General features: G+C 66.5%; 48 protein-coding genes (1 of these 48 running past the window's edge). 37 read left to right on the forward strand and 11 right to left on the reverse strand.

Annotated features, from left to right (window positions below; genetic code table 11):
- Window positions 1-365: 365 nt before the first annotated feature.
- From FYM52_RS09455 to FYM52_RS09480, 6 genes are all read left to right on the forward strand, one after another.
- Window positions 366-2,003, forward strand: coding sequence for a 3-(methylthio)propionyl-CoA ligase (locus FYM52_RS09455; protein ID WP_154163894.1), 1,638 nt, complete (start codon window positions 366-368; stop codon window positions 2,001-2,003).
- A gap of 255 nt (window positions 2,004-2,258) precedes the next feature.
- Complete coding sequence (locus FYM52_RS09460) at window positions 2,259-3,494, forward strand: branched-chain amino acid ABC transporter substrate-binding protein (RefSeq protein WP_045267005.1); 1,236 nt, start codon at window positions 2,259-2,261, stop codon at window positions 3,492-3,494.
- Window positions 3,495-3,593: 99 nt separating this feature from the next.
- A complete protein-coding gene (locus FYM52_RS09465) occupies window positions 3,594-4,547 on the forward strand; it encodes a branched-chain amino acid ABC transporter permease (protein WP_154163895.1) in 954 nt (317 codons plus the stop codon).
- 28 nt (window positions 4,548-4,575) lie between these two features.
- Window positions 4,576-5,916: a branched-chain amino acid ABC transporter permease gene (locus FYM52_RS09470; protein ID WP_154163946.1), complete on the forward strand. Its 1,341-nt coding sequence runs from the start codon at window positions 4,576-4,578 to the stop codon at window positions 5,914-5,916.
- Window positions 5,916-6,698 (forward strand): ABC transporter ATP-binding protein, encoded by a 783-nt coding sequence (locus tag FYM52_RS09475; protein ID WP_154163896.1) that lies wholly within the window; start codon window positions 5,916-5,918, stop codon window positions 6,696-6,698. Before FYM52_RS09470 ends, FYM52_RS09475 begins: the two co-directional genes overlap by 1 nt.
- A gap of 15 nt (window positions 6,699-6,713) precedes the next feature.
- Window positions 6,714-7,409, forward strand: coding sequence for an ABC transporter ATP-binding protein (locus tag FYM52_RS09480; protein ID WP_045267004.1), 696 nt, complete (start codon window positions 6,714-6,716; stop codon window positions 7,407-7,409).
- Between the two features lie 115 nt (window positions 7,410-7,524).
- Here the strand turns inward: FYM52_RS09480 and FYM52_RS09485 are convergent, their stop codons facing one another.
- The gene (locus FYM52_RS09485; protein WP_154163897.1) at window positions 7,525-8,652 is read right to left on the reverse strand and encodes a high-affinity branched-chain amino acid ABC transporter substrate-binding protein; all 1,128 of its coding nucleotides are present in this window, start codon (window positions 8,650-8,652) and stop codon (window positions 7,525-7,527) included.
- Window positions 8,653-9,039: 387 nt separating this feature from the next.
- On the opposite strand from FYM52_RS09485, the gene FYM52_RS09490 reads away from it, so the two are divergent.
- From FYM52_RS09490 to FYM52_RS09510, 5 genes are all read left to right on the forward strand, one after another.
- The gene (locus FYM52_RS09490; protein ID WP_042412912.1) at window positions 9,040-11,154 is read left to right on the forward strand and encodes a 3-hydroxyacyl-CoA dehydrogenase NAD-binding domain-containing protein; all 2,115 of its coding nucleotides are present in this window, start codon (window positions 9,040-9,042) and stop codon (window positions 11,152-11,154) included.
- 45 nt (window positions 11,155-11,199) lie between these two features.
- A complete protein-coding gene (locus FYM52_RS09495; RefSeq protein WP_154163898.1) occupies window positions 11,200-12,375 on the forward strand; it encodes an acetyl-CoA C-acyltransferase in 1,176 nt (391 codons plus the stop codon).
- A 2-nt stretch (window positions 12,376-12,377) separates the two neighbouring features.
- Window positions 12,378-12,836: a PaaI family thioesterase gene (locus FYM52_RS09500; RefSeq protein WP_279899503.1), complete on the forward strand. Its 459-nt coding sequence runs from the start codon at window positions 12,378-12,380 to the stop codon at window positions 12,834-12,836.
- Between the two features lie 114 nt (window positions 12,837-12,950).
- The gene (locus tag FYM52_RS09505; protein WP_154163899.1) at window positions 12,951-14,786 is read left to right on the forward strand and encodes an acyl-CoA dehydrogenase; all 1,836 of its coding nucleotides are present in this window, start codon (window positions 12,951-12,953) and stop codon (window positions 14,784-14,786) included.
- Between the two features lie 854 nt (window positions 14,787-15,640).
- Window positions 15,641-16,846 carry an MFS transporter gene (locus FYM52_RS09510; protein WP_238826165.1) on the forward strand — a complete coding sequence of 402 codons (1,206 nt, stop codon included), beginning with the start codon at window positions 15,641-15,643 and terminating at the stop codon, window positions 16,844-16,846.
- Window positions 16,847-16,859: 13 nt separating this feature from the next.
- Here the strand turns inward: FYM52_RS09510 and FYM52_RS09515 are convergent, their stop codons facing one another.
- The 4 genes from FYM52_RS09515 to FYM52_RS09530 all read right to left on the reverse strand — a co-directional run bounded on the left by FYM52_RS09515 (window position 16,860) and on the right by FYM52_RS09530 (window position 21,237).
- The gene (locus FYM52_RS09515) at window positions 16,860-18,131 is read right to left on the reverse strand and encodes an MFS transporter (RefSeq protein ID WP_154163900.1); all 1,272 of its coding nucleotides are present in this window, start codon (window positions 18,129-18,131) and stop codon (window positions 16,860-16,862) included.
- Window positions 18,132-18,317: 186 nt separating this feature from the next.
- Window positions 18,318-18,902 (reverse strand): biotin transporter BioY, encoded by a 585-nt coding sequence (locus tag FYM52_RS09520; protein WP_154163901.1) that lies wholly within the window; start codon window positions 18,900-18,902, stop codon window positions 18,318-18,320.
- Between the two features lie 350 nt (window positions 18,903-19,252).
- A complete protein-coding gene (locus FYM52_RS09525; protein ID WP_238826166.1) occupies window positions 19,253-20,224 on the reverse strand; it encodes an alpha/beta hydrolase in 972 nt (323 codons plus the stop codon).
- Window positions 20,225-20,283: 59 nt separating this feature from the next.
- Window positions 20,284-21,237, reverse strand: a complete 954-nt coding sequence (locus FYM52_RS09530; protein WP_154163903.1) for a class I SAM-dependent methyltransferase — start codon at window positions 21,235-21,237, stop codon at window positions 20,284-20,286.
- A 188-nt stretch (window positions 21,238-21,425) separates the two neighbouring features.
- Here FYM52_RS09530 and FYM52_RS09535 point away from each other — a divergent pair, with 188 nt between their 5' ends.
- The 4 genes from FYM52_RS09535 to FYM52_RS09550 all read left to right on the forward strand — a co-directional run bounded on the left by FYM52_RS09535 (window position 21,426) and on the right by FYM52_RS09550 (window position 26,320).
- On the forward strand, window positions 21,426-23,180 hold the full coding sequence (locus tag FYM52_RS09535) for a lysophospholipid acyltransferase family protein (protein ID WP_154163904.1): 1,755 nt from the start codon (window positions 21,426-21,428) through the stop codon (window positions 23,178-23,180).
- A gap of 254 nt (window positions 23,181-23,434) precedes the next feature.
- Window positions 23,435-24,709, forward strand: a complete 1,275-nt coding sequence (locus tag FYM52_RS09540) for a hydantoinase/carbamoylase family amidase (RefSeq protein WP_154163905.1) — start codon at window positions 23,435-23,437, stop codon at window positions 24,707-24,709.
- Between the two features lie 33 nt (window positions 24,710-24,742).
- The gene (locus tag FYM52_RS09545) at window positions 24,743-25,648 is read left to right on the forward strand and encodes a helix-turn-helix domain-containing protein (RefSeq protein WP_042412898.1); all 906 of its coding nucleotides are present in this window, start codon (window positions 24,743-24,745) and stop codon (window positions 25,646-25,648) included.
- A gap of 18 nt (window positions 25,649-25,666) precedes the next feature.
- Window positions 25,667-26,320: an orotate phosphoribosyltransferase gene (locus tag FYM52_RS09550; RefSeq protein ID WP_051519554.1), complete on the forward strand. Its 654-nt coding sequence runs from the start codon at window positions 25,667-25,669 to the stop codon at window positions 26,318-26,320.
- 152 nt (window positions 26,321-26,472) lie between these two features.
- On the opposite strand, the gene FYM52_RS09555 is transcribed toward FYM52_RS09550, so the two are convergent.
- On the reverse strand, window positions 26,473-27,087 hold the full coding sequence (locus tag FYM52_RS09555) for an FMN-dependent NADH-azoreductase (RefSeq protein ID WP_042412894.1): 615 nt from the start codon (window positions 27,085-27,087) through the stop codon (window positions 26,473-26,475).
- Between the two features lie 118 nt (window positions 27,088-27,205).
- Between FYM52_RS09555 and FYM52_RS09560 the strand changes: the two genes are divergently transcribed.
- The 18 genes from FYM52_RS09560 to FYM52_RS09645 all read left to right on the forward strand — a co-directional run bounded on the left by FYM52_RS09560 (window position 27,206) and on the right by FYM52_RS09645 (window position 48,133).
- Window positions 27,206-28,135: a LysR substrate-binding domain-containing protein gene (locus tag FYM52_RS09560; protein WP_154163906.1), complete on the forward strand. Its 930-nt coding sequence runs from the start codon at window positions 27,206-27,208 to the stop codon at window positions 28,133-28,135.
- A 196-nt stretch (window positions 28,136-28,331) separates the two neighbouring features.
- Entirely contained in the window at window positions 28,332-29,348 is a 1,017-nt protein-coding gene (locus tag FYM52_RS09565; RefSeq protein ID WP_043384683.1) for an extracellular solute-binding protein, read from the forward strand.
- Between the two features lie 27 nt (window positions 29,349-29,375).
- Window positions 29,376-31,016, forward strand: coding sequence for an iron ABC transporter permease (locus FYM52_RS09570; protein ID WP_043384685.1), 1,641 nt, complete (start codon window positions 29,376-29,378; stop codon window positions 31,014-31,016).
- A 19-nt stretch (window positions 31,017-31,035) separates the two neighbouring features.
- Window positions 31,036-32,046: an ABC transporter ATP-binding protein gene (locus FYM52_RS09575; protein WP_154163907.1), complete on the forward strand. Its 1,011-nt coding sequence runs from the start codon at window positions 31,036-31,038 to the stop codon at window positions 32,044-32,046.
- A 392-nt stretch (window positions 32,047-32,438) separates the two neighbouring features.
- Entirely contained in the window at window positions 32,439-33,281 is an 843-nt protein-coding gene (locus FYM52_RS09580) for a type 1 glutamine amidotransferase (protein ID WP_154163908.1), read from the forward strand.
- A 165-nt stretch (window positions 33,282-33,446) separates the two neighbouring features.
- On the forward strand, window positions 33,447-33,545 hold the full coding sequence (gene kdpF / locus FYM52_RS09585; RefSeq protein WP_154163909.1) for a K(+)-transporting ATPase subunit F: 99 nt from the start codon (window positions 33,447-33,449) through the stop codon (window positions 33,543-33,545).
- A 114-nt stretch (window positions 33,546-33,659) separates the two neighbouring features.
- Window positions 33,660-35,366, forward strand: coding sequence for a potassium-transporting ATPase subunit KdpA (gene kdpA / locus FYM52_RS09590; protein ID WP_154163910.1), 1,707 nt, complete (start codon window positions 33,660-33,662; stop codon window positions 35,364-35,366).
- A gap of 49 nt (window positions 35,367-35,415) precedes the next feature.
- Window positions 35,416-36,126, forward strand: a complete 711-nt coding sequence (gene kdpC / locus FYM52_RS09595; RefSeq protein ID WP_154163911.1) for a potassium-transporting ATPase subunit KdpC — start codon at window positions 35,416-35,418, stop codon at window positions 36,124-36,126.
- A 3-nt stretch (window positions 36,127-36,129) separates the two neighbouring features.
- The gene (gene kdpB, locus FYM52_RS09600; RefSeq protein ID WP_179954943.1) at window positions 36,130-38,220 is read left to right on the forward strand and encodes a potassium-transporting ATPase subunit KdpB; all 2,091 of its coding nucleotides are present in this window, start codon (window positions 36,130-36,132) and stop codon (window positions 38,218-38,220) included.
- Window positions 38,221-38,248: 28 nt separating this feature from the next.
- Complete coding sequence (locus tag FYM52_RS09605; RefSeq protein WP_154163912.1) at window positions 38,249-40,969, forward strand: sensor histidine kinase KdpD; 2,721 nt, start codon at window positions 38,249-38,251, stop codon at window positions 40,967-40,969.
- On the forward strand, window positions 40,966-41,679 hold the full coding sequence (locus FYM52_RS09610; protein ID WP_154163913.1) for a response regulator: 714 nt from the start codon (window positions 40,966-40,968) through the stop codon (window positions 41,677-41,679). The genes FYM52_RS09605 and FYM52_RS09610 overlap by 4 nt, the downstream gene beginning before the upstream one ends.
- A gap of 258 nt (window positions 41,680-41,937) precedes the next feature.
- The gene (locus FYM52_RS09615) at window positions 41,938-42,507 is read left to right on the forward strand and encodes an alpha/beta hydrolase (RefSeq protein WP_154163914.1); all 570 of its coding nucleotides are present in this window, start codon (window positions 41,938-41,940) and stop codon (window positions 42,505-42,507) included.
- A gap of 174 nt (window positions 42,508-42,681) precedes the next feature.
- A complete protein-coding gene (locus FYM52_RS09620) occupies window positions 42,682-43,683 on the forward strand; it encodes a sulfate ABC transporter substrate-binding protein (RefSeq protein ID WP_154163915.1) in 1,002 nt (333 codons plus the stop codon).
- 82 nt (window positions 43,684-43,765) lie between these two features.
- The gene (gene cysT, locus FYM52_RS09625) at window positions 43,766-44,668 is read left to right on the forward strand and encodes a sulfate ABC transporter permease subunit CysT (protein WP_154163916.1); all 903 of its coding nucleotides are present in this window, start codon (window positions 43,766-43,768) and stop codon (window positions 44,666-44,668) included.
- Entirely contained in the window at window positions 44,665-45,639 is a 975-nt protein-coding gene (gene cysW, locus FYM52_RS09630) for a sulfate ABC transporter permease subunit CysW (RefSeq protein WP_154163917.1), read from the forward strand. Before cysT ends, cysW begins: the two co-directional genes overlap by 4 nt.
- Window positions 45,640-45,667: 28 nt before the next feature.
- Window positions 45,668-46,795, forward strand: a complete 1,128-nt coding sequence (locus FYM52_RS09635; protein ID WP_154163918.1) for a sulfate/molybdate ABC transporter ATP-binding protein — start codon at window positions 45,668-45,670, stop codon at window positions 46,793-46,795.
- Between the two features lie 60 nt (window positions 46,796-46,855).
- A complete protein-coding gene (locus FYM52_RS09640) occupies window positions 46,856-47,362 on the forward strand; it encodes a disulfide bond formation protein B (RefSeq protein WP_154163951.1) in 507 nt (168 codons plus the stop codon).
- Window positions 47,363-47,461: 99 nt separating this feature from the next.
- Window positions 47,462-48,133, forward strand: a complete 672-nt coding sequence (locus tag FYM52_RS09645; RefSeq protein ID WP_154163919.1) for a pseudouridine synthase — start codon at window positions 47,462-47,464, stop codon at window positions 48,131-48,133.
- A 259-nt stretch (window positions 48,134-48,392) separates the two neighbouring features.
- On the opposite strand, the gene FYM52_RS09650 is transcribed toward FYM52_RS09645, so the two are convergent.
- The gene (locus FYM52_RS09650) at window positions 48,393-49,070 is read right to left on the reverse strand and encodes a glutathione S-transferase (RefSeq protein ID WP_154163920.1); all 678 of its coding nucleotides are present in this window, start codon (window positions 49,068-49,070) and stop codon (window positions 48,393-48,395) included.
- Window positions 49,071-49,216: 146 nt separating this feature from the next.
- Between FYM52_RS09650 and FYM52_RS09655 the strand changes: the two genes are divergently transcribed.
- Window positions 49,217-50,740 (forward strand): sulfatase-like hydrolase/transferase, encoded by a 1,524-nt coding sequence (locus FYM52_RS09655; protein ID WP_154163921.1) that lies wholly within the window; start codon window positions 49,217-49,219, stop codon window positions 50,738-50,740.
- Between the two features lie 66 nt (window positions 50,741-50,806).
- On the opposite strand, the gene FYM52_RS09660 is transcribed toward FYM52_RS09655, so the two are convergent.
- From FYM52_RS09660 to FYM52_RS09670, 4 genes are all read right to left on the reverse strand, one after another.
- On the reverse strand, window positions 50,807-53,185 hold the full coding sequence (locus FYM52_RS09660) for an adenosylcobalamin-dependent ribonucleoside-diphosphate reductase (RefSeq protein WP_154163922.1): 2,379 nt from the start codon (window positions 53,183-53,185) through the stop codon (window positions 50,807-50,809).
- A gap of 380 nt (window positions 53,186-53,565) precedes the next feature.
- Window positions 53,566-54,912, reverse strand: a complete 1,347-nt coding sequence (gene argA / locus FYM52_RS09665) for an amino-acid N-acetyltransferase (protein WP_154163923.1) — start codon at window positions 54,910-54,912, stop codon at window positions 53,566-53,568.
- A 163-nt stretch (window positions 54,913-55,075) separates the two neighbouring features.
- Complete coding sequence (locus FYM52_RS19055) at window positions 55,076-55,204, reverse strand: hypothetical protein (RefSeq protein ID WP_255446787.1); 129 nt, start codon at window positions 55,202-55,204, stop codon at window positions 55,076-55,078.
- Window positions 55,205-55,359: 155 nt separating this feature from the next.
- On the reverse strand, window positions 55,360-55,527 hold the full coding sequence (locus FYM52_RS09670; RefSeq protein WP_154163924.1) for a hypothetical protein: 168 nt from the start codon (window positions 55,525-55,527) through the stop codon (window positions 55,360-55,362).
- Between the two features lie 136 nt (window positions 55,528-55,663).
- Here FYM52_RS09670 and FYM52_RS09675 point away from each other — a divergent pair, with 136 nt between their 5' ends.
- The 3 genes from FYM52_RS09675 to phnE form a co-directional block, all read left to right on the forward strand.
- Entirely contained in the window at window positions 55,664-56,545 is an 882-nt protein-coding gene (locus FYM52_RS09675) for a putative selenate ABC transporter substrate-binding protein (protein WP_154163925.1), read from the forward strand.
- Window positions 56,546-56,677: 132 nt separating this feature from the next.
- Window positions 56,678-57,493, forward strand: coding sequence for a phosphonate ABC transporter ATP-binding protein (locus FYM52_RS09680; protein ID WP_154163926.1), 816 nt, complete (start codon window positions 56,678-56,680; stop codon window positions 57,491-57,493).
- Window positions 57,493-57,671, forward strand: partial view of a phosphonate ABC transporter, permease protein PhnE gene (gene phnE / locus FYM52_RS09685; RefSeq protein WP_154163927.1) — the 5' portion only. The gene runs 1,381 nt beyond the window's last position; only the first 179 of its 1,560 coding nucleotides appear in the window; it begins with the start codon at window positions 57,493-57,495; its stop codon lies off the right edge, out of view. The genes FYM52_RS09680 and phnE overlap by 1 nt, the downstream gene beginning before the upstream one ends.

Below are 57,671 nucleotides of genomic sequence, written 5' to 3' on the forward strand. Positions count from 1 at the left end.
GCGCCACCCACTGGCGCACCGTGGGGCACTTGGCGTGCACGGCCTGGATGATGGGCAGGTGGGTCAGAAACGCCGGGCCCAGGGCGGCAAAGCCGGTGTGCCAGTCCGGGGTGGGGGAACCGTCAGGGGAATGCATGCCCACCATTGTGGCCAAGCGGCTTGACCTTGCACGCCCTGGGCGATTGGGGCCTCGGCCGCGCACGGCACGCTGCGAATTGCCGCCTAAGTGACACCTGGGCGACACATGCATGCAGGAAAGCCCGCACCCGCAGTGCGGGACATGCGCTTAGGATGGGGGTGAATGCGCGCGTGGCGGCGATGGGCCGTGGCCGTGCAGCACCATAAAAACCAGGAGCACCATTTCCATGCAAGGCTTGATGCAGAACCAGCAGCTGCTGATCTCGAATCTGATTGAATTTGCCGCGCGCCACCACAGTGATGCGCAGATCGTGTCGCGCCGGGTCGAGGGCGACATCCACCGCTACACCTACCAGGACCTGTGCGGGCGCGCCAAGCAGCTGGCCAACACGCTGGATGCGATGAAGCTGGCGCATGGCGACCGCGTCGCCAGCCTGGCCTGGAACGGTTACCGCCACATGGAGATGTACTACGGCGTCAGCGGCTCGGGCCGCGTGCTGCACACCATCAACCCGCGCCTGCACCCGGACCAGGTGGCCTGGATCGTCAACCACGCCGAAGACCAGGTGCTGTGCTTCGACATGACCTTCCTGCCCATCATCCAGGCCGTGCACGCCAAGTGCCCCACGGTGCGCCAGTGGGTGGCGCTGTGCGATGCCGACAAGCTGCCGGCGGACAGCGGCATCCCCGGGCTGATCAGCTACGAGACCTGGATTGGCGACCAGTCCAAACACTACCGCTGGCCCCAGCTGGACGAGAACACGGCGTCCAGCATGTGCTACACCAGCGGCACCACGGGCAACCCCAAGGCGGCGCTGTACAGCCACCGTTCTTCGGTGCTGCACGCCTATGGCGCGGCGCTGCCCGATGTGATGGGGCTGTCCTCGCGCGATGCCGTGCTGCCCGTGGTGCCCATGTTCCACGTCAACGCCTGGGGCATTCCTTACTCGGCCCCCTTGACCGGGGCCAAGGTGGTGTTCCCCGGCCCGGCACTCGACGGCAAGTCGCTCTACGAGCTGATCGAGGCCGAGGGCGTGACCTTTGCTGCCGGCGTGCCCACGGTCTGGCAGATGCTGCTGGGCCATGTGCAGCAGAACGGCCTGAAGTTCCACACCCTGAACCGCACGGTGATCGGTGGCTCGGCCTGCCCGCCAGCCATGATCGACATGTTCGAGGACACCTACAACGTGCGCGTGCTGCACGCCTGGGGCATGACCGAGATGAGCCCGCTGGGCACCCTGGGCACGCTCAAGAACAAGCACCTGGACCTGCCCAAGGCCGAGCAGCGCCGCCTGCTGCAAAAGCAGGGCCGCTGCATCTTCGGCGTGGACATGCGCATCGTCGGCCACGACGGCAAGGACCAGCCCTGGGATGGCAAGACCTGTGGCGACCTGCTGGTGCGCGGCCCCTGGATCATCGACCGCTACTACAAGGGCGACAGCCCGCTGATCTTGGATGAGCAGGGCCTGGGCTGGTTCCCCACCGGGGACGTGGCGACCATCGATGCCGATGGCTTCATGCAGATCACGGACCGCACCAAGGACGTGATCAAGTCCGGCGGCGAATGGATCAGCTCCATCGACGTGGAGAACATCGCCATGGGCCACCCGGCCGTGGCCATGGCGGCCTGCATCGGCATGCCCCACCCCAAGTGGGACGAGCGCCCCATCGTGGCCGTGGCCAAGAAGCCGGGCGCCGAGGTCTCGCGCGAGGAGTTGCTGGCCTTCTTCGAGGGCAAGACCGCCAAGTGGCAGATCCCGGACGACGTGGTCTTCGTCGACGCCATCCCCCTGGGCGCGACCGGCAAGATGCTCAAGACCAAGCTGCGCGAGCTGCTCAAGGACTACAAGCTGCCCACGGCCTGAGGGCCGGCGCCCGCCGTGCGGCGGGCTGAGAAATCATGAGCGCCTGGCGCTTGTCCACGCTTGGTTTGGATATGAAAAGTATCTGAAACCCAGTGTGGATGAGCGCCAGGCGCTCTTTTTTTATGGGTATTCCTACGGAGGGGGATAGTCCCAAGAGTGAAACCACCATGCGTTTTTGACGCAAGGCTGACTACGCTTGTCGGGTGTTTCGGTGAGTTCCAACCAACCCATCCCATTCCAATGCAGGAGACAAGCATGCAGTTTGTGTTGAAGACCGTGGCCGCTTCCGTGTTGCTCAGCTGTGCCGGCGCTGCCGTGGCGCAGCAGGGCGAGACCGTCAAGATTGCGTGGCTGGATCCCCTGTCGGGCCTGATGGCCGCGCTGGGGACCAACCAGATGAAGAGTTGGCAGTACCTGGCCGAGGAGTTCAGCAAGAACAATCCTGCCGGGGTGAAGTTCGAGATCATCCCCATCGACAACAAGCTCAGCCCCCAGGAGACCACCAGCGCCCTGCGCTCGGCCATGGACCAGGGCGTGCGCTACGTGGTGCAGGGCAATGGCTCGGGCCCGGCGCTGGCCATCATGGACGCGCTGGAAAAGCACAACGCCCGCAACAAGGGCAAGGAAGTGCTGTACCTGAACTACGCCGCCGTGGACCCCGACCTGACCAACAGCAAGTGCAGCTACTGGCACTTCCGCCTGGATGCCGACACCTCGATGAAGATGGAGGCGCTGACCACCTACATGAAGGACCAGCCCGAGGTGAAGAAGGTCTACCTCATGAACCAGAACTACGCGCACGGCCACCAGGTCAGCAAGTACGCCAAGGAGATGCTGCAGCGCAAGCGCCCCGACATCGAGATCGTGGGTGACGACATGGCCCCGCTGGCGCAGGTGCGCGACTTCTCGCCCTACATCGCCAAGATCAAGCAGTCCGGCGCCGACAGCGTGATCACCGGCAACTGGGGCTCGGACCTGTCGCTGCTGATCAAGGCCGCCAACGATGCGGGCCTGAACAACGTCAAGTTCTACACCTACTACGGCGCCACCACCGGCGTGCCCACGGCCATGGGCGCGGGCGCGGCGGGCAAGGTCTACATGGTGGCCTACTCGTACACCAACCAGCCCGGGCCGATCAATGACGTGGTCAAGGGCTTCAAGGCCAAGTTCAACGACGACATGTACACCGGCGCCGTCTACCACGGCTTTGCCATGCTCAGCGAGGCCTTCAAGCGCGCCAAGAGCACCGACCCCGTGAAGGTCGCGGCGGTGATGGAGGGCATGAAGTTCAAGAGCTTCAACGGCGAGGTGGAGATGCGCAAGCAGGACCACCAGCTGCAGCAGGGCCTGTACATCAGCCGCTGGGACAAGACCGATGCGCAGAACCCGATGGACATGGAAAACACCGGCCACACCTTCAAGCAGGTGAAGTTCTTCGAACCCTACGTGGCCAGCACCCCCACGTCCTGCCAGATGAAGCGCCCCAGCTGACCGGCTGGGGTGCATGGCCCCGCAGCGCGCCCTGCGCTGCGGGTGGGTACGGCCCGCGCACGCGGCGGGCCGCGGTGGCTTCAGCGCGGGTAGGGTCTGATGAATCTTGAATTTTTTACCATCTCCATGCTCAACGGCATCAGCTACGGGCTGCTGCTGTTCATGCTGAGTTCGGGCCTGACGCTCATCTTCAGCATGATGGGCGTGCTCAATTTCGCGCACACCAGCTTTTACATGCTGGGTGCCTACTTCGGTTACATGCTCTCGGGCGTCATCGGCTTCTGGCCGGCGCTGCTGCTGGCGCCGCTGCTGGTGGGGGCGCTGGGCGCGGTGTTCGAGCGCTACAGCCTGCGCAAGGTGCACAAGTACGGCCATGTGCCGGAGCTGCTGGTCACCTTCGGCCTGTCCTACCTGGTGCTGGAGGTGGTGCAACTGGTCTGGGGGCGCAGCGCCGTGCCCTACGGCCTGCCACCGTCGCTGCAGGGGCCGCTGTTCACGCTGTACGGCACGCAGTTTCCCAAGTCGCGCTCCTTCATCATGCTGATGGCGCTGCTGATGCTGCTGGCCGTGTGGCTGCTGCTGACGCGCACGCGCATCGGTCTGGTGATCCAGGCGGCGCTGAAAAAGCCCGAGATGGTGGAGGCCCTGGGCCACAACGTGCCGCGCGTGTTCATGCTGGTGTTCGGCGGCGGCTGCGCGCTGGCCGGGCTGGCCGGCGTGATCGGCGGCAACACCTATGTGACCGAGCCGGCCATGGCCATGTCGGTCGGCTCCATCATCTTCGTGGTGGTGGTGGTCGGTGGCCTGGGTTCGCTGGCCGGGGCTTTCCTGGCCTCGCTGCTGATCGGTGTGGTGCAGACCTTTGCCGTGGCGCTGGACTACTCCGGCGCCAGCGCGCTGCAGGCCCTGGGCCTGCACCTGACGCCCGAGAGCTTCGGTTGGTCGCTGCTCAGCCTGACGATCTCGCAGATGGCGCCCATCCTGCCGTACCTGTTCCTGGTCCTCATGCTCATCTTCCGCCCCAAGGGGCTGATGGGCACCCGGGAGGATTGATCCCATGTCCGCCATCCTGATTCCGCACATGCCCAACGAAGTCGTGCCCGTACCGGGCGAGGGCGCCGCGCGCACCGCACCGGCCTATTACCGATTCAAGCCCTGGAACATCGGGCGCATGGTGGTCTGGGGCGTGTTCGCGCTGCTGCTGATCGCCGCGCCCCATGTGTTCACCAGCTCGCTGGCGCTGACCATGCTCAGCCAGATGGGTTACGCCATCATCATCTGCCTGTCCTACAACATTCTGCTGGGGCAGGGCGGCATGCTCAGCTTCGGCCACGCGGTGTACACCGGCCTGGGCTCGTTCGTCGCCATCCACGCCATGAACCGCGCCGCCGACGGCAGCCTGCCGATTCCGCTGGTGCTGATCCCCGTGGTGGGCGGCCTGGCCGGCATGTTCTTCGCCGCCGTGCTGGGCTGGGTGACGACCAAGAAGTCCGGCACCACCTTCGCCATGATCACGCTGGGCGTGGGCGAGCTGGTGGCGGCCATGTCGCTGATGCTGCCGGGCTTCTTCGGCGGCGAGGGCGGCATCACCACCAACCGCGTCTATGGCCAGCCTTTGCTGGGACTGGACTTTGGCCCGGGCATCCAGGTGTATTACCTCATCGCCTTTTACTGCTTCGTCTGCACGGCGCTGATGTTCGCCTTCACCGCCACGCCGCTGGGCCGCATGCTCAACGCCGTGCGCGACAACCCCGAGCGCGTGGCCTTCGTCGGCTACAACACCCAGCGCGTGCGCTACATGGGCTTCATCATCGCGGGCTTTTTCGCCGGCATCGGTGGTGGGCTGGCGGCGATCAACTTCGAGATCGTCACCGCCATGGACAGCGTCAGCATCATCCGCTCCGGCACCTTCCTGCTGTTCACCTTCCTGGGGGGGGCCACCTTCTTCTTCGGCCCCATCATCGGTGGCGTGCTGATGGTGATCGCCACGGTCTTTCTGTCCGAGCTGACCAAGGCCTGGATGCTGTACCTGGGCCTGATCTTCCTGTTCATGGTGATGTATGCGCCCGGCGGCATCGCCAGCCTGATCATGATGAACCTGCGCCTGGCCAAGTACGGCAAGCTGGGCCGCATCTTCGGCGCCTACCTGGCGCTGGCCGGCACGGCGCTGGCCATGCTGGTGGGGCTGGCAGCGGTGGTGGAGATGCTCTACCACCTGCAGCTCAACAGCGCGCTGGGCGACACGCTGCGTTTCATGGGCATGCAGCTGAACGTGCGCAGCGTGGACAGCTGGCTGGGGGCGGTGCTGGTCTTTGCGACCGGGCTGGGCCTGTTCGAGCTGACGCGCCGTGAGTTCCTGCGCCACTGGGGCCAGATCCAGGAAGAGATTGAGCACGAGATCCAGCGCGCGGAGGGCCACTGATGACGCACACACCCACCTATGCGCTGGAGCTGCGCGACCTGCGCAAGAGCTTTGGCAAGACCGAGATCATCCGCGGCGCCGACCTGGCCGTGCAGGCCGGCGAGCGCGTGGCCATCATCGGCCCCAACGGTGCGGGCAAGAGCACGCTGTTCAACTTGATCAGCGGGCGCTTCGCCCCCACCAGTGGCGAAGTGCTGCTGCACGGCCAGCGCATCGACGGCCGCCAGCCGTACGAGATCAACCGCCTGGGCCTGTCGCGCAGCTTCCAGATCACCAACATCTTCCCCAAGCTCAGCGTGTTCGAGAACCTGCGCTGCGGCGTGCTGTGGAGCATGGGCTACCGCTACACCTTCTTGCGCTTCCTGTCGCGCATGGATGCGGTCAACGAGCGTGCCAAGCAGCTGATGGAGCAGATCGGCCTGCACAAGAAGCGCGACGAGCTGGCCGTGAATCTGACCTATGCCGAGCAGCGCGCGCTGGAGATCGGCATCACCATCGCCGGCGGGGCCGACGTGATCCTGCTGGACGAACCCACGGCCGGCATGAGCAACAGCGAGACCGCGCGCTTCATCAACCTGATCCGCGAGGTGACCGTGGGCAAGACCTTGCTGACCGTGGAGCACGACATGGGCGTGGTCTTCGGCCTGGCCGACAAGATCGCCGTGGTCGTCTACGGCGAGGTGATCGCCTTCGACACGCCGGAGGCGGTGCGCGCCAATCCACGGGTGCAGGAGGCCTACCTCGGCTCGGTCATCGCCGAAGAGCAGGCGGCCCTGCATTGAGGAGGGGGAGACACCATGTTGAAGATCAATAACCTGCACGCCTATTACGGCAAGAGCCATGTGCTGCACGGCGTGGATTTTGCCGTGCAGCCCGGCGAGATCGTGGCCCTGCTGGGGCGCAACGGCTCGGGCCGCTCCACCACCGCCAAGGCCATCATGGGGCTGGTGGACTGGGAGGGCGAGATCACCTGGAAGGACCGCGCCCTGCACGGCCAGAAGACCTACGAGATCGCGCACCTGGGCCTGGGCTATGTGCCCGAAAGCCGCGACGTGTTCCCCAACCTGACCGTGCACCAGAACCTGCTGCTGGGCCAGAAGGGCCGCGGCAAGGGCAGCCGCTGGGGCTTTGACGACATGTACGCCATGTTCCCGCGCCTCAAGGAGCGCCAGCACACTGAGGCCGGCGTCATGTCCGGCGGCGAGCAGCAGATGCTGACCCTGTGCCGCACGCTGATGGGCGACCCGGACCTGATCATCATCGACGAGCCCACGGAAGGGCTGGCGCCCAAGATCGTCGAGCTGGTGGGCGAGTACCTGCAGAAGATCAAGCAGCGCGGGGTGTCGGTGCTGCTGATCGAGCAGAAGCTGACGATCGCCATGCGCATCTCCGACCGCGCCCTAGTCATGGGCCACGGCGCCATCGTGTTCGACGGCACGCCCGAAGGGCTGAAGGCCAACCAGCACATCCGCAAGGAATGGCTGGAGGTGTGAAAACCATAGCTGCTGGCGCTGGATGGGTAAGCGCTGGCGGCCGTTTTTATTGATATTCCTACCACCATCAAAAAAGGGCACCGCGAGGTGCCCTTGTGCATGATGGGGCCGTGGTTTACTGCACGGCCTTGCGGCTGCCGTCCTTGGCCAGCTCGAACACCACGAACTCGAAGTCCTTGAGGTCGCCCTTGGCGTCGAACGCCACCTTGCCGATCACGGTGTCGAAGGTGTTGGCGTGCATGTAGGCGGCCACCTTCTTGGCGTCGGGGCCCACGGCCTTCATCGACTTGTCCAGCACCTGCAGGGCCGCGTAGGCGGGCATCTGGTAGGCGCCGTTGGCCGAGCGCTTGGCCTTCTTGAAGGCCTCGACCACGGACTTGTTCTCGGGGCGCTGGCTGAAGTCTGCGGGGAAGGTGAACATCATGCCCTCGACGGCGGGACCGGCGATCTCGATCAGGCCCTGGTTGAACACGCCTTCGGGGCCGATCCAGCGGGTCTGCAGGCCTTGCTCCTTGGCCTGGCGCAGCAGCAGGCCCATTTCAGGGTGGTAGCCGCCGAAGAACACGGCATCGACCTTGGCGGTCTTGAGCTTGGTGATCACGGCGGAATAGTCGCTGTCGCCGGCATTCAGGCCGTCGTACATCACCACGGGCACCTTCAGGCTGTCCAGCGTGTTCTTCACGTGCTGGGCCACGCCGGCGCCATAGGTCTGCTTGTCGTGCAGCACGGCCACGGCCTTGGGCTTGATCTTGTTGGCGATGAACTTGGCGGCGAACGGGCCTTGCTGGTCATCGCGGCCGATGGTGCGGAAGAAGTAGTGGCCCTTGAGGCCGTCGGTCACCTGGGGCGCGGTGGCGCCGGGGGTGATGGCGACGATGCCTTCTTCTTCATAGATCTTGGAGGCGGGAATGGTCACGCCCGAGCAGACGTGGGTGATGGCGAACTTGGCGCCCGAATTGAGCACGCGGTTGGCGGCTGGCACGGCCTGCTTGGGTTCGCAGGCATCGTCGATCAGCACAGGCTTGTACATGCGGCCATTCATGCCGCCGGCGGCGTTCAGCGCCTCCACGGCGGTCAACAAACCCGCCTGCACCTCGTCGCCATACTGGGTGTTGGGCCCGGTCATGGGGATGGGCACACCGATCAGGATGGGGTCCGCCGCATGGGCGCCCAGGGATGCCGTACCCAGCAGGGCGGCGGCGGCCCAGGAGGTACTCAGGCGAATGAATGTTTTGCGTTGCATAGAGTGAGCCTTCCGATAGGGGTTGAATGCACGCGCTAGGGCACGCGCTGTGCACATTGTTGGGGCAGCCCTGACCGGCATGGCTATGGCTTTCCCCAGCGTTTTATTGCAGCCACAGCCCCTCCGGCGCTGCGCTTGCGCAGACCGCATCGCAAGAACTGCGCCACGCCACAGGCACGGTCCTGACCGTTGGTCGGATCGTGACCGTGCCACCCTGGCGCACCGGTGGGGCGCTGGACGGTGTTCCGACCTGCAGAACCTGCCTTGGCCCAGATGTCCCAGTTGAGACAAACACAGGGCAAAACGCGATGGCGTTGTGCCAGCACCCTTCCTAGAATGAATTGCAGAACGCCCGTTCTTTTTTCATAGAACTGAAGGAGACAAGCCATGACGGCTGAATACAAGGTCCACGGCGCCGTGGCCGTGATCACGCTCAACAATCCTCCGGTCAATGGCCTGGGGCTGTCCACCCGCCGTGCGGTCATCGAAGGCCTGAACCAGGCCAACACCGACAGCAGCGTGCAAGCCATCGTGATCACCGGTGCCGGCAAGGCCTTCTCGGGCGGCGCGGACATCAAGGAATTCGGCAAGGAGGCGGCCCTGCAGGAGCCGAACCTGCACACCGTGATCGCGCAGGTGGAGCAGTCCGGCAAGCCCGTGGTGGCGGCCATCCACAGCGTGTGCATGGGCGGTGGGCTGGAGCTGGCCCTGGGCTGCCACTACCGGATTGCGGCGCCCGGCACCACCGTGGCCCTGCCGGAAGTCAAGCTGGGCCTGCTGCCCGGTGCCGGGGGCACGCAGCGCCTGCCGCGCGCCATCGGCGTGGAGCCGGCACTGAACATGATCGTCAGCGGCGAGGCCGTGAAAAGCGAGCTGCTGGCGCAGATCCCCGGGCAAAAGCTGTTCGACAAGCTGGCCTCCAGCCCCGAAGCGCTGGCCGCCGAGGCCCTGGCCCTGGCACAGACCGTGGGCGAGCGCCATGCCGACGGCAACGAGGCCCTGCCCCTGGTGCGTGACCTGAAGTGCAAGCACCCCCAGGGCGATGCCTACTTCGGCTTTGTGCGCAACATGGTCAAGGGCATGTCCAAGAACTACCCCGCGCCCCTGAAGTGCGTGGACGCCGTGGAAGCGGCCACCAAACGCAAGTTCCAGGAAGGCCTGGACTTCGAGCGCGAGCTGTTCGTCAACCTGATGTGGACGCCCGAGTCGCGCGCGCTGCGCCACCTGTTCATGGCCGAGCGTGCGGCCTCCAAGATCGCCGACGTGCCCGCCGACACCCCGGTGCGTGCCATCCAGAAGGTGGGCGTGATCGGCGCCGGCACCATGGGCGGCGGCATCAGCATGAACTTCCTGAATGCCGGCATCCCCGTGACCATCCTGGAGACCAAGCAGGAGGCGCTGGACCGTGGCGTGGCCACCATCCGCAAGAACTACGAGGCCCAGGTCAAGAAGGGCAAGCTCAAGGAAGACAAGTACGCCCAGCGCATGGCCTTGCTGTCCACCACGCTGGCCTATGACGACCTGAAGGATTGCGACCTGATCATCGAGGCCGTGTTCGAGGAGCTGGGCGTCAAGGAAGCCGTGTTCAAGCAGCTGGACGCCGTGGCCAAGCCCGGCGCCATTCTGGCTTCCAACACCTCCACGCTGGACGTGGACAAGATCGCCGCCTTCACGCGCCGCCCGCAGGACGTGGTGGGCATGCACTTCTTCAGCCCCGCCAACGTGATGAAGCTGCTGGAGGTGGTGCGCGGCAAGGCCACGGCCCACGATGTGCTGGCCACCGTGATGCAGATCGCCAAGAAGATCAAGAAGACGGCCGTGGTCTCGGGCGTGTGCGACGGCTTCATCGGCAACCGCATGATCGAGCAGTACAGCCGCCAGGCCGGCTTCCTGATCGAGGAGGGCGCCACCCCGCAGCAGGTGGACAAGGCCGTCGAGAAGTTCGGCTTCGCCATGGGGCCCTTCCGCATGGGCGATCTGGCCGGCAACGACATCGGCTGGGCCATCCGCAAGCGCCGCTATGTGGAAAAACCGCACATGAAGTACAGCAAGACCGCCGACCTGCTGTGCGAGATGGGGCGCTATGGCCAAAAGACCGGCAAGGGCTGGTACGACTACCAGGTCGGCAAGCGCGACGCCATCCCCAGCCAGGAAGTGCTGGACATGATCAGCACCTACCGCCAGAGCCAGGGCATCACGCCCCGCAAGATCTCCGACGAGGAAATCGTGCAGCGCCTGGTGTTCGCCCTGGTCAATGAGGGGGCGCAGATCCTGGAGGACGGCATCGCCAGCAAGGCCGGCGACATCGACATGGTCTACCTGACCGGCTATGGCTTCCCCATCTACCGCGGCGGTCCCATGCACTACGCCAGCGAGCTGGGCCTGATCAACGTGGTGCAGGCCATGCAGCGCTTTGCCCAGAACCCCCATGACGATGCCAGCTTCTGGCAGCCCGCGCCGCTGCTGGCGCGCCTGGCGGCCGAAGGCCAGCGTTTTTCCTGAGCGGTGTGCGCCGCTTGAACACCCAGAGATTGAAGGATTGACCCTATGACATCCGCAGTGATTGTTTCCACCGCGCGCACCCCGCTGGCCAAGAGCTGGAAGGGATCGTTCAACATGACCTATGGCCCCACGCTGGGCGCCCACGCGGTCGCGCACGCGGTGCAGCGTGCCGGCATCGACGGCGCCGAGGTGGAGGACGTGATCATGGGCCTGTCGCTGCCCGAAGGCACGACCGGCGGCAACGTGGCGCGCCTGATCGCCACGCGCGCCGGCCTGCCCGTGACCACGGCAGGCATGACCATCAACCGCTTCTGCTCCTCGGGCCTGCAGGCCATCGCCCTGGCGTCGCAGCGCATCATCGCCGGCGAGAACGAGGTGCTGGTGGCCGGCGGCCTGGAGTCCATCTCCTGCGTGCAGCTGGAGGTGAACCAGCACATGGCCCACGACCCGGAGCTGACCAAGATGAAGCCCGAGATCTACTGGTCCATGCTGCAGACCGCCGAGCAGGTGGCCAAGCGCTACCAGATCAGCCGCGAAGCCATGGACGAGTACGGCGCTGCCAGCCAGCAAAAGGCCTGCGCAGCGCAGGCCGCGGGCCTGTTCGACGCTGAAATCGCCCCCATCACCGTGACCATGGGCGTGGCCGACAAGGTCATGGGCCTGACCACCAAGCAGGTCACCGTCAGCCAGGACGAGGGCACGCGCGAGGGCACGACCGTGGAAGGCATTGCCGGCCTGCGCAGCGCACTGCCCGGCGGGCTGGTGACGGCGGGCAACGCCAGCCAGTTCTCTGATGGCGCCGGCGCCTGCGTGGTGGTGCACGAAGACTACGCCAGCAAGCACGGCCTGCAGCCGCTGGGGCGCTTCCTGGGGTTTGCCGTGGCCGGTTGCGAGCCGGACGAGATGGGCATCGGCCCGGTGTTCGCCATCCCCAAGGTGCTCAAGAAGCTGGGCCTGAAGGTCGAGGACATCGACCTGTGGGAGCTGAACGAGGCCTTTGCCGTGCAGGTGATCTACTGCCGCGACAAGCTGGGCATCCCGAACGAGCGCCTGAACGTCAACGGCGGTGCGATTGCCCTGGGCCACCCGTATGGTGTCTCGGGCCAGCGCCTGACGGGCCATGCGCTGATCGAAGGCAAGCGCCGCGGCGCCAAACGCGTCTGCGTGACCATGTGCATCGGCGGTGGCATGGGCGCGGCCGGCATCTTCGAGGTGCTGTGAGCGTGGGCGCGCGCGACGCTGCGCCCGCGGCGGCCACGCCCGAGGCCGTGCTGGCCTTTGGCCGGCAGATTCTGGCCAGCCAGCCGTTCAGCCAGTTGCTGGGCGCCGAGCTGACGCAGCTGACCGCCGAGGGCGCGTGCGAACTGCGCCTGCCCCTGCGCCCGGCACTGACCCAGCAGTACGGCTTCGCCCACGGCGGTGTGGTCAGCTACATGGCCGACAACGCCCTGACCTATGCCGGGGCCGTGGCCCTGCGGGTGCCGGTGATCACCAGCGAGTTCAAGATCAATTACCTGCGCCCCGCCGTGGGCGAGTGCTTGATCGCGCGCTCCAGCTGCATCCATGCCGGCCGCTCGCAAGCCGTCACGCGCTGTGACGTGTTTGCCGTGCAGGACGGCGTGGAAAAACTGTGCGCCACGGCGCAGGGCACGATCAACGTCCTGCCCGCCCCCAAGGCCTGAAGCCGTGCCGGTGCGGGGCTTTGCCTCGCACCGCGCCCCGGTGTGCCAGTTTCAACAACCATAGCTGTCGGCGCTTGCCCAGCAAGCGCTGGAGGCTGATTTCGCTTCAAAACCATGTCCCAGCTGCGCTCCACCCTGGAATTTCTGGTCTATGACTGGCTGCACGCCGAAAGCCTGACCGCCCGCACCCGCTATGCCGACCACAGCCGCGAAACTTTTGACGCGGTGTGGGACACCTGCGAGCGCATCGCCCGCGAGAAGTACGCGCCCTTCAACCGCACGGTGGACACGCAGGAGCCCAGCTTCGACGGCGAAAAGGTCACCCAGCCCGCCTGCACCGGCGAGGCGCGCAAGGCCTATGCCGACAGCGGCATGCTCAGCGCGGCCCAGCCCTACGAGCAAGGCGGCATGCAGCTGCCGTATGTGGTGGAGGCTGCGGCCAACAGCTTTTTTGCCTGCGCCAGCATCAGCATCGGCTCCAACCTGCTGACCGTGGGCAACGCCAACCTGCTGCGCGTGCACGGCACGCCCATGCAGCAGCAGGTGTTTGCCGACAACGCATTCAACGGCCGTTGGGCCGGCACCATGGCGCTGTCGGAGCCCCAAGCGGGTTCATCCTTGAGCGACATCGCCACGCGTGCCGAGCCCGATGGCGCCGACTTTGAGGCTGACCCGCTGGGCGCGCGCTACCGCCTCAAGGGCAACAAGATGTGGATCAGCTCCGGCGACCACGAACTGACCGAGAACATCGTGCACCTGGTGCTGGCCAAGATCCCCCGGCCGGATGGCAAGCTGATTCCGGGCGTGAAGGGCATTTCGCTGTTCATCGTGCCCAAGAAGCTGGTGGACACCACCGGCCAGTTGACCGGCGAGCGCAACGACGTGGCCCTGGCCGGCCTGAACCACAAGCTGGGCTGGCGCGGCACCACCAACACGCTGCTGAACTTTGGCGAGGGCAAATACCCCGTGCGCGGCGGCGCAGGCGCCATCGGCTACCTGGTCGGCCGGCCACACGAGGGCCTCAAATGCATGTTCCACATGATGAACGAGGCGCGCATCGGCATCGGCATGGCGGCCACCATGCTGGGCCTGGCCGGCTACTACGCCAGCCTGGACTATGCCAAGAACCGCCCGCAGGGCCGCCCCATGACCGAAGGCGGCAAGGACGCCAGCAGCCCGCAGGTGGCCATCATTGAACACGCCGACGTCAAGCGCATGCTGCTGGCGCAAAAGGCGTACTGCGAAGGCGCGCTGGCGCTGAACCTGTACTGCGCCCAACTGGTGGACGAAGGCCGCACAGGAACGCCGGAGGAGGCCGCACGCGCCAAGCTGCTGCTGGAGGTGCTGACCCCGATTGCCAAGAGCTGGCCCAGCGAGAACTGCCTGGAGGCCAACTCCCTGGCCATCCAGATCCACGGCGGCTATGGCTACACGCGCGACTTCCCGGTGGAGCAGTACTGGCGTGACAACCGCCTGAACATGATCCACGAAGGTACGCACGGCATTCAGGCGGCCGACCTGCTGGGTCGCAAGGTGCTGATGCAGGGCGGTGCAGGCCTGCAACTGCTGGCCACCACCATCCACGCCACCATCGAACGCGCCCTGCAGCAGCCGGTCCTGGCCGCTTATGCCAACCAGCTGGCCCAGGCACTGCAGGAGGTGGGCAGCGCCACCAAAAAAGCCTGGGCCACCGGCAATCCGCAGGAAGCGCTGGCGAATGCCGTGCCGTACATGCAGGCCTTTGGCCACATGGTGCTGGCCTGGGTGTGGCTGGACGTGGCACTGACCGTGCTGCAGCGCGATGCTGCGCTATCGATAGTTGCCAACGAAGGCAGGATGGGCGCAGTACGCTATTTCTACCACTATGAGCTGCCCAAGATCACCGCCTGGCTGCAGGTGGTGAGCGCGCGCGATCTGACCTGCGCCCAGCTGCCGGCCGAGGCCTTCTGACGGCCGGCGGGCCCGCCCCTTCTTGGCGGGCCTGTGCAGGCCGTCCGGGGTTGGGGGGCGTGCCCGGCACGTTCAAGGGGGAATGTCATGCGCTGCGCGCCGAGAGGTCGCGCCGCAGGACCTGCGGGATGCCCCGGCCTGTGGGCTGGCCCTGTCTTGGGTCTCGCTGCCCAAATGAATACCAAGGCCGGCAGCGCCATCGCGTGGGCGACTTTGGAAGGTCCCGAATATCTCCAGCCCCGCGAATCCGGACATCCATGCCATGCATGGCGCGGAGTGGCTTCGGGCATGCCCCAAAAAAATCGCCTCCTGGGAAGGAGGCGCAAAATACAAGCGTCTGTCTGTGGGTCACAACAGCAAGACACGCGGATTCTAGGGGGATGGCCGCAGGGCGCTGCAAAAATATGTGTGCGCGCATCTCGCTATGCGAAATTCCATGCCTACAGGGAATTCTGAAATTGAATAATATGCAGGTTTATTGCGTGGTGCGCCGCATTCATCTTGAATATCCAATGGAAAATGCGGTTGATGTGCCATCGGCGCACGAATCCGCAGGTCGAGTAAATGCTCAGGTGGCATTAATTTTTTGCAGTCTTTTATAAGACTTGATGCATTTGCAATACCTTGCAACATTTGATCGGCCGCCTGTGTGACCGCTTCATGGCAGGGCGTGGCAACCCTGCTTGCTTGTCGGCTGTCCAACCGGGGATTGCGCCGCCGCGCCGTGCCGGCGCACAATGGACTGAATCTTTTTTCCCATGCCACCGCTGGACCGCGCCCGGGTCATTCCGGGCGCGGTCTTGCTTTGGAGCGCCACGCTGCGCGTTCCTGTGGCCTTACACACTGCTTGAAGAATGAAGTTGAGAGGTTCGCCCTTTGCGTGGGTGAGTTTTGCCATGATCGTCGGCGTGATGGGCACGGCCCTCATCAGCCCGCTGTACGCGCTCTACAAAGAGGCCTGGCAACTGCAGGCCAGCGACATCTCGCTGATCTACGTGGTCTACATGAGCGGGGCGCTGTGCAGCCTGCTGTTTCTGGGTCGCCTGCCGGACCGCGCCGGCTTCAAGGCCGTGATGCAGGCCGGGCTGGTGCTGACCCTGCTGGGCACCTTCCTCAGCCTGATCGCTTGGAACATGACCAGCCTGATCGTCGGGCGCTTCATCGTCGGCGTGGCCTCCAGCCTGATGACCACCAGCGCCACGCAGGGCCTGGCCGTGCTGTCGCGCCCCGGCCATGTGCAGCGCGTGGCCATGGTCACCGGCTTTCTGATGGCGCTGGGCTTCGGTCTGGGCCCACTGGTCGGCGGCATCATGGGGCAGTGGGCCCCCTATCCGCTGGTCACCACCTACATCCCAACCCTGGTGCTGGGCGTGCTGGGCCTGTACGTGCTGGCGCGTCTGGAGCTGCCACCCGCCGCGCTGCCGCGCCAGGCGGGCCGGCTGCGGCTGCAGGACGTGCTGCCCAAGCTGACCTGGCCGGAGCCCAGTGCCTCCACGGCCTTTGTGCTGACCTGCATGCTGCCCTTTCTCGCGTTTGGCGTGTTCGGCCTGTATGCCTCAATGTCGCCGCTGTTCCTGGACCGGCTGGTGCCCTGGCATGGCCCCGTGGTCAGTGGCACAGCCATCGCCGTGATCCTGCTGGCCTCGGCCTGCGTGCAGGTGCTGGTGGGCAACCTGCCCACGCAGTGGTGCGGCCTGGGCGGTCTGCTGAGCCTGGCCCTCAGCAATGCGCTGCTGATGGTGAACCTGTGGGTGGGCTCGGCCTGGCTGTTCGTGCTGGGCGTGGCGTGCACGGCCATGGGCCACGGTATGAGCATGCTGTCGGGCATGAGCATGGTCAACCGTATTGCCACCCCGTCCAACCGCTCCGGCCTGCTGTCGACCTATCTGGTGATCGGCTACATCGGTAGCATGCTGCCCATGCTGGGCATGGGCTGGCTGGCCGACCACTGGGGCATGACGGTGGCGGTGTGCAGCTTCTGCGCCATGGTGATCGTGCTGGGTCTGGTGGTGGGGGGGCTGTTCCACCGCCACCCGCGCATGCGCAGCAGCGTGCACTAAGGCGGCCCCTGGCTCAGGCGGCTTGTGCAGGGCCGAAGACCGCGGGGCGGTCGCTCCCGGGCAGGCGCAGGGCCACGCCTGCGGCCAGCACCAGCAGGGCCGCGGCGGCGCCAAAGGCCAGCCAGTGCGTGCCGTGTTGCTCGAACCCCCAGCCGCCCAGCCAGGCGCTGATCATGGCGCCCACCTGGTGGCCCAGGTAGGCCCAGCCATACAGCATGCCCACTTTCTTGACGCCATACACATCGGCCAGGATGGCGGACGACAGCGCAATGCTGCCGGCCCAGACCACGCCGCCCACCACCGCCACGCCGTACAGCTGCCAGGCGCTGCCCACCAGCATCAGCCCCAGAAAGCCCAGGCCGCGCACGCCGTAGATCACGCTCAGCATCTTGCGCCGCTCCACCCGGTCGGCCAGGCGGCCCAGCACCATGGTGCTGGGAATGGCGACCAGGCCGATCAGCCCGATGCCCAGGGCGCTGGTGGTGGCGTCAAAACCATGGTCCAGCAGCATGGGCATGCAGTGCGTGCCCATCAGGTTCATGCTGAAGCCGCAGGCAAACAGGCCCAGCGTCACCTTCAGGAACGGGGCTGTGCGCATGGCTTGCAGCACGCTCAGCTCGGCCCCCGGGGCGGGGCGTGTGGCGGTGCTGCCGGTGGCCGTGCCCAGGGGGGCATCGCCGCCTTCCGGGGCGGCGTCGCGCACCACGCACAGCGCTGCAGGCACGGTGATCAGCGTGAACACGGCCGCAAAACCCAGCAGCGTGTGCTGCCAGCTGAAGTGCTGCAGGGCCCAGCCCAGGGCCGGGGTCATGACGGCAATCCCGGCCATGGAGCCGGTGGACAGAAAGAACAGCGCCATGCCGCGGCGGCGCTGGAACCAGCGGCTGATCAACGGCGTCAGGGCCACGGGACTGGTGAAGCCCGCACCCACCGACATGCAGACGCCGAAGCTCCAGAAAATGCCCTGGGCCGATCGGGTGTTGACCGCCCACAGCGTGGACAGCACCAGGATGGCCGTGCCCAGCAGCAGCACGTGGCGCGTGCCCACGCGGGCCACCAGCCAGCCCGCTACAGGCATGGCCAGGCCATAGCACAGCATGCCGATGGCGATGATGCCGGCCAGCAGGCTGCGGCTGAAGCCCAGATCGTCGGCCATGGGCAGGAACAGCGGGCCGATGCCCAGGCGCATGCCGACGGTCAACAAGGTCAGCAGCGTGGCGGCCGCCACGATGTTCCAGCCGAAGTACCAGCCGCCGGTGGGCGTGGAGGAGGGGGGGGTGTGCATGGTGAATCTCCCTGGCGCGTGGTATGGATGTAGGTATCGCGCGGCGCGCATGGTAGGCCATGGCGGCAGGGGTGGCTGTCACCCCTGCGGGGAAATTCCATTTTTTTGATAGCTGTTTGCGCTGACTGCATCAGCGCTACCAGCGTTTTTGGCGCAGACGTTAGCGTTGTGCCAGCGCCCGCCGCGTCAACGGCGCACGCCGCCGAACTGCCAGTCCGGCATGGCGCGGGCAATGCTGTGCACCACCAGGGCCGTCAAGGCGCACTTGATCAGGTCGCCGGGGATGAAGGCCACATTCACCCAGATGGCCTGGGTCAGCGGCAGCTTGGCAATCCATACCAGGCCGGCGATGCCAAAGGCATACAGCACGGCAATGCAGCCCACGGTCGAGGCGACGAAGGCGCTGCCCGCGGCGCGCAGGGGTGTGGACTTGGGCAGCAGCGCCATCAGCCAGCCGGTGACGAAGGCCGCAGCCGTCCAGCCCACCAGGTAGCCCGTGGTCGGGGCCATGAACACGCCCAGGCCGCCACGGCCGCCCGACAACAGGGGCAGACCGGCGGCCACGGCCACCAGGAACACCAGCATGGCCTGCAGGCCGCGCCAGGGGCCCAGCAGGCAGCCGGCCAGCATCACGCCCAGGGTCTGGATGGAGATGTGCACGCCCAGCGGCAGGTCGATCTTGGGGATCAGGCCCATCACGCCCAGCAGGGCGGCAAACAGGGCCACCAGGGCGATGGATTCGGAGTGGCGGCGGGTTAGGGCGGTGGTCATGGCAGGTGTTCCTAGCGGTGGTGACGGTATTTTATGCACGCCAAATTGCAGAAACGCATGCGGAACATGAATGCATCTGCATTTAAATCTGCATTTTTGACCGTGCCTAACTGCGTCGATCTGCGGGCGGTGATGCGGTGTGAAACACCGCATTTCGCGGCAATTGCCGGCAGGATGGAGCAAGCGCTGTTTATCCGCGTGCAAGCTGCCGGCAACCGCGTTCAACGGGTGTCAAAGCGCGTAGAACTTGGTGCGACGGGGCCGCGCAGCCCCGCACCGGCTGTCGCGACGCGGCGGGCTGCCGCAGACCGCACACCGGGGATGCCCGCCGAGGCCGGTGTGCGCCGTGCTCAGCGTGCCTGGCGGCGCACCTGTTCCAGCATCTGGCAGGCGGCTTCCACCGCCTGGCGCGCTGCGGGGCTGGCGACCAGCATGCGGGCAAAGCCGTGCACCATGCCTTCGGCGCGCGTCCATTGCACGGCCGGGCCTTGGGGCAAGGCCTGGAGTTGGCGGGCAAAGTCCTCGGCCTCGTCGCGCAGGATGTCGTGGCTGGCCGTGACGATGGCCGTGGGCGGCAGCTGCGGCAGGCTTGCGTGGCACAGGCTGGGGGTGCGCCAGGGCAGGTCGGCACCGCCCAGCACGCGCCAATACTCGTCCATGGCGCCGCCGGTCAGGCCGTAGCCCTGGGCGAACTCGGCCATGCTGGGCGTGGACAGGCCGGGCTGCAGGCAGGGGTAGAACAGCAGCAGGGCCTGGATCTGCGCGCGGTCGGCCGCGGGTTGCTGGATGGCATGCACCGCGCTGCACAGGGCCAGGTGGCCACCCGCGCTGTCACCGCCCAGCAGCACCTGGGGCTGGGCGAAGGGCAGCACGCCCTGCATCTGGTGCAGCCACTGCAGCACGGCGTGGGCATCGTCCACGGCGGCCGGGAAGGGGTTTTCGGGCGTGCGTCGGTAGTGCACGCTGAGCACGGTGTGGCCGCTGAAGTGGGCCAGGTGTTCGCACAGGTCGTCGTGCGTGTCCAGGCTGCCCACCATCCAGCCGCCGCCATGCAGCCAGACCAGGGTCTGGCCGCTGGCGCGGGCCGCCGGCGTGTAGCTGCGCACGGCAATCTCGCGCCCGGGGGCGCTGACAAAGTGCTGCTGGATGGCAATGCCCGGCAGCGGCTGGGTGCGCAGCAGGCGCGCCTGCAGTTCGCTGAGTAGGCGGCGGCGCTGCACATAGTCCAGCTGGGGTGTGGGTGTGTCCGCATCCAGTTGGGCAAAGCGGCGCTGGGTGTGTGCCAGGGCGGGATCGATGGGGGTGGGGTCAGGGGTGTGCATCATGAAAATCCATAGCTGTCAGCGCTTGCTGTGACTGCGTGAAATGCCTGTTTGGTGTGTCAAACCCCTGCCAGCCCGTCGGCCGCCGGGGCGCGGTACAGCAGCACCTTCAGGCTGCGTTCCTCGTCCACATCGGCAAAGGCGGCGGGGTTGGCGATGCGTTCCACGAACTGCAGCGTGGGCGCGATCTCGGCCATCTGGTCCTGGAGGAAGGCCGTGCCCAGTTCGGGCGCGTTCAGGCACAGCAGCACATGGCCGCCGGGGCGCAGCAGGTCGGGCAGGCGGCGCATCAGCTTGGCGTAGTCCTTGGTGGCCACAAAGCTGCCCTTCTGGTAGCTGGGCGGGTCGATGACGATCAGGTGGTAGGGGCCGCTGCGCGTGATCTTGCCCCAGCTGCTGAAGATGTCGTGCGCCAGAAAGCTGGCACCCGTCAGCCCGTTGAGCTGGTGGTTGTGCTGGCCGGTGGCCAGGGCGCCCTGGGCCATGTCCATGTTCAGCACCTGGCGCGCGCCGGCGTCCAGCGCAGCGACAGAGAAGGCGCAGGTGTAGGCGAACAGGTTCAGTACCTTCAGGCCGTGGCGGTGTTCGGGGTGCTGCGCGACGTGCGCGCGCACCCAGCGGCGGCCGGCGGCCATGTCCAGGAACAGGCCGTGGTTCTGGCCGCGCAGCACATGGGCGCGGTACTGCAGGCCGGCCTCGGTGACGATGTGCGGTTCGGGCACGCTGCCGCGCACCAGGCGTGTCTCGGCCTTGGTGCCGGGCTGGCGCATCTGGAAGACCCAGTTCAGCGGCTGGCCCTGGCCGATCTGCGCCCAGCGCGCGAGCAGGGCGCTGTCCAGGGCCTGCAGCGCGGCCTCGTCCAGCGGCTGGAAGCTGGTCAGCACCAGCACGGGGGGGAAGGCGTCCAGCACCAGGTGCTCGCAGCCGGGGTGGCGCCCGCCGCGGCCGTGGAACAGGCGGCAGGCATCGGTCGGGACTTCGAGCTGGGCGATGGTGTCGAGCAGGGCTTGCATGGCATTCACGGAAAAAACACAAGGGCGAGAGTATGCGGCCACAGCCCTGGCCCTGGCCGTGGCCGGTGTACGGCGCCTGCGGGCTGCGGTGCGCGGTGCGGCTGTCACACAGGCTTCACGCACTTGTCGCGAGCCTGTCACGGCAGTTGCCGACCATCGCGACACCCCGCTTTTGCAAGGATGCGCCCATGATTTCCGTGGACCAGATCGTCGACCTGCACCTGCCGCAATTGCAGCGGCACCCCCGACTCAGCCAGGGCGTGCGCGGCGTGCTGCGCCGGCTGCTGCGCGAGCAGAGCTTCCGCAGCTTTGCCCAGCAGTACCCGCACCTGGAGGGCTTCCAGTTCGTGGAGCAGGTGCTGGAGCACTTTGCCTTCAGCACTGCCGTGCGCGACAACGAGCGCGAGCGCATTCCCGCCCACGGGCGCGTGGTCATCATCGCCAACCACCCCATCGGCTCGCTGGACGGCCTGGCCCTGCTGAACATGGTGGGCGGCATCCGCCGCGACGTGAAGATCGTCGCCAACGGCCTGCTGGCCGAGCTGGCGCCGCTCAAGCGCCTGCTGCTGCCGGTGACCATGATGGGCGGGCGCAGCGCGGCGCGCCAGCTCAAGGCCATCATGGAACACTTGCAGGGCGAGGGCGCGGTCATCATCTTCCCGGCGGGCGAAGTCTCGCGCCTGCACCCCGAGGGCGTGCGCGATGGCCGATGGAACCCTGGTTTCCTGCGTCTGGCCGACCAGGCCCAGGCGCCCATCGTGCCCATCCACATCGACGGGCGCAATTCGGCGCTGTTCTACGGCGCCTCGCTGCTGTACAAGCCCCTGGCCACGCTGCTGCTGGTCAAGGAGATGTTCGGTCAGCACCAAAAGAGCATCGCCTTGCGCATCGGCCACCCGATCCCGCACAGCAGCTACGGCAGCCTACCGGTCGAGCCCGAGGCCGCCGCCAAGCTGCTGCGCAAGCACCTGTACCGCGTGGCCCAGGACAAGCCCAATCTGCTGAAGGTGGAGACGGCGATCGCCCACCCGGTCAACCGCAGCGCCCTGGCCCAGGCCGTGACGGCCTGCGAGCTGCTGGGCGAGACCCCGGACGGCAAGCGCATCCACCTGTTCCGCGGGCCGCTGGATTCGCCCATCCTGCGCGAGGTGGGGCGGCTGCGCGAGCTGTCCTTCCGCGCCGTGGGCGAGGGCAGTGGCGCCCGCCGCGACCTGGACCGCTATGACGCCCACTACGACCACCTGATCCTGTGGGACCCGCAGGACCTGGAGATCGCCGGTGCCTACCGCATGGCGCGCACCGCCCAGGTGCTGGCCGAGCAGGGGGTGGAGGCCTTGTACACGCACAGCCTGTTCGAGTTCACGCCCGGCATGCAGAGTTTTTTGCATCAGGGGCTGGAGCTGGGTCGCTCCTTCGTGCAACCGCGCTACTGGGGAAAGCGTTCGCTGGACTACCTGTGGTTTGGCATCGGAGCCTACATCCAACGCTATCCGGAATGCCGCTACCTGTTCGGCCCGGTGTCCATCAGCCGCGAAATGCCCCAGGCGGCGCGCGATCTGCTGATCTACCACTACCGCACGCACTACGGCGCCGCCTGCCTGGCCCACGCCCGCCGGCCCTATGTGCCGGGCGAGGGGCTGGAGATGTGCTCGCAGTTCACGGGCGAGGACAGCGCGGCCGACTTCGTGCGCCTCAAGCACCTGCTGGCCCACATGGGCTCCAGCGTGCCCACGCTGTACAAGCAGTACGCCGAAGTGGCCGAGCCCGGGGGCGTGCGCTTCCTGGACTTTGGCGTGGACCCGGATTTCTCGCACTGCGTCGATGGCCTGGTGCTGGTGGACGTGCAGCGCCTGAAGCCGCACAAGCGCGACCGCTACATGCCCCGCCGTGAGGCAGAGGCCGAAACCGGGGCCGGAGTCGTGACCGAAACCGCTACGGCCTGATCGCACAGTAGCGCTTATAAATAAAAGCAGAGCAGCAGGCGCCCGCCAGATGGGCGCCTGCTGCTTTTTTTTTATGCCTGGTCGCCGGGGCGGGCGCTGGGGGGGCGCAGTGTCGCACGTGGTATTCCAAAAAAGATACAAAACAGTCGCAGATGGGCGCATGCAATGTGGGTATTGCGTATCTTTTTTGAGATTAAGATGCTTTCTTAGCAACCCTCACAGCCTGCGCGTCGCGTGCGGCAGGCCCGTCCGATATGGAACTGCAGTCTCTACAGCCACTGGCACAGCAACTGTTTGCCGACATTCGTGCGCTGACTTTCGATGGCGTGGGCGTCACCCGTGCCAGCTATGGGGCCGGTGAAAACGCCTGTGCCCGCCATCTGGAGGCCTTTGCCCGCGCCGAGGGGCTGGAGGTGACCACCGACCGCGCCGGCAATTTCATCTACAGCGACCCGGCCGACACCCGCCAGGGGCCGGTCATCTGGACAGGATCGCACCTGGATTCCGTGCCGCAGGGCGGCAATTACGACGGCCTGGCCGGCATCGTCGCCGGCCTGCTGGTGCTGATTGCGGCCAAGCGCCAGGGCGTGACGCTGCCCGCGCCGCTGCAGGTGATCGGTTTCCGCGGTGAGGAGAGCGCCTGGTTCGGCAAGGCCTACATGGGCTCGGGCGCGCTGTGGGGCAAGCTGACTGCGGCCGACCTGGCCCTGCAGCGCCGAGAGGACGGCGTGACCTTGGGCGACGCCCTGGCCGCCTGCGGCGCCGACCTGGCCGCCATCGCCCGCCAGGACAAGCTGTTCAACCCTGCCGACATCCGCGCCTATGTGGAGCTGCACATCGAGCAGGGCCCGGTGATGGTGGCGCGCGAGATCCCCGTGGGCGTGGTCAGCGGCATCCGCGGCAATGTGCGCCACAACAAGATCGAATGCTTTGGCGAGGCCCAGCACTCCGGCGTGGTGCCGCGCTGGCTGCGCAAGGATGCGGTGTTCGCCGTGTCCGACCTGATCGTGCGCCTGGACACCCACTGGCGCGCGCTGCTGGAGCGCGGCACCGACCTGGTGGTGACCTGCGGCGTGGTGCAGACCAACCCGGCCGAGCATTCCATCTCGCGCGTGCCGGGCTATGCGCATTTCAGCTTCGAGGCGCGCAGCAAGAGCAGCGACACGCTGGAAGCCTTCTACCAACTGGTGCAGGCCGAGATGGCCTCCATCGAGCGCGAGCGCGGCGTCAAGTTCCAGCTGGACCGCCGCCTGCTGAGCGAGCCCGCCGTCACCGACCCCCAGCTGTGCGACCTGATGGCCAAGGCCTGCCGCGAGCGCGGCATTGCCCACGAGCGCATCCCCAGCGGGGCCGGCCACGATGCGGCCCTGTTCGCCAACGGCGGCGTGCCCTCGGCCATGGTGTTCGTGCGCAACCAGCATGGTTCGCACAACCCGCACGAGGCCATGGAGCTGTCGGACTTCATGCTCGGCACCCAGGTGATGGCCGACACCATCGCCGCCATTCCCGTGGCCCCGGCCTCGGTATAGTCGCGGGCAGCCCGGCCTTCCCCGCACGCCACCATGACCACGGACCCCTTCACCTCCCACATCGACTATGCCGCGCTGGGCGACCGCCTGCGCGCCTACCGCATGGGGGCGGGCCTGCAGGCCGACGAGGTGGCGCAGCAGCTGGGCGTGTCGCGCGCCGTGGTCTACCGCATGGAAAAAGGCGAGATCGTCAAGATCGACACCCTGGAGCGGCTGGCCCACCTGCTGGGCACCAGCCTGGCCTCGCTGCTGGGGGTGGAAGCCGAGTACTACGCCTCGGCGCTGGCGCTGTTCGAACGCATGCGCCAGCTGGAGCAGACCTCGGACCGCATCCTGGCGCATTTCGAGCCGATCTCGCTGCTGCTGATGTCCGAGCACTACCTGGAGCACCTGGGCCTGATGCTGGCCGAGGCCTTGCCGCAGGGCGCTGATGCCCCGCTGCACGCGCGCCAGGCGCAGCAGATCATGGACATCCTGCGCGAGCGGCGGCTGAACTTCGAGCGGCGCAAGCCGCACATCGTCAGCCTGATCGGTCTGCGCGAGCTGGAGCGCTTCGTGCAGACCGGCCTGATCGGCCGCATGGACGTGGCACCTGGCGTGCGCCGCGCCCGTGTGCAGGCCGCGCGCCAGGAGGTGCAGCGCATCGCCGAGCTGATGGACAGCGAGCCCTGGTACGCCCAGGTGGGGCTGGTGGACGATGCCATGCCCTCGGCCACCTACCAGGTGCTGATCGGCGCCCAGCACCGGGTGCTGATGCACAGCCCGTTCCGCCTGGGTGAGCTGCCGAATGTGCGCAACGGCATCGCCATGGTGACCGCCTCGCAGGAGGCCGTGGCGCTGCACGAGCGCATGACCACGAATTTATGGGCCACGGCCAGCAAGGGCCCCGCCGGCGCACAGCGCCTGCGCGCCTTGCTGGAACGCACGGCCCCGGACTGACCAAGAAAGAAGATTGCAATGACACCTTTGATGAGCCAGCAGGCCGCGGCCTGGTTGTTGGAAGCCGGTTGTGTGGAAGTGCGCACCGATGCGCCCTTCGTGCTGCCCTCGGGCTGGGCCAGCCCGGTGTACATGGATGCCACGCGCCTGATCTCGCTGCCCACCATCCGCCGCGAGCTGATGAAGCAGGGCGTGCAGCGCCTGCTGGATGCCGGCGCCCTGCAGGGCCTGAGCGCCGTGGCCGGCGGCGAGTCCAGCGGCATCGCCTTTGCCGCCTGGTTTGCCGAGAAGCTGGACATGCCGCTGCAGTACGTGCGCAAGCGCGCCGTGGGTAGCCGCCAGATCGAAGGCACGGTGGAGCCCGGTGGCAAGGTGCTGCTGGTGGACGACATGGTGTCTGCCGGCCAGTACAAGCTGAGCTTCATCGACGCCCTGCGGGCCCAGGGCGCGCGCGTGGAAGACCTGTTCGTGGTCTTCGACTACGCCTGCTTCGGCTCCGATGCGGTGCTGGCCCAGCACGGCGTGCGCGTGCACGCGCTGTGCAACTGGCAGGACGTGCTGGCCATGGCCTTCCAGCGTGGTGGCTTCTCGGTCGAGCAACTGGCCGTGTGGCAGACCTTCCTGCAGGACCCGGCCAAGTGGTCGCTGGCCCACGGCGGGATCGGCAAGTAAAAAAACAGAGCGCCTTGCGCGCGCCCTGCCAGCATTTGCGATCGATTGTTGGCAGAAACGCGCTGCAGCCGTGCGCAGGCTGCTCCTGAAATGCGCAATGCAAAAAGCCTGCTGATCCAGCAGGCTTTTTGGTGTTGGTACCAGGGCGGCGATCAGGCGGCCACGGCGGCCTTCACATCGTTGGCAGCGCTTTCAAAGGCGGCGGCCACAGCGTCGGGGCCCATGCCCAGACCTTCGGCGCGCACAAAGCGCACGTCGGTGACGCCGAAGAAGCCCATCACCACCTTCAGGTAGCTTTCCTGGTGCTCCATGGCCTGACCGGCTTCGCTGGTGGAGTACATGCCGCCGCGCGAGGAGGCGATGATCACGGTCTTGCCCTTGGCCAGGCCTTCAGGGCCGTTGGCGGTGTAGCGGAAGGTGCGGCCGGGCTGGGCGATGCGGTCGATCCAGGCCTTCAGCTGGGTGGGGATGCTGAAGTTGTAGAACGGGGCACCGATCACGACCACGTCGGCCGCCAGGAACTGGCTCACCAGCTGTTCGGACACGGCGTTCTCTGCCACTTGCTCGGCGGTCAGGCCGTCGGTCTGGCCGGTGCGGGGGGTCATCGCGGCCATGGTGAAGTGGTTGGGGGCCTGGGCCACCAGGTCCAGGTAGGTCACTTCGGTGCCGGCGTGCTTGGCCGTCCAGGCGTTGACGATTTGCTGGGTCAGCTTGCGCGAAGCCGAGTTGTCGCCGGTGATCGCAGAGTCAATGTGCAGCAGTTTCAAGGGGTGCTCCTGAGAAATCAAAGTTCGATGGGTTGAAGTATGCATTGATCCCGCTGTTCCGATAAGTCATCGAAAATGCGATAGATTGTTCTGAATATCGATTCAATCGGATCCAACCATGCAAGATCTCAATGACATGCTGTACTTCGCCGAGGTGGTGGAGCGCGGGGGCTTCGCCGCGGCCGGCCGGGCCCTGGGCATTCCCAAGTCGCGGCTGTCGCGCCGCATTGCCGAGCTGGAGGCCCGCCTGGGCGTGCGCCTGCTGCAGCGCACCACGCGCAAGCTGTCACTGACCGAGGTGGGGTCGGCCTATCTGCGCCATTGTCAGGCCATGCGCGATGCCGCCGAGGCCGCGCAGGACACGGTCGAGCAGGTGCAAAGCGAGCCGCGCGGCACGGTGCGCGTCAGCTGCCCGGTCACCCTGTCGCAGACCGTGCTGGCCCCGCTGATGCCGCTGTTCCTCGAGAAATACCCCCAGGTGCGGGTGGAGATGATGGTGGTCAACCGCCCCGTCAACGTGGTGGAAGAGGGCGTGGATGTGGCCCTGCGGGTGCGCTCCACGCTGGAAGACAGTGCCAGCATGGTCGTCAAGCGCCTGGGGCTGGCCAACCAGATCCTGCTGGCCAGTCCGGCCTATCTGCAACGCCAGGGCACGCCGCAGAACCCGCAGGACCTGCTGCAGCACCATGTGCTGTCGATGTCGGTCTTCGACGGTGTGGCGCACTGGCGCCTGCGCAGCGACACCGGCGCCGAGGTGCAGTTGCAGCCCCAGGTGCGCTACATGGCCGACGATTTGCTGACCCTCAAGTATGCGGTGCTGGGCGGCGCGGGCGTGTGCTATCTGCCCGACTACATGTGCCAGGCCGAGATGGACCGGGGCGAGCTGGTGCATGTGCTGCCGCAATGGCGCTTCCCGCTGAGCATCGTCCATGCCGTGTTCGGCTCGCGCCGCGGCCTGACCCCGGCGGTGCGCAGCTTTCTGGATTTCCTGGGTGAGCACATGGCCAGCCACGGCCCGGGCCCTGACACCGGGGTGCGGACCGGCTGAGCAGGCGTGCCCTGTTGTCCACCACCGACACAGAAGCCCTTCGATTCCTGGGTGGTCGGGGTGGCAAGGCCAGCAAACCGTGGCAGAATTCATAACAGGAATAATTCTCACTCTGAAGCAAAGCCCGAATGGCGGTGCTTCTCCTGTTTGGCCAGCGCACCCGCTGGCCGTCCCCTGACCACTGGAAGCGAAGAAGATGAAAATTTGGAAGACGGCGCTGTGCCTGAGCTTGGTTGGCGCGGCCACTTTGGCCCAGGCTGCACAGCCCCAGGCTGTGACGGTGTACTCCGCACGCATTGAAGCCCTGCTCAAGCCCACGTTGGACGAATACACCAAGCAGACCGGTGTCAAGATCAACCTGCTGACCGACAGCGGTGGCTCCCTGACCGAGCGCCTGGCCGCCGAAGGCGCCAGTTCGCCCGCCGACGTGCTGATCACCGTGGACGTGGGCAATCTGTGGAACGTGGCCGAGCGCGGCCTGCTGCAGAAGGTGGATTCGCCCCTGCTGAACGCCAATGTGCCCGCCAACTTCCGCGACCCCGGCAACCGCTGGTGGGGTCTGTCGGAGCGCTCGCGCACCATTTTCTTCTCGGCCGACCGCGTCAAGCCTGAGCAGCTGAGCACCTACGAAGACCTGGCCGACCCCAAGTGGAAGGGCAAGCTGTGCCTGCGCACCTCCAAGCAGGCCTACACCCAGTCGCTGGTGGCCATGCTGATCGCCAAGCACGGTGTGGAGAAGTCCGAAGCCATCGTCAAGGGCTGGGTCAACAACCTGGCGGGTGACGTGTTCACCAACGACACCAGCCTGCTGAAGGCGATTGCCGCCGGCCAGTGCGACGTGGGCATTGCCAACACCTACTACTTTGGCCGCATCCTGGCCAAGGAACCTGACTTCAACAAGCAGGTCAAGCTGTTCTGGGCCAACCAGGGCAAGAACGAGGGCGGCGCCCACGTGAACCTGTCCGGCGCTGGTGTGACCAAGCACGCTAAGAACCCCGAAGGCGCGCGCAAGCTGCTGGAATGGCTGTCCTCGGCCAATGTGCAGACGGCTTACACTCACGGCACGTACGAAAGCCCGATCAATCCCAAGGCGGATGTCGATCCCATCGTCAAGGCCTGGGGCAAGTTCACGCCCAGCCCTCTGAATGCTTCGGACATCGGCTCCAAGCAAGCGGAAGCGATCAAGCTGCTGGATCGTGTAGGCTATCGTTAATCGATTTTTTGGAATTAGGTTCGACCCTTGTCTGTTGTAGACCATGCCGCGCCAGCGCACCGCTGGCGCGGTTTTGCTTTTGCGCTGCCCATCGCCTTGCTGACCATCGTGCCTTTGCTCACGGTGGTCGGCATGGCATTGACGCCCCAGCCTGAGATCTGGCAGCACCTGTGGAACTACGTGCTGCCGCGCGTGCTGGGCAACACCTTGCTGCTGATGCTGCTGGTGGGCAGCGTGGTGCTGGTGGTGGGCGTGCCCCTGGCCTGGCTGACGGCGATGTGCGAATTTCCGGGCCGCAAGTTCTTTGCCTGGGCCCTGGTGTTGCCGCTGGCCATTCCGGCCTATGTGCTGGCCTTCGTACAGATGGGCCTGTTCGAATATGCCGGGCCGGTGCAGCGCCTGCTGCGCGAGGTGGTGGGCAGCAGCCACTGGTTCCCCGACATCCGTGGCAGCCTGTGGGGTCTGGTCATGGTGCTGGTCATGGCCTTCTACCCCTACGTCTACCTGATGGCGCGCAGCGCGTTCCTGACGCAAGGGCACCGCAGCATGGAGGCGGCGCAGGCCCTGGGCTACAGCCCCCTGGCCGCGTTCTTCAAGGTGGCCTTGCCCCTGGCGCGGCCCTGGATCGGCGCCGGCCTTGCCCTGGTGCTGATGGAGGTGCTGGCCGACTTCGGTGCGATCTCGGTCTTCAACTTCGACACCTTCACCACGGCCTTGTACAAGTCGTGGTTCAACCTGTTCAATATCACGGCCGCCGCGCAGCTGGCCGCAATCCTGGTACTGGTGGTGCTGGTGCTGGTGGCGGCGGAGCAGCGCTCGCGCCGCGCCAAGCGCTTCCACGTCAGCAACCCACAGCAGCAGCGCACCGTGCTGCAGGGTGGCCGCCGCTGGCTGGCGTTCGCCGCCTGCGCCCTGGTGTTTGGCGCGGCCTTTGCCGTGCCCATGGTGCAGATCGTGGCCTGGGTGTGGTCGGTGTGGCGCCAGGACCTGAACAGTGACTACTGGGGCTATGTCTGGAACACGCTGTGCCTGGCGCTGTTCACGGCCGCCGTGACCACGGTGTTTGCCCTGCTGCTGTCGTGGACACGGCGCCGCCACAGCGACCCCTGGACGGCCTGGACCGTGCGCCTGGCCGTGTTGGGCTATGCCATGCCCGGCGTGGTGCTGGCGGTGGGCGTGTTCGTGCCGATTGCCTGGCTGGACGAGCGTCTCATCGCCCTGCTGGCCCCGCTGGGGATCGAGACCCTGGCCATCCTCAAGGGCAGCCTGGCCGGTATGCTGCTGGCGCTGGCCGCACGCTTCATGGCCGTGGCCTACAACGCCACGGACGCGGCCATGCAGCGCATCACGCGCAGCCAGGAGGAGGCCTGCGCCTCCCTGGGCCTGGGGCCGTGGCAGACCTTGCGCCGCCTGCACCTGCCGCTGCTGCGCACGGGCCTGCTGTCCGCCTTCCTGATGGTGGTGGTGGACGTGATGAAGGAAATGCCCATCACGCTGATGATGCGCCAGTTCGGCTGGGACACCCTGGCTGTGCGCGTGTTCCAGCTGACCTCCGAGTCCATGTGGGACCAGGCGGCCTTGCCCGCGCTGGCGATTGTGCTGGTGGGGCTGCTGCCCGTGATCCTGCTGGTGCTGCAGACCGAGAAACAACCGTCTGCGGCCGGTTGAACATCGCCGAGATTTTGTGATGCTTGAAGTCAAAAACGTTTCACTGGGATACGGCGCCACCACGGTGGTGCAGAACGTCAGCCTGCGTCTGGACCAGGGCGAGATCGGTTGTCTGCTGGGCCCTTCGGGCTGCGGCAAGACCACCTTGCTGCGGGCCATCGCCGGCTTCGAGCCGGTGCGTGCCGGCCACATCGACCTGCAAGGCCGCACGGTGGCGGCCGTGGCGCAGCGCGTGCCACCCCAGCACCGCGACATCGGCATGGTGTTCCAGGACCATGCGCTGTTCCCGCACCTGACGGTGGACGGCAATGTGGGCTTCGGCCTGCAGCAGCTGTCCAAGACCGAGCGGGTCGCGCGCGTGCAGGAAATGCTGGAGCTGGTGGGTCTGCAGGGCATGGGCCAGCGCTGGCCGCATGAGCTGTCGGGCGGCCAGCAGCAGCGCGTGGCGCTGGCGCGGGCCCTGGCTCCCAAGCCCCGCCTGCTGCTGATGGACGAACCCTTCTCCAGCCTGGACACCACCATGCGCGAGAGCATCGCGCGCGAAGTGCGCGCCATCCTCAAGCACGCCAAGGCCACGGCCCTGATGGTCACGCACGACCAGAACGAAGCGTTTGCCATGGCCGACAACGTGGGCGTCATGTCGCACGGCCAGCTCATGCAGTGGGGCAATGCCGTGCAGGTCTACTGCGCACCGGCCACGCAGGAAGTGGCCCGTTTCGTGGGCGAGGGCGCGCTGGTGCGCGCGCAATCCACGCCTGGGGGCCAGTGGCAGACGGCGCTGGGCATGTTGCCTGCCGGTCACCCGCATTTCCAGACCGAACAAGGGGTGCAGGTGCTGCTGCGGCCCGAGCATGTGCGCCTGGTGGAACAGGGGGTGAGTGCCCAGGTGCGGGAGCGGACCTTCCGCGGCAGCCACTTCGTGTTCGAGCTGGAGCTGCCCGACGGTCAGCCCATCATGGCCAAGGCCTCGCTGAATGCCTTGTACGGCAGTTGCGATACCGTGCGCATCGGTCTGGCTGCCGATCTCTAAGTCAGCAAACCATAGCTACCGGCGCCCATCCCGCAAGGGCTAGGGCGCTTTTTCATGCCCAGAATCTGGCGGTCCACTTGCCCGGCCTGTACCGTGGACCGCCGGTGCTACAGGTGTGGTGCATGCCTGGGGTGCCTGTTGACTGCAAGGGGCATGCGGTGGCATCTGTCTAGCAACCCCAAGGGGATGGTGCGCTCCACGCAGGCATCGGCAAAGAGGGCAGTGCCTGTGCACCGCACCGCCGGCTCCCATGGATTGATCCATGGGGGCCGGCCCGGTGTTGTATGCGCCATCTTGATGGCGCGCGGCTGCATCTGAATGCGGGCTTGAGGCCGGCGCTTCTAGATTCCCTGCATCGCAACCACGGGCATGCACGGGCAGCCCTTCCAAGTATGAAACCTATCGCCATTCTTCAGCATGAAGCCACCCAGGGGCCGGGGGTGCTTGAGGAGTTCCTGCAGCAGCAGGGCATTGCTTACGAGCTGATCCAGCCTTGCCATGCCGGCCTGGCCCCGCAGCATGCCGCGGATTTCCGCGGGCTGGTGGTGCTGGGCAGCAACCACTGCGCGAACGAGCCGCTGCCATGGATCGACGCAGAGCGGTGCCTGCTGCAAGACGCACTGGCCCATGATGTGCCTGTGCTGGGGCATTGCTTTGGCGCCCAGATGCTGGCGCGCGCCATGGGCGGGCGGGTGTGGCGCAACCCGTGCCCCAACATCGGCTGGAGCCAGGCCTGGGTGACGCCCAAGGCGCAAGCGCTGCTGCAGCTGCCGCGCGAGATCACGCTGTTCAACTGGCACTACGACACCTTCGAAATTCCCCAGGGTGCGCAGCGCAGCATGTTTGGCGCCTATTGTCTGAACAAAGGCTTTGTGCACGGCCGCAACTGGGCGTTCCAGGGGCACCTGGAAGTGACGGCACACAGCGTGCAAGCCTGGTGTGACGCAGGACGGGAGGAGCTGTGCCAGGCCCGGGGCCCCGCCGTGCAGCGCCAGGCACAAATACTGGCCCAGCTGCCGCAGCGCATGCAGGCGCTGCGGGCCCTGGCGGTGCGCGTGTATGGAGCCTGGGTGGCGCAGCTGGAGCAGCCCACCGAAGCACGCATCGGCCAGCCTGGCGGCACCCTGGTCGATGCGGGCGGGGCAGGCCCGCAGCCCACACCGCAGTGTGCGCTGCAGTACCAGGCTGCCCTGGCCGCGCGCACCCGGGAGATCCTGGCGCGGTCTGCGCGCTGAGGCGATCCCCAGCCTGCGTGGCGGCAATCTTGATGCCGTCTTGATACCCGGATGGACATTCTCTACACGGTATTGACGGGGGAATTTCTACATTCGATCCATGGACCTTCGGCGGCATCCCCCTGCGCAGTGCAGGGGAGAGCCACCGGTCATTGGAGAAACGAAATGCCCATCAGCCACTGGATGGAAGCCCTCGCCGCCTGTATGGCGTTCGGCCTGTTTGTGTACCTGGCCTATGCGCTGCTGCGCCCTGAGAAATTCTGAGGAGACGGCCATGCACGCACTGCAAGACCTGCTGTTTGTCAGCCTCACGGTTGTCTGTTTTGTCGCCCTGCTGGGCTTTGTCCGCGCCCTGGTGCGCATCTGAAGGGGATGGCCATGTGGTTACCCTGGATCGAATTTGCCGTGGTCCTGGCCGTCATGGCGCTGCTGGCCATCCCCATGGGGCAATGGCTGGCGCGCTGCTTTACCAGCGAGCACCATACCTGGCTGGAGCGCTGCACCTATGGCGCCCTGGGCGTCAACCCGCAGGAGCGCATGACCTGGCAGCGCTATGGCGCCAGCCTGCTGCTGTCCAACGCCATGATGATGCTGCTGGGCTACCTGATCTTGCGCCTGCAGGGCGGCCTGCCGCTGAATCCGCTGGACATCGCCGCACAGTCGCCGGATCTGGCCTTCAACACGGCGGCCTCCTTCATCACCAACACCAACTGGCAGGCCTATGCCGGTGAAAGCAGCCTGAGCAATGCCACGCAGATGGCGGCCATCACCTTTCTGATGTTTGCCGGTGCGACGACCGGCGTCGCTGCTGCCGGCGGCTTTGTGCGCGGCCTGGCACGCTCGAGCAGCCAGGACCTGGGCAATTACTGGGTGGACTATGTGCGCGTGCTCTGGCGCGTGCTGCTGCCGCTGTCGCTGCTGGTGGCGCTGTTCTATGTCTGGCAGGGCATCCCCCAGACGCTGCAGACCGAGACCGTGGTCACCACGCTGGAAGGCACGCGCCAGCAGCTGATGGTGGGGCCGGTGGCCAGCCTGGAAAGCATCAAGCACCTGGGCACCAACGGCGGCGGTTTTTTCAGCATGAACGCGGCGCACCCGTTCGAGAACCCCACGCCGCTGACGAATGTGGTGCACATCCTGTCGATGCTGCTGATCCCCTCGGCGCTGACCTACGCCTGCGGCGCCATGCTGCTGCGCCGCCGCCAGGGCTGGGTGCTGCTGGGCGCCTGCCTGGTGATGTTCGTCGGCTTCCTGAGCCTGGTGTTTGTGGCGGAGCAGCGCGGTAGCGATCTGCTGGCCCGCGCCGGGGCCGACCAGCAGTGGAGCCCGCTGCAGCCGGGTGGCAACATGGAAGGCAAGGAGCTGCGCTTCGGGATTGCCGACACCGCTTTGTTTGTGACCACCACCACCGCGGCGACCACGGGTTCGGTCAACGCCATGCACGACTCGCTGACCCCTCTGGGCAGCATCACACCGCTGGCGCAGATGATGCTCAACTGCGTCTTCGGCGGCGATGGCGTGGGGCTGATCAACCTGCTCCAGTACGCGATCCTGACCGTGTTCCTCGCGGGGATGATGATCGGGCGCACGCCCGAGTTCCTGGGCAAGAAGATCGAGGTGCGCGAGATCAAGCTCGTCATGCTCTCGGTGCTGGCCCATCCGGCCATCATGCTGGGCTTCACCGCGCTGGCGGTCCTGTGGCCCGACACGGCGGCCAGCCTGAACAACCGCGGCCCCCATGGGTTCTCGGAAATCCTCTATGCCTATGCCTCGGCCACCGCGAACAACGGTTCCGCCTTTGCCGGGCTCAACGCCAACACGCCGTTCTTCAACACCACGATCGGCCTGGCCATGATCGCGGGCCGTTTCCTGACGCTGCTGCCCCTGCTGGCCGTGGCTGGCAGCCTGGCCGCCAAGGCCACGGTGCCCGCAGGCCCCGGCACCTTCCCGACGGCCACGCCGCTGTTCATGGGGCTGCTGGTGTTCGTGGTGCTGGTGGTGGGCGGGCTGACCTTCCTGCCGGCCCTGGCGCTGGGCCCTGTGATCGAGCACCTGCAAATGCTGCTGGGCCAGCTGTACGCATAACCCTTTTTCTGCACCGGCGCCGGCCATCCCCGGCGCCCAGGAGCCAGCTATGACATCCTCTTCTTCTCTTCGCGCCACGGCGCAGGCCGCGCCATCGGCCATCCCCTCCGAAGGGCCTGCGGCCTCGATGTGGCAACTGCTGGGCAGCAGCGCGCGCGCGGCGCTGCTGGTGATGCTGGTTGCCGGCATCGCCTATCCCTTGCTGACCACCGGTGTGGCCCAGGTCCTGTTTCCGCATGCCGCCAACGGCAGCCTGATCGAGCGCGATGGGCAACGCATCGGCTCGGCGCTGATTGGCCAGCAGTTTGCGTCGGACGCTTACTTTCAGGGCCGCCCCAGCGCCACCCTGGGCGCCGACCCCGCGCAACCGGGGGCCAGCGTGCCTGCGCCCTACAACGCAGGGGCCTCGGGGGCCAGCAACCAGGGGGGCACCCACCAGGGCCTGGCCGAGGTGGTCGCGCAGCGCGTGGACCAGTACCGCGCCGTCAACGGACTGGCCGCGCAGGTGGCAGTGCCCGTGGATGCGGTGACCGCATCGGCCTCCGGTCTGGATCCGCACATCTCGCTGGCGAATGCGCAACTGCAGGTCGCCCGCGTGGCCAAGGCGCGTGGCCTGACGCCGGACAAGGTGCAGCAACTGGTGCAGGACCACACCCAGCCGCGCACCTTGTTCCTGCTGGGTGAGCCGCGGGTCCAGGTGCTGCAGCTCAATCTGGCGCTGGATGCGGCCGCCCCCACCACCGCCACGGACAAGGAGTAAGCCATGAAGCACCAACAGACAATGGCAGGCCCAGGCCTGTTCGCCCCACGCCTGGTGCGTGCGGCGCTGGGAGATGCCGTGCGCAAGCTGTCGCCGCGCACGCAGTGGGCCAATCCGGTAATGTTTGTGGTCTACCTGGGTGCGGTGCTGACCACCTTGCTGTGGTTGCAGGGACTGGTCCAGGCCGACGATTCCCGCCAGGGCCTGACGCTGGCGATCGCCTGCTGGCTGTGGTTTACCGTGCTGTTCGCCAACTTCGCCGAGGCCCTGGCCGAAGGCCGCAGCCGCGCCCAGGCGGCCAGCCTGCGCGGCATGAAGCGCGACACGGTCGCCAAGCTGCTCCAGCAGCCCCACCACGGTGCGGCCTGGACGCCGCTGCGCGCCAGCGAGCTGCGCCAGGGCATGGTCCTGCTGGTCGAGGCCGGTGATGTGATCGCCCTGGACGGCACGGTGCTGCAAGGGGTGGCATCGGTGGACGAAAGCGCCATCACCGGCGAGTCGGCCCCGGTGATCCGCGAGGCGGGCGGGGATTTCTCCTCGGTCACGGGGGGCACACGCGTGCTGTCCGACTGGCTGGTGGTCGAAGTCACGGCCAACCCCGGCGAGTCGTTCCTGGACCGCATGATTGCCATGGTCGAGTCGGCCCAGCGCCAGAAGACGCCCAATGAACTGGCCCTGTCGATCCTGCTGACCGGCCTGACGCTGGTGTTCCTGTTGGTCATCGTCACCCTGTGGCCGTTCTCGGCCTTTGCCGTGGAACAGGCGGGTGCGGGCTCGGTGGTGGAGCTGGCGGTGCTGGTGGCCTTGCTGGTATGCCTAATCCCCACCACGATTGGCGGGCTGTTGTCGGCCATCGGTGTGGCCGGCATGAGCCGCATGATGCAGGCCAACGTGATCGCCACCTCGGGCCGGGCCGTGGAGGCTGCGGGGGATGTGGATGTGCTGTTGCTGGACAAGACCGGCACCATCACTTTCGGCAACCGCCAGGCCAGCGAGTTGGTACCGGCGCCGGGCATCGCCATGGCGCAGCTGGCCGAGGCTGCACAGCTGGCCTCCATGGCCGACGAGACCCCCGAAGGGCGCAGCGTGGTGGCCCTGGCCCAGTCGCTGCTGGGGCCGTCTGCGCCCCCGGTCATGGACGCATCGGCCGCGTTTGTGCCCTTCACGGCGCAGACGCGCATGAGCGGCGTGGACTTGGACCTGCCCCAGGGTTTGCGCAGCCTGCGCAAGGGGGCGGCCGATGCGGTGCGTGCACATGTGCAGGCGCAGGGCGGCAGCTTCCCGGTGGCCGTGCAGCAGGCGGTGGACCATGTCTCGCGCAAGGGCAGCACGCCGCTGGTGGTGGCCGATGGCGCCCAGGTGCTGGGCGTGATCGAGCTCAAGGACATCGTCAAGCCCGGGATGCGCGACCGCTTTGCCGAGCTGCGCCGCATGGGCATCCAGACGGTGATGGTGACCGGCGACAACCCCCTCACGGCGGCGGCGATTGCGGCGGAAGCCGGTGTCGATGACTACTTGGCCGAAGCCCGGCCCGAGGACAAGCTGCGCCTGATCCGCAGCCACCAGGCGGCAGGGCGCCTGGTGGCCATGACCGGCGACGGCACCAACGATGCACCCGCGCTGGCCCAGGCCGATGTGGCCGTGGCCATGAACAGCGGCACCCAGGCCGCTAAGGAGGCCGGCAACATGGTCGACCTGGACAGCGACCCGACCAAGCTCATCGAGGTGGTGGAAACCGGCAAGCAGATGCTGATGACGCGCGGCGCACTGACCACATTCAGCATCGCGAACGATGTGGCCAAGTACTTCGCCATCATTCCGGCGGCGTTCGTCGGCACCTACCCGCAGTTGGCGGCGCTCAACGTGATGCAGCTGCACAGTGCGGACTCGGCCATCCTGAGTGCCGTGATCTTCAATGCGCTGATCATCATCGCCCTGGTGCCGCTGGCCTTGCGCGGCGTGCCCTACCGTGCGGTGGGGGCGGCCAGCCTGCTGCGACGCAACCTGCTGATCTACGGCCTGGGCGGATTGCTGGTGCCCTTTGTCGGCATCAAGCTGATCGACATGCTGCTGACCCTGCTGGGCCTGGCATGAGGCCGAAACCCCCGACAATCCGAACACGATGCCAGCCCACCCCAGTTCCAACGCTTCCATGCCCGCACGTCCCGACCCGGATGCGCTGGTGGCCAAACTGCAGGCCGAGCAGGCGCAGGCCGGGCGCGGCAAGCTGCGCATCTACTTCGGCTCCAACGCCGGGGTGGGCAAGACCTACGCCATGCTGGCCGCCGCGCAGCGCGAGAGCCAGTCGGGGCGGGCGGTGCTGGTCGGGCTGGTGGAGACGCATGGGCGGGCCGAGACCGCCCAGCAGTTGCAGGGCCTGGAGCTGCTGCCGCGCCGTGCCCTGAGCTACCAGGGCCGGCAACTGAGCGAATTCGATCTGGATGCGGCCTTGCAGCGCCGCCCGGCCGTGCTGCTGCTGGACGAATTGGCGCACAGCAACGTGGCCGGCTCGCGCCACCCCAAGCGCTGGCAGGATGTACAGGAATTGCTGGCGGCCGGGATCGACGTGTGGACCACGCTCAACATCCAGCACCTGGAGAGCCTCAACGATGTGGTCAGCGGCATCGTCGGCATCCAGGTGCACGAGACCGTGCCCGACCACATCTTCGATGACGCCGACGAGGTCATCGTCGTCGACATTCCCCCCGAGGAGCTGCTGAAGCGGCTGCATGCCGGCAAGGTGTATCCGCTGGAGCAGGCGGAGCGCGCCTCGCGCAATTTCTTCCGGCTGGGCAATCTGCTGGCCCTGCGCGAGCTGGCGCTGCGCCGCACGGCCGACCGTGTCGACGAGGACATGCGTGACTACCGCCGCGAGCGGGCGATCGACGAGGTCTGGCCGGCGCGCGAGCGTCTGCTGGTCGGCATCGGTGGCCGTGCCGGCGATGACGCGCTGGTGCGCCAGGTGGCGCGGCTGGCGCGGCGCCTGGAGGCCGAGTGGATGGTGGTCTATGTGGATGCCCCGGCGCGCCAGCACCGCCCGCGCCCGGCGCAGGAAGCCGTGCTCAAGACGCTGGCGCTGGCGGCCCGCCTGGGGGCGGACACGGCCACGATTCCTGGCACCCAGGTGGCCCAGGCGCTGGTGGACTATGCGCACGAGCGCAACGCCAGCCACCTGGTGCTGGCGCGTGTGTCGCAGCGCCTGTCGCGCTGGCTGCCCTGGAAGCCCGCCAGCCTGCCCGAGCAGATCGCTCGCCTCAACCCCGGGCTGGATGTATTGCTGCTGTCGGTCAGTCGATATAAAAATGAGAGCGTGAAGCGTAGTACTGTCGAAACCAAAAGCGGTTTTTCGTGGAAAGGTTATGTGGGGGTCACGCTGGCCTGCTTTGCCGCCACGGCCGTGGCCGAGCTCTTGCTGCGGGTGTTCGAACCGGCGAACGTGGTCATGCTGTTCCTGCTGGTGGTGGTGCTGTCCGCACTGCGCTGGGGGCGCGGGCCGGGGGCCTGGGCGGCCTTGCTGTCGGTGCTGCTGTTCGACTTCTTTTTTGTACCGCCGCACCACTCCTTCAGTGTCAATGACACGCAGTACCTGTTCACCTTCAGCCTGATGCTGGGCGTGGCGCTGGTCTGTGGCCAACTGATGGCGCGGCTGCGGCACGAGGCCCGCGTGGCGGCCGAGCGCGAGCGGCGTGCGGGTGCCCTGGCGCGGCTGGCACGCGATCTGTCGGGAGCGCTCACGCAGGAACAAGTCTCCGAGATCGCTCTGTCCACCCTGTCCGGGGTGTTCGATGCCCAGGCCGGGTTGCTGCTTCCCGACAGCGACGAGCAGTTGTACGTGGTGCGCGGCAGCGAAGGCCCGATCGACCCCAGCGTCGGTCGCTGGAGCATGGAGCATGGCCAGATGGCCGGGCATGGCACCGACACCTTGTCGGCCGCCCCGGGCTTGTATGTGCCCCTGCGTGCGCCGGTGCGCGCGCGCGGTGTGCTGGTGCTGCAGCTGCGGGCCGCGCACCGCTTGCGCGTGCCCGAGGAACGCCGGCTGCTGGACGCCTGTGCCAGCCAGATTGCGCTGGCGCTGGAGCGGGTGCACTTCGTGGAAGTGGCGCAGCACACCCAGGTGGCGATGGAGGGCGAGCGCATGCGCAACACCTTGCTGTCCGCCGTGTCCCATGATCTGCGCACCCCGCTGACCAGCATTCTGGGCGCGGCCCAGGCCGCCTTGCCGCACGCGCCGTCCGGTGCGGCGCACGAGATGCTGGTGCAGATCCGCAGCCAGGCCCAGGCCATGCAGCAGCTGGTGGACAACCTGCTGGCCATGGCGCGCTTGCAGCAGGGCGGTGTGCACCTGCACCGCGTGTGGCTGCCGGTGGAGGAACTGGTGGGCAGTGCCCTGGTGCAGCGGCGCGAGCGGTTGGCCGGCCATGCGTTGCAGACCCAGCTGCCCATGGACCTGCCGCTGCTGCACGTGGATGCCGTGCTGATGGAGCGCGTGCTGGTCAACTTGCTGGACAACGCCATCAAATACACCCCGGCGGGCACAGCCATCCTGGTCCGTGCGCAGTACGACGGCAGTGCCTGTGTGCTCAGCGTGCAGGACGCCGGTCCGGGCCTGCCGGCACATGTGCCGGCGGCGCATTTGTTCGAGCCCTTCACCCGTGGGCATGCCGAATCGGCGGTGGCTGGCATGGGCCTGGGCTTGGCGCTGGCGCAGCGCATCGTGCAGGCCCATGGTGGCAGCTTGCAGGCCGCGCCGGCACAGCCCGGTCCCGGCACGGTCTTCAGCGTGCGCCTGCCGGTGCCCGAACAGCCGACCCTGGACGATGGAATGGAGGAGAAGTCTGTATGACCACCGCGGTTGTCCCCCGCATCCTGCTGATCGAAGACGATGCCAGCATCCGCCGCTTTGTGCGGCTGGCGCTGGAAGACGAAGGCTGGCAGGTGTTTGAAGCCGAAACCGCCAAGCGGGGCCTGATCGAAGCCGCCTCCCGGCAGCCTGACGCTGTGGTGCTGGACCTGGGCTTGCCCGACGCCGATGGCAAGCGGGTGATCACCGAGCTGCGCAGCTGGAGCCAGTTGCCTGTGTTGGTGCTGTCTGCGCGCGAGCGCGAGGAAGAAAAAGTGGCGGCCCTGGACGCCGGGGCCGACGACTACCTGTCCAAGCCCTTCGGCGTGCCCGAGTTGCTGGCGCGTCTGCGCGTCATGCTGCGCCGGCGCCAGCTGTCGCACCAAGGCGGGGCACCGGCCAGCCAGGTCAGCTTTGGCACGGTGGTGGTCGATCTGGCCAGCCATGAGGTGCGGCGCGGCGACGAGGTGGTGCACCTGACGCCCATCGAGTTCCGCCTGCTGGCCGCGCTGATCGCCGGGCAGGGCCGGGTGCTGACCCACAGGCAGCTGCTGCTGCAGGTCTGGGGGCCGGAATACCTGGACCGACCGCATTACCTGCGCGTGCACATGGCCAATTTGCGCCAGAAGATCGAAGAGAACGCTGCCCAGCCGCAGTTCCTGATGACGGAGCTGCAGGTGGGCTACCGCCTCAGTCTCAAGCCCCTGGCGTGAGCCGTGGATGCCCGGGGCGCGGGTGGGATGCTGGCAGGTCGACCCGGATTTTGCTCGGTGCTCCCAAACTCTGCGAGCGTGTGGGCCGCCGGTCGCGCGCAGCCCGGTCCGGCCGCCCGCCGCCAGGGCCTGAGGCGGCCTGGACGCCCCAGCAGGGCTGCCGGCGCACAAGCTTATGCACATAAGAAAACAACCAATCATTCGTTGGGTTTGGCGGCATGGGCGCAGACAATCGGCGGCCTCAAAGGAGGGCCAGCCATGGCACACACAGAACCGCGCATCGTCATCGTTCCGGGGTGGCGCAATTCCGGCCCCGATCACTGGCAGAGCCTGTGGGCCCACAGCCTGCCGCAGGCCGAGCGCGTCGAGCAGGATGACTGGCTCACCCCCAAGCGCGCCGACTGGGTCCACGCGCTGGAGGCGCTGATCCTGTCGCGGCCCGAGCCGGTCATCATCGTGGCCCACAGCCTGGGCTGCATCACCACCAGCCACGTCGGCCCGGAAGCGGCCGCGCGCATCCAAAGCGCCTTGCTGGTGGCGCCGGCCGATCCCGAGCGCCGGGCCCACCTGGCAGACTTCGCCCCCGTGCCCTACCAGGCGCTGCCGTACCGCAGCATCCTGGTGGCCAGCAGCAACGATCCCTATTGCCCCGTGCGCCTGGCCGGCGCCTATGCCCGTGCCTGGGGCAGCGAGTTTGTGCGCCTGCAGAACGCCGGCCACATCAACACCGAGTCCGGGCACGGCGAATGGCCGCTGGGCCGGGCGCTGCTGCAATCCCTGGTCCAGGACATGGCCTGGGGGTCCCAGCCGCGCACGGTGGCGGCATGAATTTGCATCAAATCGTGGTCTTTCGCTTGCTGGGTGTGCGCAGGTAGCTCACTTTTTCTTTATTCTTATTTTGGATTAATTTAAAAAAATATATTCTTTTGAGTTTTAAAGATTGTTCTTCACAATTCGCTGCATCTCTTGCAACAGACTCCGCGTGAGTAAGGCGACCGCACCATGACCTCTTTGAAGCTCAAGACTTTCCTGGCAACGATTGCGCTGGCCGCCACCGGCATGGCCTCCGCGCAGAGCCAGTTGCTCAACGTCTCCTACGACGTGGCCCGCGAGTTCTACAAGGACTACAACCAGGCCTTCATTGCGCACTACAAGAAGACCACCGGCCAGGATGTGAAGATCGACCAGGCGCACGGCGGCTCCAGCGCCCAGGCGCGTGCGGTCAACGACGGCCTGCCCGCCGATGTGGTGACCTTCAACACCACCACCGACATCGAGTTCCTGGCCAACAACGGCGTGGTGGCCAAGGACTGGGCCAAGCAGTTCCCCCACGACGCTTCGCCCACCACCTCGACCATGCTGTTCCTGGTGCGCAACGGCAACCCCAAGAACATCAAGGACTGGAAGGACCTGACCCGCCCCGACGTGAAGGTGGTGGTGGTCAACCCCAAGACCGGTGGCAATGGCCGCTACGCCTACCTGGCGGCCTGGGGCTCGGTGCGTGAAGCCGGCGGGACCGACGCCCAGGCCCAGGAATTCGTCAAGCAGCTGTACAAGAACGTGCCCGTGCTGGGCAAGGGCGGGCGCGATGCCACGGCCATCTTCCTGCAGCGCAACATCGGCGACGTGCTGATCACCTTCGAATCCGAAGTGATCTCCGTGGACCGCGAGTTCGGCAAGGGCAAGGTGCAGGCGGTCTACCCCTCCAGCTCCATCGTCGCCGAGAACCCCATCGCCATCGTGCAGCGCACGGCCGAGAAGAAGGGCAGTAGCGCGCTGGCCAAGGCCTACCTGGACTACCTGTACTCGGACGAAGCCCAGGAAATCGCCGCCAACCATGCGCTGCGCCCCCGTTCGGAAGCCGTGCTGAAAAAGCATGCCGACGTGTTCAAGCCCCTGAAGCAGTTCACCGTCGCCAAGTACTTCGGCTCGCTGGGCGAAGCGCAGAAGGTGCACTTCAACGACGGCGGCAAGTTCGACGAGATCTACACCCCCGGCAAGTAAGCCCGGGCTGTGCACGGGACGCTGGCCACAGCGTCCCTTTTCATAACAACAACGATTTCTGGCCGACTGGGAAAAACCAACAATGTCCGTCGCATCCCCTGCCAGCCCCACGCCCAGCGCCACAGCCTCCGGTCAGCCTTCAGGGCCACGCCGGGGCCGTGGCGCGGGCCGCGTCCTGCCCGGTTTCGGGCTGACGCTGGGCTACACCCTGTTTTATCTGAGCGTGATCGTGCTGGTCCCGTTGTCGGCCTTGCTGCTCAGAACCTTTGACCTGTCCTGGGCCCAGTTCTGGGAGGCCGTGGCCGCACCGCGGGTGGTGGCCTCCTACAAGCTGACCTTTGGCGCCTCGTTCGCTGCTGCGCTGGTGAACCTGGTGTTCGGCCTGTTGATCGCCTGGGTGCTGGTGCGCTACCAGTTTCCCGGCAAGAAAATCGTCGATGCCCTGGTTGATCTGCCGTTTGCCCTGCCCACGGCCGTGGCCGGCATCTCGCTGACGGCCTTGCTGGCCGGCAACGGTTGGGTGGGTCAGTACCTGGAGCCGCTGGGCGTCCAACTGGCCTTCAACCCCAACGGCATCGTCATCGCCTTGATCTTCATCGGCCTGCCGTTCGTGGTACGCACCGTCCAGCCCGTGCTGGAAGACACCGAGAAAGAGCTGGAAGAGGCCGCCACCAGCCTGGGTGCCACCCGCTGGCAGATCTTCTACAAGGTGATCCTGCCCAGCATCACACCGGCCTTGATGACCGGTTTTGCCATGGCCTTTGCGCGCGCGGTGGGCGAGTACGGCTCGGTCATCTTCATCGCCGGCAACATGCCCATGATTTCCGAAATCACACCGCTGATCATCATCGGCAAGCTGGAACAGTATGACTACGCCGGCGCCACGGCCGTGGCGGTGGTGATGCTGCTGATCTCCTTTGTGCTGCTGCTGGTCATCAACGCCTTGCAGGCGTGGCAGCGCCGCCATGCAGGAGCCCCCGCATGAACGAACAACACTATTTCCTGTTGAAGCTGCTGCTGGCCGTGCTGGTGCTGGCAGTAGTGGCCTACCACCTGACGGCCCCGCGCAAGGGCAGCAAGCCCGAAAAGTTGTCCACCACCGAGCCGCGCTGGGTACGCTGGGTGCTGACCGGGGTGGCGCTGTCCTTCATCGCCTTGTTCCTGGTGCTGCCGCTGGCGGCGGTGTTCACCGAGGCGCTGCGCAAGGGCTTCGGGGCTTACCTGGAGGGCTTGAACGAACCCGACGCCTGGGCCGCCATCAAGCTGACGCTGATCACCGCGGTGATTGCCGTGCCGCTGAACCTGGTGTTCGGCGTGGCGGCCGCCTGGTGCATCGCCAAGTACAACTTCCGTGGCAAGGCCTTCCTGATCACGCTGATTGACCTGCCGTTCTCCATCTCGCCCGTGGTGGCGGGCCTGATGTATGTGCTGGTGTTCGGCGCCCATGGCTGGTTCGGCCCCTGGCTGGCGGTGCACGACATCAAGATCATCTTCGCCGTGCCCGGCATCGTGCTGGCCACCGTGTTCGTAACCTTCCCCTTCGTCGCCCGTGAGCTGATCCCGCTGATGCAGGCCCAGGGCAATGACGAGGAGCAGGCGGCCATCGTGCTGGGGGCCAGCGGCTGGCAGACCTTCTGGAAGGTGACGCTGCCCAACATCAAGTGGGGCCTGCTGTACGGCGTGATCCTGTGTAACGCCCGTGCCATGGGCGAGTTCGGCGCGGTGTCGGTGGTCTCGGGCCACATCCGCGGCCAGACCAACACCATCCCGCTGCACGTGGAGATCCTCTACAACGAATACCAATCCGTGGCGGCGTTTGCGGCAGCCTCCCTGCTGGCCCTGCTGGCGCTGGTGACCCTGGTCATCAAGACCATGGCCGAATGGAAGCATGAACAACAGCTCAAGGACGCGGCCAGCCTGCCGCCCGAGCAACCCACGCCACGCACCGCCGCCTGAAGCGCGGCGCGCATGAAAGATCAAGACCATGAGCATTGAAATCCGCAATGTCAGCAAGCAGTTCGGCGACTTCCAGGCCCTGCGCGATGTGAGCCTGGACATCCAGTCCGGGGAACTGATTGCCTTGCTGGGACCCTCGGGCTGCGGCAAGACCACGCTGCTGCGCATCATCGCCGGGCTGGAAACGCCCGACGTGGGCAGCATCCACTTCAGCGGCGAAGACACCACCGACGTGCACGTGCGCGAGCGCAACGTGGGCTTCGTGTTCCAGCACTACGCGTTGTTCCGCCACATGACCGTGTTCGAGAACGTGGCCTTCGGCCTGCGCGTCAAGCCCCGCCGTGAGCGCCCCAGCGAAGCCCAGATCAAGGAAAAGGTGATGAGCCTGCTCAAGCTGGTGCAGCTGGACTGGATCGCCGACCGCTTCCCCTCGCAGCTGTCGGGGGGGCAGCGCCAGCGTATCGCCCTGGCGCGCGCCCTGGCGGTGGAGCCCAAGGTGCTGCTGCTGGACGAGCCCTTCGGTGCGCTGGACGCCAAGGTGCGCAAGGAACTGCGCCGCTGGCTGCGCCACCTGCACGATGAGCTGCATGTGACCTCCATCTTCGTGACGCACGACCAGGAGGAAGCGCTGGAAGTGGCGGACCGCGTGGTGGTCATCAACCAGGGCAAGATCGAGCAGGAAGGCACGCCGCAGGAAGTCTGGAACAACCCGGCCAGCCCGTTTGTCTACGGCTTCCTGGGCGATGTGAACCTGTTCAAGGGGCGCGCCCAGGACGGCCACGTGGTGCTGGCCGATGGCACGCAGCTGGCCAGCAGCGATGCCGCCGGGGCCGTGGACCGCAACGCCTTCGCCTATGTGCGCCCGCACGAGCTGGAGGTGGAGCGCTATTCCCCCGGTCAGAACACCGACGGCAACGGTCGCCAGACCGGCATGGTGGTGCAGCTCAGCCGCGCCATCGTGGTGGGTCCGATCGCGCGCCTGGAACTTATTCCCGCGGACGACACCCAATCCGCAGACAATGCGGGTTCCGAGCGTTTGATCGAGGCGCAAATCCCTGCGCAGCAGTTCCACGAGATGGCACTGCGCGAGGGGGAGACCTTGGTGGTCACACCACGGCGCGCCAAGGTATTCTTGGACGAAGCAGCCGGTATCTGAGTCCGCCACCTGCATGGGGCAGGGGGCGCTGGTGCCGTCCCCTGAAATGAGAACAACATGCTGGTTTTGAACTGGATCACCTCCACCCCGCGCCGCACCCTGGCGCTGATTGCCGCCGCCTGCGTGGCCTTGCTGGCCTTTGGCATGTACCTGCAGCACGTGCAGGGCCTGGAGCCCTGCCCCATGTGCATCGTGCAGCGCTATGCCCTGGTGCTGGTGGCCCTGTGCACCGGCCTGGCCAGCCTGGGCCGGCGCAGTGCCTGGTGGAAGACCTGGAGCCTGCTGGCCACGGTGGCCGCCGGCCTGGGCGCCTTCGTGGCCGCCCGCCAGAGCTGGCTGCAGTGGAACCCGCCCGAGTTCGCCAGCTGCGGCCGGGACCTCTACGGCATGATCGAGAACTACCCCATCAGCCGCGCCATTCCCATGATCTTCCGCGGTTCGGGCGACTGCACGGCCGTGGACTGGACCTTCCTGGGCGGCACCATCGCCAACTGGTCCTTCCTGTGGTTTGTCGGCTTTGCCCTGGTGCTGCTGGTGCTGCTGTGCAAGGGTGCCCAGCGCCGCTGAGAACCGGCACCCCCCTTAGGATTGCAGCCCCGCATGCCTGGCATGCCGGGGCTTTGTTTTGGGCCGACAATCACGGCCTTTGCGCACTATCGATCCGGCATGCCCCAGTACATCCTCTTCCACAAGCCGTATGGCGTCCTGTCCCAGTTCACCCCCGAGGATGGGGCGCGGTCGCTGGCGGAGTTCGACCTGCCGCCCGGGGTGTACCCGGCCGGGCGGCTGGACAAGGATTCCGAGGGCCTGCTGCTGCTGACCGATGACGGCCCGCTGATCGAGCAGTTGCTTCACCCGCGCTACCAGAAGCCCAAGACCTATTGGGTGCTGGTCGAGCGCGTGCCCGACGAGGCCGCGCTGCAGCGCCTGCGCGACGGGCTGCGCATCGAGGACTACACCACCTTGCCGTGCCAGGCGCAGCTGCTGCAGCCCCAGCCGCAGGTGGCGCCGCGCGATCCGCCGGTGCGGGTGCGCAAGAGCGTGCAGGACGTGTGGCTGGAGATCACCGTGGTCGAGGGCAAGAACCGCCAGGTGCGCAAGATGACGGCGGCCATCGGCCATCCCACCTTGCGCCTGATCCGGCGCAGCATTGCCAACCTGCAGCTGGAAGCGCTGGCCCCGGGCCAGTGGCGCGCGATTGCGCGTGAAGACATCCAGTGGGGCGACGTGGCTGCGGCGGGCAGCCAGGCGTCGGCGGGCACGACAGCGCGGCGCCCGCCGGGCAGTCCGGTGGTCTCGGCGCGCCGGCCCGGCGCCTGGTTCCACAAAGGCCGCTGAGCGGGCCTGGCGCCTTGGGCTGCGATGGCCAGCCCGTGCCCAGAAGCCGGCTGGCGATGGCAGGGGAGGCCCGCGGCGGGCGTCGGCGTTGCGCCGTTCTGTCCACGGCCGGTGAGGGCCATGGCCGCATGGCGGGCTGCCCCACCCCTCGGTCGGGGTGCTGCGCGAACCTGTGATGCGGCTTTGAAAAGAGGAGCTGCTACCCCTTGCTGCTTATGCGCTACAGGCCAAAAACGCTTGTAATAACCTGCGCACCGGCTCAGGCCGATTCGATGCTGTCGGTGCTGAAGGTCGGGCCCTTGGTGCCGGGGACCCAGCCGGGGTAGGTTTCCATGATTTCGGCAAACAGCGCCGAATCGATCCAGCGCTGCAGCCAGTCCTGCAGGTGGGGCCAGGGCTGCTCGGCCCACTGGGCTTCATCGATGCGCGCAAACTGGCGCACGAAGGGACGCAGCGCCATGTCGGCCAGGCTGGGGTTCAGGCCGAACAGGTAGCCGCTGTCGGCCAGTTGCTCGTCCAGGGCCGCCAGCCAGGTGATGGCATCGGTCTGGGCCTGGTTGACCTCTTCGGCCGTGTAGCGCTCGGGGTACTTGCAGCGGTCCAGTGCCTGCTTGAAGAAGCCGTCGTTGCGGCCGATCAGCGCCAGCATGTCGTCCAGCGTGCCCTGGGTGGGGGCCAGCCAGCCGTCCGGGTCGTTGGCGCGCAGGGCGTGCAGCATGATGTCCAGGCTTTGCTCGATCACGCGGCCGTCCTGCAGCACCAGCACCGGCACCGTGCCCTTGGGCGAGGCCTGCAGCAGCTCCTGCGGCTTGGAGCGCAGGTTGATTTCGCGCAGCTCGCAGGCCTGTCCGGCATGGGCCAGTGCCAGACGCGCACGCATGGCGTAGGGGCAACGGCGGAAGGAATAGAGCACGGGCAGGGCAGGCGAAAGGGTCATGGGAGCGATGGTGCTGGTGAAAACGCAGCAGGTTGGAAAGACAAGCTGCGTACTTTAAGTCCTCAGGACAAAGCCTGTATCGCGGCGGAGTAAGCCAGCCGTGCCCTGCCTGGGGTAAGCTCGCCCACCTTGGATGGTGTAAGCGAATGAAACACAACAAAAAAAATATAGCGCCGGCGCTCATCGCCTGGCTGCTGCTGTTGAGCCCCTGCCTGTTGGAGGGCGTGCATGCGAAATCCCTGGGTCTGTGGCTTCTCGCCGCGGTGCTGTGGGCACCGTTGCTGCTGCTGCGGCCCGTGCGCTGGCTGGTGGTGCCCGCTGTGTGGCTGCTGGGGCTGGTGAATGTGGTGCACGTGGGCTTCTTTGGCTATCTGGCCGATCAGTTCTTCCTGGCCACGGCGCTGCGCACCACGCCCAGTGAAACCTGGGAGTTCGTGCACACCCTGCCCACGCTGACCGTGGTGATGGCCTTGCTGTGGTTGCTGGGCTCGGGCTGGCTGGGCTGGACGCTGCTGCGCTGGCCTGCCCAGTCGCTGCGCCGCAGCTCGCTGCTGCGTGTCGCCTGCATCGCCAGCGCGCTGGTGTGGGGCGGTTTCGCGCTGTATGGCGCCAAGAAGGGCTACGACGGCTGGGGCTACCTGAACAAGCTCGACCGGGTGTACCCGTTGCACATTGTCAAGGCCTACCTGTTGCACCGGCAAATCAATGCGGCCTTGTTCTACAGCCCGCAGCTGCCGGTGCCGCTGTCGCAGCCGGCCCCGGTGCAGACGCTGGTGGTGGTGATCGGCGAAAGCGCCTCGGCCCAGCGCTGGTCGCTGCTGGGCTATGGCGGCGGCGACACCAACGCGCCCCTGCGCGACATCCCCGGGATCGAGGCCATCCGCGTGATGGCCCAGGGCTCGAACACGGCGGCCGCCTTGCCCTTCATGTTGACGGGCCTGTCGGCCAACGACAGCGTGCAGCAGCAGGCCCCCTCGTTCCTGGATGTGGCGCACCAGGCGGGCTTCAAGACCTTTGTGCTGACCAATTCGCGCTTCTTCGACAGCCAGGAAGACTTCTTTGTGCAGACCCTGCGGCGCTCGGCCGATGTCTACACCAAGGTGGGCGATGGCGGGGACGACGATGCGCTGACGGAGCCCTTGCGCCGTGCGCTGCAGGACCCCGCCACGCACAAGTTGGTCGTGCTGCACACCTTCGGCAGCCACCCGGACGTCAAGCACCGCTACCCTGCAGATTACGCCGCGCTGGAAGATGCCTATGACAACTCCTTGCACTACAGCAGCGCCTTGCTCGCCAAGTGGACGCAGCTGCTCGACCAGTCCTCCCGCCCGGGCAGTCCCTCCCTGCTGGTTTACAGCAGCGACCACGGGCTGGTGCTGCCTCCGTGCAGCGAGGGCTATCGCACGGGCTTGAGCCGCAGCACGTTGGAGGTGCCGCTGCTGGTCTGGCGCAACCCGGCGCTGGCAGCGACGGCCGAGGCGGCCGGCATGCCCCGCTTCAGCGCGCAAGAGCGCGAGACGCCCCTGCATGGAAATTCCATGGTAGCCCAGCTGGTGCGCTGGGGCGTGGGCGATGGGGCGCAGCCGCGGCACCACGCGCCGCAGGCGCTCCAGTTCCAGGGGCGTGACTGGCAGGCGATTGCCCACGCGGATCGCTGCTCGCTGGAGTGAGCGTCATCCGTCCATAAAAAAGGAGGCCAAGGCCTCCTTTTTTCATAGCTGCTTGCGCAGGCTGGATCAGCCGCAAGCGCCGATATAGCCACAGGCGGTGCAGAACGAGCAACCATCCTTCTTGATCACGGCGTGGGCGCCGCAGTCGGGGCACTTCTTGCCGCTCATGGTCTGCGTGGCATCAGCCACAGGCGCCGGTGCAGGGGCTGCGCTGGTGCTGGGGGCGGGCTGGGCCTCGCCACGGTTGGCAATGATGGCCTGCACGGCGTAGGCCAGCAGGGCCACTTCGCTGTCGTGCCACAGTGGCACGCGGCTGCCATCGGCCTTGTCCATCCAGCCGTAGCGGATGGGGCCACGGTCCCAGGCCACCTTGCGCAGATCGTCCAGGGCCTTGTCCAGGAAGCCGCCACGTGCGGCCAGCGACAGCGAGCGCATGGTGGCGGTGATCCACTGCTGGCTCTCACCGGTCTGGCCCACGGGCATGAAGAACTCGATGGGGCGCTCCACGCCGTCCACATTCATGAAGCTGACCACCAGGTACAGGCGGCGTGCGCCGTCGTGCGTGAAGTACTCGATCTTGTCGACCACGGCGTTCAGCGGGCCCTCGGGGCGGCGTTCCACCACAGCGGCGATGTTGCTGCTGTTGGTGGCCACGGGCTTGGGCGCTTCGGCGGGCTTGGGCGGTTCCACGGACAGCACGGCGCCCAGCGTGTCGTTGGGGCGGTAGGTGGCGCAGCCCTTGAGGCCGGCCTTCCAGCTTTCCATGTAGAGGTTCTTGAAGTCCTCGAACGGATAGTCGGCGGGGATGTTCACCGTCTTGGAGATGGCGGTGTCGATGTAGGGCTGGACCACGCGCATCATCGCCACGTGCTCGGCGGCGGTCATTTCCAGCGCGCTGACGAAGGCTTCGGGCAGCGGCGCATCGGCGCCGTGCATGGCCTTGAACACGCGGTAGGCGTGGTCTTCCACGGTGTAGTGGCTGTTGCCGCCATCGGCCGTGCGCTTCTTGCGGTTGTAGGTCCACGAGAAGGGCGGCTCGATGCCGTTGGAGGCGTTGTCGGCAAAGGCCAGCGACACGGTGCCGGTGGGCGCGATCGACAGCAGGTGGCTGTTGCGGATGCCGTGGGCACGGATCTCGGCGCGGATGGCTTCGGGCAGGCGCTGGGTGAAGCCGCTGGCCAGGTACTTGTCCGCGTCAAACAGCGGGAAGGCACCCTTTTCCTTGGCCAGTTCGACCGAGGCCAGGTAGGCGGCGTCGCGCATGTGGCGGGCGATGGTTTCGCCCTGCTGCACACCGGCGTCGCTGTTGTACTTCAGGCCCAGCATGATCAGGGCATCGCCCAGACCGGTGAAGCCCACGCCGATGCGGCGCTTTTGCTGCGATTCCTTGTGCTGCTCGGGCAGGGGCCAGACGGTGGCGTCCAGCACGTTGTCCAGCATGCGCACCTGGATGGCGACGGCGGCGCGGAAAGCGTCCACATCGAAACGGGCTTCGGGCGTGAAGGCATCGCGCACGAACTTGGTCAGGATGATAGGGCCCAGGTCGCAGCAACCGTAGGGGGGCAGGGGTTGCTCGCCACAGGGGTTGGTGGCGGCAATCGTCTCTGCGTAGTACAGGTTGTTGTCGTTGTTGATGTTGTCGATGAACAGGATGCCCGGCTCGGCGAAGTCGTAGGCCGACTTCATGATGCTGTCCCACAGTTCGCGCGCCTGCGCGGTGCGGTAGACCCACTTGCCGTCGTCGCGCTGGTAGGCGCCGGCATCGATCTGCAGGTCCGAGGGGGTGGCCACGTGCACCAGTTCCCAAGGGGCATCGTTTTCCACGGCCTGCATGAAGTCGCTGGTCACACCGACCGAGACGTTGAAGTTGTTCCAGCGGCCCTTCTGGCGCTTGGCGGTGATGAAGTCCAGCACATCGGGGTGGTCGATGCGCATCACGCCCATCTGCGCACCGCGGCGCGCACCAGCGGATTCCACGGTGGTGCACGAAGCGTCGAACACGTCGATGAAGGAGCAGGGGCCCGACGCGTAGGAGTTCGTGCCCTTGACCCGCGCACCCTTGGGACGCAGGTTGGAGAAGTCATAGCCCACGCCACCGCCACGGCGCATGGTTTCCGCGGCCTGCGACAGCGCGGTGTAAATGCCGGGGTTGCCGTTTTCGTCAAAGCCGTTGGTGGCGTCGGCCACGGGCTGCACGAAGCAGTTGATCAGTGTGGCCTTGGTGTCCAGGCCGGCGGCGGCCATGATGCGGCCGGCGCCGATGGCACCGGCTTGCATGTTTTTGAAGAACTTCTCCGCCCACTCGGCGCGCAGCTCCGGCTTTTCTTGGTCTGCCAGAGCCTGGGAGACACGTCGGAACAGGTCTTCGGCGGTGTGTTCGCCGGCAGCCAGGTATTTCTCGGCCAAGACGTCTTGGCTGATTGGTTGGGTGTTCAAAGAAGTCATTGCGTCTTTGCAGTAAGAAGAATGTCGAGACAGTCCTTGCACAAGCAAAAGCCATGCACAGGGAACGAAAAAAAAGAGGCCGGGCGTACTTGGCACGCCCGGCCAGGGGATCGGAGTCGGGCCTGGTGGGCCCGGTTGGCGCCAGGGCCAACAAAGGGTGAATTGGAACCCAAAATCCGAGCCTCCGGCATGCGGGCGCTGCAATAGTGGGGCCCTGGTCGGGGGCTATCGCAGCGGTTTCTGCACCGAGCACGGCGCGTATTCTAGTCAGGTTTGGAGTATGAAATTAATAGCAAAAAATCATGTATTCATGAGAATTTTGCTGCTATTTGTTGGCAAGTGCTGTTTAAAATTTTTTACCGTTGATCGGTAAACGTCGGTTACAGCTTCTTGACCAGCACCTGGCTCTTGCGGTCCCAGTTGTACTTGGCCTTGCGCGCCTCGGGCAGCCAGTCCGGACTGACCGGCTGGAAGCCCCGCTTGATGAACCAGTGCATGGTGCGCGTGGTCAGCACAAACAGGGTGTCGCAGCCCATGATGCGGGCGCGCTGCTCGATGCGTTTGAGCAGCTTTTCGCCGTCGCCCGTGCCCTGGGCTTTCGGCGAGACGGTCACGGCAGCCATCTCGGCGGTCTTGGCTTCGAGGTAGGGGTGCAGGGCTGCGCAGCCGAAGATCACGCCGTCGTGCTCGATCACGGTGTAGCTGGCGATGTCGCGCTCAATCTCGGTGCGGTCGCGCTTGACCAGGGTGCCGTCGTTCTCGAAGGGCTCGATCAGCTGGATGATGCCGCCCACGTCGTCGATGGAGGCCTCGCGCAGCTCCTCCAGCTTCTCGTCGATGACCATGGTGCCGATGCCATCGTGCACATAGATTTCCAGCAGCAGCGCGCCATCCACCGCAAACGGCAGGATGTGGCTGCGCTCCACGCCCTGTTCGCAGGCGCGCACGCAGTGCTGCAGGTAAAAGCCCGTGTCCGTGGGCACCTGTGGCGCCGGCAGCTTGGCCAGCAACTGGCGCGCGGCGGCCAGGGGCAGCTCGGTGTCGATGGGGTTGTCATCGCTCTCGGGCGCCATCGGGTCGGTGCGCACGCCAGGCACTTCGGTCAGGAACAGCAGCTTGTCGGCCTTCATCTCGCTGGCCACTCGGGTGGCCACCTCTTCCATGCTGAGGTTGAAGGCCTCGCCCGTGGGCGAGAAGCCGAAGGGCGACAGCAGCACCATGGCCTCCGAGTCCAGGGCGCGGCGGATGCCTTCCACGTCCACCTTGCGCACCAGGCCGGAGTGCATGAAATCCACGCCATTGACGATGCCCACGGGGCGGGCGGTCAGGAAGTTGCCCGACATGACCCGCACGCGGGCGCCGGCCATGGGGGTGTTGGGCAGGCCCTGGCTGAAGGCAGCCTCGATCTCGTAGCGCAGCTGGCCGGCGGCTTCCTGGGCGCAGTCCAGGGCCACGCTGTCGGTCACGCGGGTGCCGTTGTAGTACTGCGGCTCCTGGCCCTTGAGGCGCAACTGCTCGTTCACCTGGGGACGAAAGCCGTGCACCAGCACCAGCTTGACGCCCATGGCCTGGATCAGCGCCAGGTCCTGCACGATGCCTTGCAGTTTGCCGGCGGCAATCGCCTCGCCCGTGATGCCCACCACAAAGGTTTGGTGTCGGAACTTGTGGATGTACGGGGCCACAGACCGGAACCAGGGAACAAAGGTGAAGTTGAAGACAGTGGACATGGGCGGCGGAAAAGCAGGCATCACAAGGGAAAAAAGGCTTGTCATTCCGTGGGGAATGCAAGCCAGTGCGAAGTGTAGCCGCGTGGATCAGGGTGCAGCGCTTTTTTGCGAGCGTGGGAGGATCGTGGATGGCGAAGCGTGCCGGCGTGCCGCGCCGCCGTGTTCAGGGCGCACGCAGGAACCACAGGGCCACCGAGGTGGCAAAGCCTGCCAGACCTGCGAGCAGCAACAGGGGGCTGCCGTAATAAACCACCGCCTGGAGCAGGGGGTGCAGGGCGTCGAACTCGGTCATTGCTGCCTCCTTGCAGAAAGCTGGAATCACTTCATCTTCCACCGCCGGGGCCGCAGCGCGCGGCGCCCGGTCTGAAGCCATGGTTCCACGAAGCGCGTGCCGGGGGAAGGGTGTCAGGCTAAAACCCTGGTGTTGTCAGGGTGTCCTGCCGATTCTCAAAAAAGAGAGCTTGATGCGCTGAATTCATCTTGGTTTGGAAAACAATTCGTTGTCAAAACCTTGATTTTTATGCGCTGAGCGCTTTTATTTTCATGGCGATGTGCCGGGCAGGGCTGGGTGATGGTGCAGCGGTCTGCTGCGGCAACTGGCTTGACAGCGCTCAAGCATGGTCCATGGGTGCGAGAATTCCGCCCAGCGGTCTGTCGTACCGCCCTTGCACCGAGGGTGCCCAGCGTGCTGGAGCACCGATTAAACCGCCGAGCAATTCCGTCCGGCGGTGGCTTTTGAAACGGAAACCACATGTCCTTCTCTTCCCCACGCCGCTTGGTGATCAAGCAGGCGCTGCTTGCCGTGGCCGCCACTTCCGCGCTGGCCTCCTTCTCCACCTCCGCCGCCGAACAGGTGCTGCGCGTGTCGGCCATCCCCGACGAGGCCCCCACCGAACTGCAGCGCAAGTTCAAGCCCCTGGGCGAGTACCTGTCGCAGGAAACCGGCATGAAGGTTGTGTTCACCCCCGTGAGCGACTACGCCGCTGTGGTTGAATCGCTGGCCACCGGCAAGCTGGACATGGCCTGGCTGGGCGGCTTCACCTACGTGCAGGCCAAGATCCGCACCAAGGGCTCGGCCAACCCTATCGTGCAGCGTGCCGAGGATGCGGTGTTCACCTCGCGCTTCATCACGGCCGATCCGTCGATCAAGACCCTGGAAGACCTGAAGGGCAAGACCTTCGCCTTTGGCGCACCTTCGTCCACCTCGGGCAGCCTGATGCCCCGCTACTTCATCCAGAAGGCCGGTATCAACCCCGAGAAGGATTTCAAGAACGTGGCCTACTCCGGTGCGCACGATGCCACCGTGGCCTTCGTGGCCACCGGCAAGGCCGACGCGGGCGTGCTGAACACCTCGGTGTGGGACAAGCTGGTCGAGACCAAGAAGGTCGACCCTGCCAAGGTGCGCGTGTTCCACACCACGCCCGAGTACTTTGACTACAACTGGACCGTGCGCGGCGACCTTGATCCTGCCATCACCAAGAAGCTGACCGAGGCCTTCCTGAAGCTGGACCCCGCCAAGCCGGGGCACAAGGCCATCATGGACCTGCAGCGCGCCTCCAAGTTCATCCCCTCCAAGCCCGAGAACTACGTCGGCATTGAAGAGGCCGCCAAGGCCGCAGGCCTGCTGAAGTAAGCCCGTGGCCGCAGCGCCGCCGCGTGGCCTGCCCGGTGCAGGCACGCGGTGGCCTGCTGCGCATATTCAGCAAAATTGGCTGACAGCGCGCATCCATGTTGCGCTGACAGCTACAGTTTGCAGAGCATCTGTATGAGTTTTTCATTGCATGGCCTGGGCTTGACCCATGCCAACGGCCATGTCGCCCTGGCGGACATCGACCTGCAGGCGCAGCAGGGCGAAAGCATCGCCCTGATCGGCCCCTCCGGTGCGGGCAAGACCAGCCTGCTGAACACCATCGGCACGGCGCTGCAGCCCACGGCGGGGCAGCTGACCGTGCTGCAGCAGCCGGCCTGGGCGTCCGCCGCCGCGCTGCGCGCCTTGCGCGCGCGGATTGGCACCGTGCACCAGTCCGCCCCGATTCCGCCGCGCCAGCGCGTGGTGACCGCCGTGCTGGCGGGCAAGCTGGGCCAGTGGCCGGCGTGGAAGTCGCTGGCCTCGCTGCTCTACCCCCAGGACCTGCCCGGCGCGCGCCAGGCGCTGGAGCGCGTGCACCTGGCCGACAAATTGTTCGTGCGCTGCGACCAGCTGTCCGGCGGGCAGCTGCAGCGTGTCGGCATCGCCCGCGTGCTGTACCAGGAGGCGCAGCTGATCCTGGCGGACGAGCCGGTGTCGGCCCTGGACCCCACGCTGGCCCTGGACACCGTGCAGCTGCTGGTGCAGGAAGCCAAGGCCCGCAACGCCACCCTGGTGGCCAGCCTGCACGCGGTGGAGCTGGCACAGCAGTGCTTTGAGCGCCTGGTGGGCATCCGCGGTGGGCGCATCGTGTTTGATCTGCCGGCCCGCCAGGTCACGCCGGCCCAGCTGCAGGCCTTGTACGCCGCCGAGGGCCAGCAGGTGCCGCAGCCACAGGACCTGCCGCACACCGCGGCCGCCAGCACGCTGGCGGCGGTGCGCAGGGGCTGCTGATGCGGGCGCTGCAACGGCCTTTGTCCGACCCGGCGGCGCGGCCCCGCCTGTGGGGCCTGCTGGTGGCCCTGGCCGTGCTGTGGCCCCTGTGGCAGGGCGCCGGCGTGCAGCCGGGGGCCTTGTTCGACCCCAACAACCTGCACGTCATCGGCGGCTTTCTGGCGGGCTTCTTGCCGCC

The organism is Comamonas sp. CAH-2 (assembly GCF_009668305.1).
GTDB lineage: Bacteria > Pseudomonadota > Gammaproteobacteria > Burkholderiales > Burkholderiaceae_C > Comamonas > Comamonas aquatica.

Bases quoted from the DNA above. Each gene is read 5' to 3' on its own strand.
- FYM52_RS09455 (WP_154163894.1), top strand. From the start codon at position 366: ATGCAAGGCTTGATGCAGAACCAGCAGCTGCTGATCTCGAATCTGATT.
- FYM52_RS09460 (WP_045267005.1), top strand. From the start codon at position 2,259: ATGCAGTTTGTGTTGAAGACCGTGGCCGCTTCCGTGTTGCTCAGCTGT.
- FYM52_RS09465 (WP_154163895.1), top strand. From the start codon at position 3,594: ATGAATCTTGAATTTTTTACCATCTCCATGCTCAACGGCATCAGCTAC.
- FYM52_RS09470 (WP_154163946.1), top strand. From the start codon at position 4,576: ATGCCCAACGAAGTCGTGCCCGTACCGGGCGAGGGCGCCGCGCGCACC.
- FYM52_RS09475 (WP_154163896.1), top strand. From the start codon at position 5,916: ATGACGCACACACCCACCTATGCGCTGGAGCTGCGCGACCTGCGCAAG.
- FYM52_RS09480 (WP_045267004.1), top strand. From the start codon at position 6,714: ATGTTGAAGATCAATAACCTGCACGCCTATTACGGCAAGAGCCATGTG.
- FYM52_RS09485 (WP_154163897.1), bottom strand. From the start codon at position 8,652: ATGCAACGCAAAACATTCATTCGCCTGAGTACCTCCTGGGCCGCCGCC.
- FYM52_RS09490 (WP_042412912.1), top strand. From the start codon at position 9,040: ATGACGGCTGAATACAAGGTCCACGGCGCCGTGGCCGTGATCACGCTC.
- FYM52_RS09495 (WP_154163898.1), top strand. From the start codon at position 11,200: ATGACATCCGCAGTGATTGTTTCCACCGCGCGCACCCCGCTGGCCAAG.
- FYM52_RS09505 (WP_154163899.1), top strand. From the start codon at position 12,951: ATGTCCCAGCTGCGCTCCACCCTGGAATTTCTGGTCTATGACTGGCTG.
- FYM52_RS09510 (WP_238826165.1), top strand. From the start codon at position 15,641: ATGAAGTTGAGAGGTTCGCCCTTTGCGTGGGTGAGTTTTGCCATGATC.
- FYM52_RS09515 (WP_154163900.1), bottom strand. From the start codon at position 18,131: ATGCACACCCCCCCCTCCTCCACGCCCACCGGCGGCTGGTACTTCGGC.
- FYM52_RS09520 (WP_154163901.1), bottom strand. From the start codon at position 18,902: ATGACCACCGCCCTAACCCGCCGCCACTCCGAATCCATCGCCCTGGTG.
- FYM52_RS09525 (WP_238826166.1), bottom strand. From the start codon at position 20,224: ATGCACACCCCTGACCCCACCCCCATCGATCCCGCCCTGGCACACACC.
- FYM52_RS09530 (WP_154163903.1), bottom strand. From the start codon at position 21,237: ATGCAAGCCCTGCTCGACACCATCGCCCAGCTCGAAGTCCCGACCGAT.
- FYM52_RS09535 (WP_154163904.1), top strand. From the start codon at position 21,426: ATGATTTCCGTGGACCAGATCGTCGACCTGCACCTGCCGCAATTGCAG.
- FYM52_RS09540 (WP_154163905.1), top strand. From the start codon at position 23,435: ATGGAACTGCAGTCTCTACAGCCACTGGCACAGCAACTGTTTGCCGAC.
- FYM52_RS09545 (WP_042412898.1), top strand. From the start codon at position 24,743: ATGACCACGGACCCCTTCACCTCCCACATCGACTATGCCGCGCTGGGC.
- FYM52_RS09550 (WP_051519554.1), top strand. From the start codon at position 25,667: ATGACACCTTTGATGAGCCAGCAGGCCGCGGCCTGGTTGTTGGAAGCC.
- FYM52_RS09560 (WP_154163906.1), top strand. From the start codon at position 27,206: ATGCAAGATCTCAATGACATGCTGTACTTCGCCGAGGTGGTGGAGCGC.
- FYM52_RS09565 (WP_043384683.1), top strand. From the start codon at position 28,332: ATGAAAATTTGGAAGACGGCGCTGTGCCTGAGCTTGGTTGGCGCGGCC.
- FYM52_RS09575 (WP_154163907.1), top strand. From the start codon at position 31,036: ATGCTTGAAGTCAAAAACGTTTCACTGGGATACGGCGCCACCACGGTG.
- FYM52_RS09580 (WP_154163908.1), top strand. From the start codon at position 32,439: ATGAAACCTATCGCCATTCTTCAGCATGAAGCCACCCAGGGGCCGGGG.
- kdpF (WP_154163909.1), top strand. From the start codon at position 33,447: ATGCCCATCAGCCACTGGATGGAAGCCCTCGCCGCCTGTATGGCGTTC.
- kdpA (WP_154163910.1), top strand. From the start codon at position 33,660: ATGTGGTTACCCTGGATCGAATTTGCCGTGGTCCTGGCCGTCATGGCG.
- kdpC (WP_154163911.1), top strand. From the start codon at position 35,416: ATGACATCCTCTTCTTCTCTTCGCGCCACGGCGCAGGCCGCGCCATCG.
- kdpB (WP_179954943.1), top strand. From the start codon at position 36,130: ATGAAGCACCAACAGACAATGGCAGGCCCAGGCCTGTTCGCCCCACGC.
- FYM52_RS09605 (WP_154163912.1), top strand. From the start codon at position 38,249: ATGCCAGCCCACCCCAGTTCCAACGCTTCCATGCCCGCACGTCCCGAC.
- FYM52_RS09610 (WP_154163913.1), top strand. From the start codon at position 40,966: ATGACCACCGCGGTTGTCCCCCGCATCCTGCTGATCGAAGACGATGCC.
- FYM52_RS09615 (WP_154163914.1), top strand. From the start codon at position 41,938: ATGGCACACACAGAACCGCGCATCGTCATCGTTCCGGGGTGGCGCAAT.
- FYM52_RS09620 (WP_154163915.1), top strand. From the start codon at position 42,682: ATGACCTCTTTGAAGCTCAAGACTTTCCTGGCAACGATTGCGCTGGCC.
- cysT (WP_154163916.1), top strand. From the start codon at position 43,766: ATGTCCGTCGCATCCCCTGCCAGCCCCACGCCCAGCGCCACAGCCTCC.
- cysW (WP_154163917.1), top strand. From the start codon at position 44,665: ATGAACGAACAACACTATTTCCTGTTGAAGCTGCTGCTGGCCGTGCTG.
- FYM52_RS09635 (WP_154163918.1), top strand. From the start codon at position 45,668: ATGAGCATTGAAATCCGCAATGTCAGCAAGCAGTTCGGCGACTTCCAG.
- FYM52_RS09645 (WP_154163919.1), top strand. From the start codon at position 47,462: ATGCCCCAGTACATCCTCTTCCACAAGCCGTATGGCGTCCTGTCCCAG.
- FYM52_RS09650 (WP_154163920.1), bottom strand. From the start codon at position 49,070: ATGACCCTTTCGCCTGCCCTGCCCGTGCTCTATTCCTTCCGCCGTTGC.
- FYM52_RS09655 (WP_154163921.1), top strand. From the start codon at position 49,217: ATGAAACACAACAAAAAAAATATAGCGCCGGCGCTCATCGCCTGGCTG.
- FYM52_RS09660 (WP_154163922.1), bottom strand. From the start codon at position 53,185: ATGACTTCTTTGAACACCCAACCAATCAGCCAAGACGTCTTGGCCGAG.
- argA (WP_154163923.1), bottom strand. From the start codon at position 54,912: ATGTCCACTGTCTTCAACTTCACCTTTGTTCCCTGGTTCCGGTCTGTG.
- FYM52_RS19055 (WP_255446787.1), bottom strand. From the start codon at position 55,204: ATGACCGAGTTCGACGCCCTGCACCCCCTGCTCCAGGCGGTGGTTTAT.
- FYM52_RS09675 (WP_154163925.1), top strand. From the start codon at position 55,664: ATGTCCTTCTCTTCCCCACGCCGCTTGGTGATCAAGCAGGCGCTGCTT.
- FYM52_RS09680 (WP_154163926.1), top strand. From the start codon at position 56,678: ATGAGTTTTTCATTGCATGGCCTGGGCTTGACCCATGCCAACGGCCAT.